At 67.3% G+C, this 55,458-nt stretch carries 61 protein-coding genes, 2 tRNA genes and 1 pseudogene (2 of these 64 running past the window's edge); 36 read left to right on the plus strand and 28 right to left on the minus strand.

The window, feature by feature from the left end; all coding sequences use genetic code 11:
• On the plus strand, positions 1-56 hold the end of the coding sequence (locus EV653_RS30445) for an NAD(P)/FAD-dependent oxidoreductase (RefSeq protein WP_134107845.1). 1,279 nt of this gene lie to the left of the window's left edge; the window shows 56 of its 1,335 coding nt (coding positions 1,280-1,335); the start codon falls outside the window, past its left edge; its stop codon occupies positions 54-56.
• 10 nt (positions 57-66) lie between these two features.
• On the plus strand, positions 67-1,620 hold the full coding sequence (locus tag EV653_RS30450; RefSeq protein ID WP_134107848.1) for a GMC family oxidoreductase: 1,554 nt from the start codon (positions 67-69) through the stop codon (positions 1,618-1,620).
• Positions 1,621-1,684: 64 nt separating this feature from the next.
• Here the strand turns inward: EV653_RS30450 and zwf are convergent, their stop codons facing one another.
• Positions 1,685-3,088: a glucose-6-phosphate dehydrogenase gene (zwf, locus tag EV653_RS30455; protein WP_134107850.1), complete on the minus strand. Its 1,404-nt coding sequence runs from the start codon at positions 3,086-3,088 to the stop codon at positions 1,685-1,687.
• 453 nt (positions 3,089-3,541) lie between these two features.
• On the opposite strand from zwf, the gene EV653_RS30460 reads away from it, so the two are divergent.
• Positions 3,542-3,964, plus strand: a complete 423-nt coding sequence (locus tag EV653_RS30460) for a cupredoxin domain-containing protein (RefSeq protein WP_134107852.1) — start codon at positions 3,542-3,544, stop codon at positions 3,962-3,964.
• Between the two features lie 212 nt (positions 3,965-4,176).
• Here the strand turns inward: EV653_RS30460 and EV653_RS30465 are convergent, their stop codons facing one another.
• Positions 4,177-4,725, minus strand: coding sequence for a hypothetical protein (locus EV653_RS30465; protein ID WP_134107854.1), 549 nt, complete (start codon positions 4,723-4,725; stop codon positions 4,177-4,179).
• Between the two features lie 440 nt (positions 4,726-5,165).
• Positions 5,166-5,639 (minus strand): DUF6325 family protein, encoded by a 474-nt coding sequence (locus EV653_RS30470; RefSeq protein WP_134107856.1) that lies wholly within the window; start codon positions 5,637-5,639, stop codon positions 5,166-5,168.
• Between the two features lie 641 nt (positions 5,640-6,280).
• On the opposite strand from EV653_RS30470, the gene EV653_RS30475 reads away from it, so the two are divergent.
• Both EV653_RS30475 and EV653_RS30480 read left to right on the plus strand, forming a co-directional pair.
• A complete protein-coding gene (locus EV653_RS30475; protein ID WP_305000377.1) occupies positions 6,281-8,620 on the plus strand; it encodes an arylsulfatase in 2,340 nt (779 codons plus the stop codon).
• A gap of 108 nt (positions 8,621-8,728) precedes the next feature.
• Positions 8,729-9,538, plus strand: a complete 810-nt coding sequence (locus EV653_RS30480) for an alpha/beta fold hydrolase (RefSeq protein WP_134107860.1) — start codon at positions 8,729-8,731, stop codon at positions 9,536-9,538.
• A 132-nt stretch (positions 9,539-9,670) separates the two neighbouring features.
• Here EV653_RS30480 and EV653_RS30485 read toward each other — a convergent pair.
• Together EV653_RS30485 and EV653_RS30490 are read right to left on the minus strand one after the other, a co-directional pair.
• A pseudogene (locus EV653_RS30485) lies at positions 9,671-10,282 on the minus strand (helix-turn-helix transcriptional regulator); the annotation flags it as partial.
• Between the two features lie 73 nt (positions 10,283-10,355).
• Positions 10,356-10,946, minus strand: coding sequence for a TetR/AcrR family transcriptional regulator (locus EV653_RS30490; protein WP_134107862.1), 591 nt, complete (start codon positions 10,944-10,946; stop codon positions 10,356-10,358).
• On the opposite strand from EV653_RS30490, the gene EV653_RS30495 reads away from it, so the two are divergent.
• A complete protein-coding gene (locus EV653_RS30495) occupies positions 10,915-12,330 on the plus strand; it encodes an MFS transporter (RefSeq protein ID WP_238160542.1) in 1,416 nt (471 codons plus the stop codon). The two genes, EV653_RS30490 and EV653_RS30495, sit on opposite strands and share 32 nt — an antisense overlap.
• Positions 12,331-12,387: 57 nt before the next feature.
• On the plus strand, positions 12,388-12,513 hold the full coding sequence (locus EV653_RS42525; RefSeq protein WP_255511129.1) for a hypothetical protein: 126 nt from the start codon (positions 12,388-12,390) through the stop codon (positions 12,511-12,513).
• A gap of 261 nt (positions 12,514-12,774) precedes the next feature.
• On the opposite strand, the gene EV653_RS30500 is transcribed toward EV653_RS42525, so the two are convergent.
• From EV653_RS30500 to EV653_RS30525, 6 genes are read right to left on the minus strand one after another with little or no spacing between them, the layout of a single operon-like run.
• A complete protein-coding gene (locus EV653_RS30500) occupies positions 12,775-13,344 on the minus strand; it encodes a hypothetical protein (protein ID WP_134107864.1) in 570 nt (189 codons plus the stop codon).
• Between the two features lies 1 nt (position 13,345).
• Positions 13,346-13,873 (minus strand): DUF6286 domain-containing protein, encoded by a 528-nt coding sequence (locus EV653_RS30505; protein ID WP_134107866.1) that lies wholly within the window; start codon positions 13,871-13,873, stop codon positions 13,346-13,348.
• Positions 13,870-14,301: an Asp23/Gls24 family envelope stress response protein gene (locus EV653_RS30510; protein WP_134107868.1), complete on the minus strand. Its 432-nt coding sequence runs from the start codon at positions 14,299-14,301 to the stop codon at positions 13,870-13,872. The genes EV653_RS30505 and EV653_RS30510 overlap by 4 nt, the downstream gene beginning before the upstream one ends.
• Positions 14,302-14,314: 13 nt before the next feature.
• Entirely contained in the window at positions 14,315-14,497 is a 183-nt protein-coding gene (locus EV653_RS30515; RefSeq protein WP_134107870.1) for a hypothetical protein, read from the minus strand.
• A gap of 40 nt (positions 14,498-14,537) precedes the next feature.
• Positions 14,538-14,873, minus strand: a complete 336-nt coding sequence (locus EV653_RS30520; RefSeq protein WP_202871903.1) for an Asp23/Gls24 family envelope stress response protein — start codon at positions 14,871-14,873, stop codon at positions 14,538-14,540.
• Complete coding sequence (locus EV653_RS30525; RefSeq protein WP_134107872.1) at positions 14,870-15,358, minus strand: Asp23/Gls24 family envelope stress response protein; 489 nt, start codon at positions 15,356-15,358, stop codon at positions 14,870-14,872. The genes EV653_RS30520 and EV653_RS30525 overlap by 4 nt, the downstream gene beginning before the upstream one ends.
• Before the next feature lie 126 nt (positions 15,359-15,484).
• Between EV653_RS30525 and EV653_RS30530 the strand changes: the two genes are divergently transcribed.
• The 3 genes from EV653_RS30530 to EV653_RS30540 all read left to right on the plus strand — a co-directional run bounded on the left by EV653_RS30530 (position 15,485) and on the right by EV653_RS30540 (position 17,141).
• Positions 15,485-16,081: an RNA polymerase sigma factor gene (locus EV653_RS30530; RefSeq protein ID WP_202871904.1), complete on the plus strand. Its 597-nt coding sequence runs from the start codon at positions 15,485-15,487 to the stop codon at positions 16,079-16,081.
• Entirely contained in the window at positions 16,078-16,518 is a 441-nt protein-coding gene (locus EV653_RS30535) for a hypothetical protein (protein ID WP_134107874.1), read from the plus strand. Before EV653_RS30530 ends, EV653_RS30535 begins: the two co-directional genes overlap by 4 nt.
• A 221-nt stretch (positions 16,519-16,739) precedes the next feature.
• Positions 16,740-17,141, plus strand: coding sequence for a hypothetical protein (locus EV653_RS30540; protein WP_202871905.1), 402 nt, complete (start codon positions 16,740-16,742; stop codon positions 17,139-17,141).
• Positions 17,142-17,525: 384 nt separating this feature from the next.
• On the opposite strand, the gene EV653_RS30545 is transcribed toward EV653_RS30540, so the two are convergent.
• From EV653_RS30545 to EV653_RS30575, 7 genes are all read right to left on the minus strand, one after another.
• Positions 17,526-17,601, minus strand: a tRNA-Arg gene (locus tag EV653_RS30545).
• A 24-nt stretch (positions 17,602-17,625) separates the two neighbouring features.
• Positions 17,626-18,915 (minus strand): hypothetical protein, encoded by a 1,290-nt coding sequence (locus tag EV653_RS30550; protein ID WP_134107876.1) that lies wholly within the window; start codon positions 18,913-18,915, stop codon positions 17,626-17,628.
• 92 nt (positions 18,916-19,007) lie between these two features.
• Positions 19,008-19,613, minus strand: a complete 606-nt coding sequence (locus EV653_RS30555; protein ID WP_134107878.1) for an META domain-containing protein — start codon at positions 19,611-19,613, stop codon at positions 19,008-19,010.
• Positions 19,610-20,104 (minus strand): SigE family RNA polymerase sigma factor, encoded by a 495-nt coding sequence (locus tag EV653_RS30560; protein ID WP_134107880.1) that lies wholly within the window; start codon positions 20,102-20,104, stop codon positions 19,610-19,612. Before EV653_RS30560 ends, EV653_RS30555 begins: the two co-directional genes overlap by 4 nt.
• A 94-nt stretch (positions 20,105-20,198) precedes the next feature.
• Positions 20,199-20,495: an alpha/beta fold hydrolase gene (locus EV653_RS41385; RefSeq protein WP_166679624.1), complete on the minus strand. Its 297-nt coding sequence runs from the start codon at positions 20,493-20,495 to the stop codon at positions 20,199-20,201.
• Positions 20,462-21,499 carry an alpha/beta fold hydrolase gene (locus EV653_RS30570; protein WP_134107884.1) on the minus strand — a complete coding sequence of 346 codons (1,038 nt, stop codon included), beginning with the start codon at positions 21,497-21,499 and terminating at the stop codon, positions 20,462-20,464. Before EV653_RS30570 ends, EV653_RS41385 begins: the two co-directional genes overlap by 34 nt.
• A 128-nt stretch (positions 21,500-21,627) precedes the next feature.
• Positions 21,628-22,233, minus strand: coding sequence for a hypothetical protein (locus EV653_RS30575; RefSeq protein ID WP_238160543.1), 606 nt, complete (start codon positions 22,231-22,233; stop codon positions 21,628-21,630).
• A 262-nt stretch (positions 22,234-22,495) separates the two neighbouring features.
• On the opposite strand from EV653_RS30575, the gene EV653_RS41390 reads away from it, so the two are divergent.
• From EV653_RS41390 to EV653_RS30585, 3 genes are read left to right on the plus strand one after another with little or no spacing between them, the layout of a single operon-like run.
• Entirely contained in the window at positions 22,496-22,636 is a 141-nt protein-coding gene (locus EV653_RS41390) for a hypothetical protein (RefSeq protein WP_166679625.1), read from the plus strand.
• Positions 22,633-23,259, plus strand: coding sequence for an alpha/beta fold hydrolase (locus EV653_RS30580; protein WP_134107886.1), 627 nt, complete (start codon positions 22,633-22,635; stop codon positions 23,257-23,259). Before EV653_RS41390 ends, EV653_RS30580 begins: the two co-directional genes overlap by 4 nt.
• A gap of 10 nt (positions 23,260-23,269) precedes the next feature.
• Positions 23,270-23,776 (plus strand): GNAT family N-acetyltransferase, encoded by a 507-nt coding sequence (locus EV653_RS30585; RefSeq protein WP_134107888.1) that lies wholly within the window; start codon positions 23,270-23,272, stop codon positions 23,774-23,776.
• 85 nt (positions 23,777-23,861) lie between these two features.
• Here the strand turns inward: EV653_RS30585 and mscL are convergent, their stop codons facing one another.
• The 4 genes from mscL to EV653_RS30605 all read right to left on the minus strand — a co-directional run bounded on the left by mscL (position 23,862) and on the right by EV653_RS30605 (position 25,865).
• A complete protein-coding gene (mscL, locus tag EV653_RS30590; protein WP_238160544.1) occupies positions 23,862-24,266 on the minus strand; it encodes a large conductance mechanosensitive channel protein MscL in 405 nt (134 codons plus the stop codon).
• Between the two features lie 106 nt (positions 24,267-24,372).
• On the minus strand, positions 24,373-24,990 hold the full coding sequence (gene cpaB, locus EV653_RS30595) for a Flp pilus assembly protein CpaB (RefSeq protein ID WP_238160545.1): 618 nt from the start codon (positions 24,988-24,990) through the stop codon (positions 24,373-24,375).
• Positions 24,991-25,044: 54 nt separating this feature from the next.
• Positions 25,045-25,383: an FmdB family zinc ribbon protein gene (locus tag EV653_RS30600; protein WP_134107890.1), complete on the minus strand. Its 339-nt coding sequence runs from the start codon at positions 25,381-25,383 to the stop codon at positions 25,045-25,047.
• A gap of 77 nt (positions 25,384-25,460) precedes the next feature.
• Entirely contained in the window at positions 25,461-25,865 is a 405-nt protein-coding gene (locus EV653_RS30605; RefSeq protein WP_134107892.1) for a DUF1203 domain-containing protein, read from the minus strand.
• 134 nt (positions 25,866-25,999) lie between these two features.
• Between EV653_RS30605 and EV653_RS30610 the strand changes: the two genes are divergently transcribed.
• Positions 26,000-28,540, plus strand: a complete 2,541-nt coding sequence (locus EV653_RS30610) for a penicillin acylase family protein (protein WP_134107895.1) — start codon at positions 26,000-26,002, stop codon at positions 28,538-28,540.
• A 3-nt stretch (positions 28,541-28,543) separates the two neighbouring features.
• Here EV653_RS30610 and EV653_RS30615 read toward each other — a convergent pair whose 3' ends face one another.
• From EV653_RS30615 to EV653_RS30625, 3 genes are read right to left on the minus strand one after another with little or no spacing between them, the layout of a single operon-like run.
• Entirely contained in the window at positions 28,544-29,602 is a 1,059-nt protein-coding gene (locus EV653_RS30615) for a serine hydrolase domain-containing protein (protein ID WP_238160546.1), read from the minus strand.
• Positions 29,602-30,510, minus strand: a complete 909-nt coding sequence (locus EV653_RS30620; protein WP_134107897.1) for an aminoglycoside phosphotransferase family protein — start codon at positions 30,508-30,510, stop codon at positions 29,602-29,604. Before EV653_RS30620 ends, EV653_RS30615 begins: the two co-directional genes overlap by 1 nt.
• A complete protein-coding gene (locus EV653_RS30625) occupies positions 30,503-31,063 on the minus strand; it encodes a 5-formyltetrahydrofolate cyclo-ligase (protein WP_134107899.1) in 561 nt (186 codons plus the stop codon). The genes EV653_RS30620 and EV653_RS30625 overlap by 8 nt, the downstream gene beginning before the upstream one ends.
• Before the next feature lie 65 nt (positions 31,064-31,128).
• Between EV653_RS30625 and EV653_RS30630 the strand changes: the two genes are divergently transcribed.
• The 8 genes from EV653_RS30630 (at position 31,129) to EV653_RS30665 (ending at position 36,845) form a co-directional block, all read left to right on the plus strand.
• Complete coding sequence (locus EV653_RS30630; RefSeq protein ID WP_134107901.1) at positions 31,129-32,520, plus strand: UTP--glucose-1-phosphate uridylyltransferase; 1,392 nt, start codon at positions 31,129-31,131, stop codon at positions 32,518-32,520.
• Positions 32,521-32,536: 16 nt separating this feature from the next.
• On the plus strand, positions 32,537-33,007 hold the full coding sequence (locus EV653_RS30635; protein WP_134107903.1) for a GNAT family N-acetyltransferase: 471 nt from the start codon (positions 32,537-32,539) through the stop codon (positions 33,005-33,007).
• A 10-nt stretch (positions 33,008-33,017) separates the two neighbouring features.
• Complete coding sequence (gene glp / locus EV653_RS30640) at positions 33,018-34,244, plus strand: molybdotransferase-like divisome protein Glp (protein WP_166679626.1); 1,227 nt, start codon at positions 33,018-33,020, stop codon at positions 34,242-34,244.
• Complete coding sequence (moaC, locus tag EV653_RS30645; RefSeq protein WP_134107905.1) at positions 34,241-34,723, plus strand: cyclic pyranopterin monophosphate synthase MoaC; 483 nt, start codon at positions 34,241-34,243, stop codon at positions 34,721-34,723. The genes glp and moaC overlap by 4 nt, the downstream gene beginning before the upstream one ends.
• Positions 34,720-35,208: a MogA/MoaB family molybdenum cofactor biosynthesis protein gene (locus EV653_RS30650; protein ID WP_134107907.1), complete on the plus strand. Its 489-nt coding sequence runs from the start codon at positions 34,720-34,722 to the stop codon at positions 35,206-35,208. The genes moaC and EV653_RS30650 overlap by 4 nt, the downstream gene beginning before the upstream one ends.
• Entirely contained in the window at positions 35,208-35,825 is a 618-nt protein-coding gene (locus tag EV653_RS30655) for a GNAT family N-acetyltransferase (protein WP_134107909.1), read from the plus strand. Before EV653_RS30650 ends, EV653_RS30655 begins: the two co-directional genes overlap by 1 nt.
• Before the next feature lie 97 nt (positions 35,826-35,922).
• On the plus strand, positions 35,923-36,699 hold the full coding sequence (gene sepX / locus EV653_RS30660) for a divisome protein SepX/GlpR (protein ID WP_134107911.1): 777 nt from the start codon (positions 35,923-35,925) through the stop codon (positions 36,697-36,699).
• A gap of 73 nt (positions 36,700-36,772) precedes the next feature.
• Positions 36,773-36,845: transfer RNA gene (locus tag EV653_RS30665), tRNA-Ala, on the plus strand.
• A 286-nt stretch (positions 36,846-37,131) separates the two neighbouring features.
• Here the strand turns inward: EV653_RS30665 and EV653_RS30670 are convergent.
• Positions 37,132-37,737, minus strand: a complete 606-nt coding sequence (locus EV653_RS30670) for a TetR/AcrR family transcriptional regulator (protein WP_134107913.1) — start codon at positions 37,735-37,737, stop codon at positions 37,132-37,134.
• A gap of 110 nt (positions 37,738-37,847) precedes the next feature.
• Between EV653_RS30670 and EV653_RS30675 the strand changes: the two genes are divergently transcribed.
• Positions 37,848-38,540 (plus strand): hypothetical protein, encoded by a 693-nt coding sequence (locus EV653_RS30675; protein WP_134107915.1) that lies wholly within the window; start codon positions 37,848-37,850, stop codon positions 38,538-38,540.
• A gap of 48 nt (positions 38,541-38,588) precedes the next feature.
• Here the strand turns inward: EV653_RS30675 and EV653_RS30680 are convergent, their stop codons facing one another.
• Positions 38,589-39,164, minus strand: a complete 576-nt coding sequence (locus tag EV653_RS30680) for a TetR/AcrR family transcriptional regulator (protein ID WP_134107917.1) — start codon at positions 39,162-39,164, stop codon at positions 38,589-38,591.
• An 83-nt stretch (positions 39,165-39,247) separates the two neighbouring features.
• On the opposite strand from EV653_RS30680, the gene EV653_RS30685 reads away from it, so the two are divergent.
• The 13 genes from EV653_RS30685 (at position 39,248) to EV653_RS30740 (ending at position 55,105) form a co-directional block, all read left to right on the plus strand.
• Positions 39,248-40,129: an SDR family oxidoreductase gene (locus tag EV653_RS30685; RefSeq protein WP_134107919.1), complete on the plus strand. Its 882-nt coding sequence runs from the start codon at positions 39,248-39,250 to the stop codon at positions 40,127-40,129.
• A 69-nt stretch (positions 40,130-40,198) separates the two neighbouring features.
• Positions 40,199-40,624 (plus strand): Fur family transcriptional regulator, encoded by a 426-nt coding sequence (locus tag EV653_RS30690; protein ID WP_134107921.1) that lies wholly within the window; start codon positions 40,199-40,201, stop codon positions 40,622-40,624.
• A 38-nt stretch (positions 40,625-40,662) separates the two neighbouring features.
• A complete protein-coding gene (gene katG, locus EV653_RS30695) occupies positions 40,663-42,888 on the plus strand; it encodes a catalase/peroxidase HPI (RefSeq protein WP_134107923.1) in 2,226 nt (741 codons plus the stop codon).
• A 193-nt stretch (positions 42,889-43,081) separates the two neighbouring features.
• Positions 43,082-44,080, plus strand: coding sequence for a helix-turn-helix transcriptional regulator (locus EV653_RS42330; protein WP_166679627.1), 999 nt, complete (start codon positions 43,082-43,084; stop codon positions 44,078-44,080).
• Between the two features lie 189 nt (positions 44,081-44,269).
• Positions 44,270-45,781: an Hsp70 family protein gene (locus EV653_RS30705; protein ID WP_255511217.1), complete on the plus strand. Its 1,512-nt coding sequence runs from the start codon at positions 44,270-44,272 to the stop codon at positions 45,779-45,781.
• Positions 45,782-45,786: 5 nt separating this feature from the next.
• The gene (locus EV653_RS30710; protein WP_134107929.1) at positions 45,787-46,935 is read left to right on the plus strand and encodes a J domain-containing protein; all 1,149 of its coding nucleotides are present in this window, start codon (positions 45,787-45,789) and stop codon (positions 46,933-46,935) included.
• 3 nt (positions 46,936-46,938) lie between these two features.
• A complete protein-coding gene (locus EV653_RS30715) occupies positions 46,939-47,490 on the plus strand; it encodes a nucleotide exchange factor GrpE (RefSeq protein ID WP_134107931.1) in 552 nt (183 codons plus the stop codon).
• Between the two features lie 338 nt (positions 47,491-47,828).
• The gene (locus EV653_RS42530; RefSeq protein ID WP_255511132.1) at positions 47,829-47,960 is read left to right on the plus strand and encodes a hypothetical protein; all 132 of its coding nucleotides are present in this window, start codon (positions 47,829-47,831) and stop codon (positions 47,958-47,960) included.
• A 36-nt stretch (positions 47,961-47,996) separates the two neighbouring features.
• Positions 47,997-49,385 (plus strand): hypothetical protein, encoded by a 1,389-nt coding sequence (locus EV653_RS30720; RefSeq protein ID WP_134107933.1) that lies wholly within the window; start codon positions 47,997-47,999, stop codon positions 49,383-49,385.
• The gene (locus tag EV653_RS30725) at positions 49,385-50,908 is read left to right on the plus strand and encodes a hypothetical protein (RefSeq protein ID WP_134107935.1); all 1,524 of its coding nucleotides are present in this window, start codon (positions 49,385-49,387) and stop codon (positions 50,906-50,908) included. The genes EV653_RS30720 and EV653_RS30725 overlap by 1 nt, the downstream gene beginning before the upstream one ends.
• 47 nt (positions 50,909-50,955) lie before the next feature.
• Positions 50,956-52,062 (plus strand): CHAT domain-containing protein, encoded by a 1,107-nt coding sequence (locus EV653_RS30730; RefSeq protein ID WP_166679628.1) that lies wholly within the window; start codon positions 50,956-50,958, stop codon positions 52,060-52,062.
• The gene (locus EV653_RS30735; RefSeq protein ID WP_134107939.1) at positions 52,055-54,049 is read left to right on the plus strand and encodes a hypothetical protein; all 1,995 of its coding nucleotides are present in this window, start codon (positions 52,055-52,057) and stop codon (positions 54,047-54,049) included. The genes EV653_RS30730 and EV653_RS30735 overlap by 8 nt, the downstream gene beginning before the upstream one ends.
• Positions 54,050-54,175: 126 nt before the next feature.
• Positions 54,176-55,105, plus strand: coding sequence for a hypothetical protein (locus tag EV653_RS30740; RefSeq protein WP_134107941.1), 930 nt, complete (start codon positions 54,176-54,178; stop codon positions 55,103-55,105).
• Here the strand turns inward: EV653_RS30740 and EV653_RS30745 are convergent.
• A protein-coding gene (locus tag EV653_RS30745) for a hypothetical protein (RefSeq protein ID WP_134107943.1) crosses the window boundary here: on the minus strand, positions 55,084-55,458 show its final stretch. Its footprint extends 573 nt past the window's final position; the window shows 375 of its 948 coding nt (coding positions 574-948); its start codon lies beyond the right edge, outside the window; its stop codon occupies positions 55,084-55,086. The genes EV653_RS30740 and EV653_RS30745 overlap by 22 nt on opposite strands.

Consider the following 55,458-nt stretch of genomic DNA (forward strand, 5'->3'; position numbering starts at 1 on the left):
TCCCGCACATCGAGGTCGACCGAGGCCACTCGACCCCATCGGCCGGCAACAACTAGGAGGACAGCCATGGCCGAGCAGTACGACGTCATCATCGTCGGATCGGGAGCAGGCGGCGGCACCCTCGCCCACCGGCTCGCGCCGTCGGGAAAGCGGGTGCTGATCCTGGAGCGGGGTGACTGGCTGCCGCGGGAAGCGGAGAACTGGGACGCCGCGGCCGTGTTCGTCGACAACCGCTACGTCTCGAAGGACCAGTGGTTCGACGGCGAGGGCAGACCGTTCCAGCCGCAGGTGCACTACTTCGTCGGTGGCGCGACCAAGTTCTACGGCGCCGCGCTGTACCGGCTGCGCGAGCGCGACTTCACCGAGCTCAAGCACCACGGCGGGATCTCGCCTGCCTGGCCGATCACCTACGACGTCATGGAGCCGTACTACACGCAGGCCGAGCAGCTCTACCAGGTCCACGGCGCCCGGGGCGAGGATCCGACGGATCCGCCGGCGTCGGCGCCGTACCCGTATCCGCCGGTCTCGCACGAGCCGCGGATCCAGAAGCTGTTCGACGACATGACCGCGGTCGGGCTGCACCCGTTCCACGCGCCGTGCGGGGTGATGCTGGACGAGAGCCGGCCCGCGTTCAGCGCGTGCGTTCGGTGCGCGACCTGTGACGGGTTCCCGTGTCTGGTCCACGCGAAGTCGGACGCCGACGTCATTGCCGTCCGGCCCGCTATCGAGCACGACAACGTGACGCTCGTGCGAAATGCCGTCGTACGGCGTCTCGAGACCGATGCGACCGGGCGGACCGTGACAGCGGTCGTCGCCGAGGTGGACGGCGCGGAACAGCGGTTCGGCGGCGACGTCGTCGTACTGTCGGCCGGTGCGGTGAACTCGGCCCGGATCCTGCTCGCGAGTGCGAGCGATCGGCATCCGAACGGGCTCGCGAACGGGTCCGACCAGGTCGGTCGCAACTACGTGTTCCACAACAGCCGTGCGTTCCTGGCGGTCTCGACCGAGAAGAACGACACCCGGTTCCAGAAGACGCTCGGCATGAACGACTACTACTTCGGCGATGCCGACTTCGACTACCCGATGGGCAACCTGCAGATGGTCGGCAAGTCGTCGGCTCCGATGTACCGCGGGGAGAAGCCGCTCGAAACGCTGATCGCCCCGACGTTCGCGCTGCGCGACGTCGCCGAGCACGCCGTCGACTTCTGGTTGTCTGTCGAGGACCTGCCCGATCCGGACAACCGGGTGACGCTCGATGCGGACGGCAACGTCGTACTGAGCTACGAACCGAACAACACCGAGCCGCTGGAGCAGTTGTACAAGCGGGTGAAGAAGAACCTGGGCAGGCTCGGTATGCACCCGCACCACCTGATCCCTCGCAGTGTCTACATGAAGAACGACATCCCGGTCGCGGGCTGCGCGCACCAGGCCGGCACCGTCCGGTTCGGGCACGACCCGGCGACGTCGGTCCTGGATACCGACTGCAAGGCGCACGAGGTCGACAACCTGTACGTCGTCGACACGAGCTTCTTCCCGAGCATCGGTGCCGTGAACCCGGCGCTGACCGCGATCGCGAACGCACTGCGGGTCGGTGACCACCTGCTGGAGCGCCTCGGCTAGCGGGCAATCCCATCTCGGCCATGAACTCGGCCGCCTACCCACCTGGGGAGACGGCCGAGCTTGCTCAGTGTCCGATCCAGGGCATCCGCCAACCGCCCAACCCGGCCGGCACCTCATCGGCGGCGGCCGGGCCCCAGGTTCCCGGTTTGTAGCTGTGGATCGGCGTCGATGCGTCGAGCAACGGCTGCATCACCCGCCACGTCTCCTCGACTGCGTCCTGCCGCGTGAACCGCGTACTCTGGCCGGTCATCGCCGCGTGCAGCAGAACCTCGTACGGCGTGGGACCCTCGCCACCCTCTTCGCCGAACTCCATGTCGAGCTCGATCGGCCTGATCCGGGCCGCGTCGGCACGATGCGCGTCCACCTGGATCCTGACTCCGGTGGTCGGGTCGAGCCTGATCACCAACTGGTTCGGCTCGGCGATGTGGCCGCTAGGACCGAAGCCCAGCCGTGGGGGCCGTTTGAACACTAGGCGCAGTTCGGTCTGCGTCACCGGCAGCCGTTTGCCGGTCCGGATGAAGAAGGGTACACCGGCCCACCGCCAGTTCTCGATGTCGAGGCGCAGAGCGGCGTACGTCTCGGTGGTCGAGTTCTTCGCGACCCCGTCGATGCCGAGGTAGCCGTCGTACTGGCCACGGACGTAGTGCGCGGGATCGGCTTCCTCCACGGCACGGAACAGCGTGGTGGTCGAATCCTTGAGGGTGGTGGGATCGCCGCGCGACGGTGGCTCCATCGCGGCAGCCGCGACCACCTGCATCAAATGGTTGACGACCACGTCGCGCAGCGCGCCGACCGGATCGTAGAAATGGCCGCGGTCCTCGACGCCGAAGTCCTCGGCCATCGTGATCTGGACACACTCGAGGTAGTTGCGGCTCCACAGCGGTTCGAGGACGGCGTTCGCGAACCGCAGGTACAGGATCTCCTCCAGCCCCATCTTCCCCAGGTAGTGGTCGATCCGGTAAAGCTGCGACTCGTCGATGTACTGGTGCAACTGATCGGCCAGCTCCCGGGCGGAACGCTGGTCGTGGCCGAACGGCTTCTCGACGACGATCCGGGCACCGCTGGTCAGCCCGGCATCGGACAGGCCCTGAACCACCCGGCCGAACAGGAACGGCGGGATCTCCAGGTAGAACACCGGTGTCTCGGCGCCCTTGATCGCGTCGCCGACGCGTTCGTAGACGGAAGCGTCGGCGAAGTCGCCGCTGACGTACGACAGCCGGGCCGCGAGGTTGTCGAAGACGGCCTTGTCGATGGTGATCCCCGTGCCCTCGATCGACGTCCTGGCCCGCTCGACGAGCTGGTCGAGGGTCCAGTCGTCCGCTGCCACCCCGACGATCGGGCAGCTGAGCAGACCGCGCGCCTCCAGCTGGTAGAGCGAGCGGAACGTCATCACCTTGGCCAGGTCGCCGGTGATGCCGAAGATGACCAGTACGTCCGCGGTCCGCGGGTCCGTTGCCGTCGATGTCATACCTGTCTTGCCTCCGCGTCAGGCCGGCCGGGGCTGCCGGCCGGAAATCTGGTTACGCTGGGTCGCGCTCGCCGCCCACTGCGCGATGTCGAACACTGCGGCCCGATCCAGAACCAGTCGAATCCGTGCAGTCCACCCGGGCCCAGAAGGACAGGGAGATCCGGGTCGTGAAGGGCAGGAATACCGGCTTTCCCTTCGGTGCGGGCGACGGCACTCACGCCGCCGCCGAACCATCCTCATCACGATCCCGACCGGCAGCATCACCCCCGGCGGATGATTCAGCGTGCACGCGCGACGAGCTGGATGCGGTCGGCCGACGCTCCGATTCATCCCTTTGCAGGGAAACGGTGTGGGCGTAGCGTCCCTTGGGTGCTGTCTTGTCGTACCTAAGGCTGGGCTTCGGTTGGTGGCTCGGTCGCTGATGGCGTTGGGTTTTCGCTGAGTGAGGTGCTCATGAGGCGGGCGGAGAAGTCTTCTGGTGGTTCCGGGCGTTGGGTCGTCGTTCTCGCTGTGGTGATTGGTTTGCTCGGGCTGATGAGTGGTTGCGGCTCCGGGTCGGACGGCGGTGGGGCGGCTCCTGCGCCGACTACGACGTCGGCGGGTGGCGGTAGTTCGCCGGCTGCCGGTGGCGGCACGATGGTCGAGGTCAAGAACTTCGCGTTCATGCCGGCGAATGTGACAGTCTCGGTCGGCGGCAAGGTGACGTGGAAGTTCGACGACTCGACAGCGCACACCGTGACCGCCGACGACAACTCGTTCAGTTCGTCACCGATGCAGGGTGGCCAAACGTTCAGCCATACCTTCACGACGGCCGGGACAGTGAAGTACCACTGCTCCATCCACCCGGAAATGATCGCCACAATCGTCGTGAAGTAGGGAACTGCACCCACGCATCTATCGGCTCCCCAGGAGCCGGAACCGGATATCTCGGTCCAACTTCTGGGGAGCAGTTCATCGGCTACGAGTTGCTACCTGCGGCGGCGGGAGACGCGCCGCGCGGTACGGCGCCCGGTTCGGCGCGCGACCCTGCGTGATCCAAGCATCGGTACTTCCTCCTCCCAGTACGAAAGCGAACGCGCGTCACCCCGTCAGCGGGCGGCGGACGCGGTTTCCATCTCGTGCAGTTCCTTGGCTTCCTCGGCCGAGACCAGCCCGATCTCGATGAGGTCCAGTGGGCTGATGAAGCCGTCGCTGATCCGGAACCCGCCCGCCCGTGCGATGGCGTCGCGCAGCGGGACGGCCCAGTGGTGTTCCAGCAGGATGAGCGCCGCAGCGGAGTCGTTCGGGATGTCCTCGAGCACATCCCAGCCTTCCTCGTCGCCGAGCGCGTTGATGCCGCCTTGCTCGGCGACCGCCTCCGCGCCGGCTTCCGCGCCGGCCTCCATGCCCTCTTCGCCCTCGAAGCCCAGGCCGATCAGCGCCCCGATCTTGCTCCCCAGCTCGATCGCCTCCTCCTCGGACAGGTTGCTGAGGTGCTCAGCCTCCAGTTCGCCGTCGGCACTCTTGTAGACGGCCAATGCGTCGATGACGCGGACGGTGTCGCTCTCCCGCAGCCGTTCGAGTTCGGCGATGACCTCACCGTGGAAGTTGGGATGCTGGAACCCGAGCGCGATGAGCTGTACTGGCCCGATTGCCATGTTTACTCTCCTCTTCTCTCCCGAGCGCCCGCCCAGGGCGCCGGCCCTCCCATGCAGCGATTCGCAAGGACTTGTCAGGAGATATCGATATGCCTGCCCCCCACACTGCTGCGCCCGCCACCCGTGCGCGTCCCCCACGACGGATAAGCCGCAACTACCAATCCACTAAAAGGCTGCGCGATGGCGTGAACTCTTCCGTCTCGAGCCGTCGCGAGTACCGCCGCGAGCCCACGTCCGTGACTCGCGGCTGAGATCTTCGATGGTTGCGTCAGTCGCGGCGGTCCTCACGACGGTCCTCGCGACGGTCACCCCGGTCGTCACCCCGGTCATCGCGCCGGTCGTCGCGGCGGTCGTGGCGGCGGTTGATGCCATGTGCGACGACCACGGCACCTCCCACGGCTGCTGCGGTCCTGCGCCTGCGTCGGGCTGCAAGTGGCATCTCAGCTACCTTCCTCAGTCTTCTCGGTCTCTTCTGTCTCTGCGGCGTCGGCTTCGATCGCGGCGAGCACCGCTTGGATCGGGATCCGTCCGCTTGCGGCCAGCTGGCCGCCGGCGTGCCGCACCGCCGCACCGAACGGCGCGGCCCACAGGTTCTCCCAGACGAGTACCGCGGCCGAGCTGCCGGGCTCGATGGTCTCGGCGAGATCCTCGACGTCCTGCTCACTGAGCAGCATCGCGATCCCGGTCTCGAACCCTCGCAGCTGCCCGATCTCGCTGTCGTCCAGATCGGTCGACTCGAACGCCTCGAAGCTGCCGTCGGCATCCTTCATGAGGAACAGCAGGTCGAGGATCCGGATCAGGCCCCGGTCGACGTAGTCGGCGAGGATCGGTGCGATCTCTCCGGTCAGCTTGGTGCTCGGGAATTCGACCACGATCCAGTCGACCGGCCCCAGCTCATCGACGTTGACTGTCATGCTCTACCTCCAGCGGTCAGAGTTGTTGGATGGCTTCGATCCGGAAGGTCCGGATGGCTTCGGTGAACTCGCTCGGGCGAACCCGAAGCTCGACGCCGCGGTAGGCGGTGAACGGCGAAGCATCATCCGACCGTGCTGCGCCGGGAAGTCACGCCGGAGCTTCTGCTCATCGGTGAGCGCACGCGGTTCCGGCCGGTCCGGCGCGGGAGTGCACCCGCCGTGACTGTCCGGCGACACTTTCGCGTGAGCCTCCAAGCGGTGCTGTCTGCCCTCGTCCAGAGTCAGATGGTGAACCACTGTCCGCACGATCGGCCCCTTCCGTCCTGAGCAGCGCCGCTCGTCGGACGAGCCGGAGTCCCCGCAATCCGGGTACTCCACCGACGATTCGGCAGAACCCGGGTCACCGCATCACCCCTGCGGGACGATTGGCGTCGTGAACCCCGTAGCCGAGGGCCCGCGGGGCGACCGTTGCGTGGGGCAACCTTGATCTGCGGGCCGGTGGCTGCGGCTGGGGCGATTCATCCGGTGAGGGTGATGCCTCTCGCACGCTGGAACCCGTACTTTGCGAGGGCTCGCGGTTCGCCGAGCCGGCGGGGACTGATTCGGAGGACCTCATGGCTGTTGACCGGCATGCCCGCACGATGTTACCGATCCCTGACCGGCCGAAGCCAGGTCTGACGACGTACGACGCGAAGGACCCGGACACGCGCTTTCCTCCGATCGAGCCGCTGCTGCCACCCGACGGGGCCCCGAACGTTCTGATCGTCTTGCTGGACGACATCGGGTTCGGTGCGTCGAGCACGTTCGGGGGACCGTGTCGTACGCCGACGGCGGACCGATTGGCGGCGGGCGGGCTGTCTTACAACCGGTTCCACACCACGGCGCTGTGCGCACCGACCCGAGCCGCGTTGCTGTCCGGGCGCAACCATCACTCGGTCGGGATGGGCAGCATCACCGAGACCGCGACCTCGGCCCCCGGGAACAGTTCGATGCGTCCGAACACCAAAGCGCCGTTGGCGATGACGTTGAAGCTGAACGGGTACTCCACGGCCCAGTTCGGCAAGTGTCACGAGGTCCCGGTCTGGCAGGCGTCCCCGATGGGCCCGTTCGACGCGTGGCCGTCGGTTGGTGGGGGTTTCGAGACGTTCTACGGTTTCATCGGTGGCGAGAACAATCAGTGGGATCCCGCCTTGTACGAGGGCACCACACCGGTCGAACCGCCCGCGACCCCTGAGCAGGGCTACCACCTCACCGAGGATCTGGCCGACCGGGCGGTGAACTGGGTACGGCAGCAGAAGGCGCTGATGCCGGACAAGCCGTTCTTCGTCTACTTCGCGCCCGGCGCGACCCACGCCCCACACCATGTCCCGAAGGAGTGGGCCGACCGATACGCCGGCCAGTTCGACGACGGCTGGGACGTGCAGCGCGAGCGCACCTTCGCCCGGCAAAAGGAGCTCGGTGTCATCCCGGCCGACGCCGACCTGACGTCGCGGCACGCCGAGATTCCTGCCTGGGACGACATGCCGGACGAGCTCAAGCCGGCGCTGGCCCGGCAGATGGAGGTGTACGCCGGATTCCTCGAGCACGTCGACCACCACGTCGGCCGGCTCATCGACGCCATCGAGGATCTCGGGGTCCTGGGCAACACGATTGTCTACTACATGATCGGTGACAACGGTGCGTCGGCCGAAGGCACGCTCAACGGGGCCTTCAACGAGATGGCGAACTTCAACGGGATGGCCGCGCTCGAGACGCCGGAGTTCCTGGTCAGCAAGATGGACGAATTGGGCTCGCCCAGCTCGTACAACCACTACTCGGTCGGCTGGGCCTGGGCGATGAACGCCCCGTTCCAGTGGACCAAACAGGTGGCCTCCCACTGGGGTGGCACGCGCAACGGCACAATCGTGCACTGGCCGGAGGGGATCGAAGAACGCGGTGGGCTGCGGACACAGTTCACCCACGTGATCGACGTCGCCCCGACGATCCTCGAGGCGGCCGGGCTGCCCGAGCCGACGATGGTCAACGGCGTCCAGCAGTCCCCCATCGAGGGAACGAGCATGCTGTACACCTTCAACCATTCGGACGCGCCGGAAGCCCACGACCTCCAGTACTTCGAGATGTTCGGCAACCGGGGCATCTACCACCGGGGCTGGAGCGCCGTCACCAAGCACCGCACTCCGTGGGTCATGACCGGAGGCGCACTGCCGGCGTTCGACGACGACGTCTGGGAGCTGTACGACGGTTCCAGCGACTACAGCCAGGCCCACAACCTAGCTGCAGACAAACCGGAGATGCTCGCCAAGCTGCAACGGCTCTGGCTCATCGAGGCCACGAAATACAACGTGCTACCCATCGACGATCGCGGTGCCGAACGATTCGAGCCGTCGATGGCAGGGCGACCCACGTTGATCCACGGGAAGTCCCAACAGTTCTTCCCCGGAATGGGAAGGCTCTCGGAGAGCAGCGTGCTCAGCATCAAGAACAAGTCGTTCTCTGTCACCGCGGACGTGGTCGTCCCCGATAGCGGAGCCGACGGCGTGATCATCGCCCAGGGCGGCAGATTCGGAGGATGGACCGTCTACGCCAAGCAGGGCAAGGCCAAATTCGTCTACAACGTGCTCGGCATCCAGGAGTTCGCGACCGAGGCAGACATACCGATCCCAGCGGGCAACCATCAGGTACGCATGGAGTTCGCCTACGACGGCGGCGGCCTCGCCAAGGGAGGCGACGTCACCCTGTACTACGACGGCCGAGCCGTCGGCACCGGCCGGGTCGAAGCAACCCAGCCGATGATCTTCTCAGCCGACGAGACCACCGACATCGGCTACGAATCGGGCACCACCGTCACACAGGACTACACCCCTGTCACCAGCCGGTTCACCGGCAAGATCAACTGGGTACAGATCGACCTCGGCGACGACAATCACGACCACTACATCGACCCCGAAGAACGCCTCCGAATCGCCATGGCCCGACAGTAAGCAGTGCACTGCTTGGTCGCGGCTGCCGATCAGCGGGCGAGTCCGGTCGCAGTGCGGGGGTGAGGCCGGGGCAGCGACGGATCCGGGCTGCCTGTGGGAGAATCCGCCATGGGGGCCGACGGGTGGGTTACGGAGTACGTGCGCGTCGATGGGAAGTCTGTCCACCTGAAGCGCAGCTTGGGTGGTAGCGGTGTGCCTCTGGTCCATGTTCATGGCTTCGGCATCTCTGGTGCCTACCTGATGCCCACGGCACGAGTCCTGGCCGGTCGATGGCTGAACGTCGTCCCGGACCTGCCGGGCTACGGCCGCAGCGAACGGCGTGACCATGTCCTGGACATTCGCGCTCTGGCTGGCGCCCTGCTGTCGATCCTGGATGAACTGGGCATCGACCGGGCTGTGCTGATCGGGAACTCGATGGGTTGTCCGATCGGGCTTGAGGTGGCGCATGAGGCACCCGAGCGGGTCGATCGCCTTGTCCTGGTGTCTCCTGCCGGGGGCCTGCAGAACCAGCCGCTGCCTCGCGGGCTCGGTCAGTTGGTTCTGGACGTGATGCGAGAGCGCCTCGCGATGGTCCCGGTCGCGCTGCCGGACTACCTGAGGTTCGGGCCGATCAACGGCCTGCGCCTGTTCCACCAGCTGACCCTCTTCCCGTCCCTGGAGCGATTGCTTCACAGCCCCGTTCCGACGTTGGCCGTCCTCGGCGGCCGTGACCCGCTGATGCCGTCTCCGTCCCGTGTCGGTGAGGTGGTCCGGCTGGCTTCCGGGCATCTGGCGGTCGCGCTCGTAGAACGGGCGGCGCACGCCGTGAACTTCAGTCACCCCGAGGAGTTGGCGAACCTGATCGAGGCCTGGCTGGACGGCGCGCTGCTCGCTGGAGGCGCTCAACTCCCTGCCGGGGTTCGCGTGATCTACTCCTAAGAACCTCGCCGTCAGTCGAGCTGGGGACCGTTCAAGGCGTCTCGCAGGGCGGCCCGGGAGGTGATGCCGAGCTTTGGGGAACAGCTGGTACAGGTGCGTGCTGACGGTGCGTGGGGACAGATAGAGCCGCTCTCCGATCTGCTTGTTGGTCAGCCCTTCCGCCGCCAGCTGGGCGATCTCCAGTTGCTGGGGCGTCAGTGCGTCGATCGCCGCCACCGCCGGAGCGACGCGCTCGCCGGTCGCCCGCAGCTCGAGGGTCGACCGCTCCGCCCAAGGTCGTGCACCGAGCCGCTCGAACGCGGAGAGCGCCGAGCGAAGCTGGTGCCGAGCCTCCCCGATCGCCTTGGTACGCCGGAGCCGCTCGCCGTAGGCCAGTTGCAGGCGCGCTCGATGGAACGGCCAACGATCTGTGTCCGGCAGTTCGAGAGCCAGGTCGAACGGATCCCGGAACTGGTCGCCCGAGGCGAAGGCGCGCGCACCGGCGGCGACGAAGCGCAGACGGTCGGACAGTGCAGCGACCTCCGACGCCTCGAGTTCAGCCACAAGCGAGGTCGCCTCGTCATCGCGTCCGGCACGCACGGCGGCCTCTACGAGGTCGAACACCACCCAGAGCCACTGAGGTGACCCACGCCGAACCTCGCGCGCCCTCAGGTATGCCGCCTCGTGGTCACCCCTCCCGAGGTCGGCCAGAGCATCGCGTGGGCGGCCAACTGAACGCAAGACCGACCCGAAGAGACTCGGCATCCGTCGTCCGACGTAGGAATGTCGGCAAAGACTTGCGCCGACCTCCGAGGTGACGGCTGAGTGCCGCCGGAACCTACGTCGTCAGCGCCACTTCGGCCTGACTGCTTGCGAGCAGTATCCGCACGCCGTGCCGCGCTTGCACAGCCGCATCGAGCGAGTGCTGGACTCCGGCGGTCGTCACCGCACCGGCGATCAACAAGTAGACGACGTCTGCGATTTCCGGGCTGTAGCCGGCGTCGAGTACGACTCGAGTGACCAGAGCCCGGTGTTCGAGCTCGTGGTGATCGACCTCGGCGGCGACGGCGGGGTTCGTCGGACCCAACTCACAGTAAGCGTTCGTCCACGGGCACCCGCGGAAGGACGGCTCACGAAACCAGGCGTCGAGATGGGCGAAGAGCGCGAGAACCCGGTCCTCAGGAGAATCGGCAGCTGCTACCTGAGCCTCGAGCATCGCCATCAGGCGATCGTGCCGTCGCCGCAAGAAGGCAACGATCAGCTCGTCCTTGCTCGGGAAGAGCTGATAGATGCGTCGTAGCGGCAGGCCCGCGGCGTCTCTGAGCTCACTCATATTCGCCGCCTGGATGCCGCGAGCGTAGAACACCTGCTCCACGGCATCGAGCAGCTGGTCGCGCATGGACTCCTCGGTCAAGATCGCCGTCGGCATCGGCCCTCCGTTTGGGATGAGAATGACTCTTCTCTATAGTAGTCCTCGCGATGAGAATGATCATTCTCAGTCGGCATCCGCTCTCAGACGCGTGCCTGCGGCATGCCTGACCCCTCGAACGGTAGGAGCAGGAAACACAATGAGCTCTCAGAGCCGAACAACTCCGGTGCCTCCGGGCCTCAGTACGCGCAGGCTCCGCGTGCTGACATTCATCCTCGCCGCGGCCTCGGGCGTTTCGATCGCGAACATCTTCTACTCGCAGCCGCTTCTCGACCTGATCGCGCAGACGTTCGCCGTGCCCGACAGCACTGCCTCGATCGTCGTGACCGTGACTCAGCTCGGCTACGCGGCAGGGATCCTCGTGCTGATGCCGCTCGGGGACCTGATCGAGAACCGAATCCTCGCATCACGGGTGCTCATCGTGACTGCCATCGCATCCGCGGTCGCGGCTTTTGCCACGAACCTGCCGCTGTTCCTGGTGTTCTCGGCGATTCTCGGCTTCACGTCCGTGGTCGCGCAGATTGTGATCCCGGTGGCGGCCCATCTGGCCCCCGCCGGCCAGGGCGGACGGTACGTCGGGCAGGTGATGAGCGGATTGCTTCTCGGCATCATGCTTGCGCGGAGTGTCTCGAGCTTCCTCGCCGATCTCTGGGGATGGCGCTCGGTCTATGTCCTCTCCGCCGTGCTGATGGTGATCATGGCGCTGGTGCTGGCTGCGACACTACCCAGGCGCAAGCCCGACCATGCAGGCAGTTACGGCAGTCTCGTGGTGTCCATTTGGCGCCTCGTCCGGGAGGAGCCGGCGCTGCGGCGCCGTGCGGTCCTGCAGGCGCTCATGTTCGGGACGTTCTCCGCGTTCTGGACCTCGGTGACGTACGAGTTGATCAGGGAACACCACCTGTCGCAGACCCAGATTGCGATTTTCGCGCTCATCGGCGCTGCCGGCGCTGTCGCCGCACCGATCGCCGGACGCATCGGAGATCGTGGCCTCGGCAGGCCGGCGACCGGAGTTGTCTTCGTGCTGGCAGCGGTCGCCATGGCCGTGGCCGGTCTTGGCGTGCACAACCTGGTCGTTCTCGGACTCGCGGGAGTACTGCTCGACCTTGCGGTTCAGGGCAGTCTGGTGCTCAGCCAGCAGGAGATCTACGCGCTCAGGCCAGAAGCACGTTCGCGGCTCAACACTGTCTTCATCGGCAGCGTCTTCGTCGGCGGCGCCATCGGATCGGCACTGTCCGGAGTGCTGTACGAACACGCAGGCTGGAGCGGCGTCGCTGTCCTCGGCATCGTGTTCGCGTTGATCGGCATTGGCATCTGGAGCGCGTCGCAGCTCTTGCATCGCGCGACGCGACTCAACAGCGAGAAAGTTGCCAGCAGCATCCATTGAGAGCTGCGCTGGCAAACCCCTGCTCGCTGGCTCCGCGACTCGACGGAGGAACCAGTGGTGGAGGACAAGCTGTCCAACGGTGCCGAAGCTCGGCGGCGGGCGGTCGAGCTGGTCAGGAGAGCTGAGTCCATGCCGCCGTACAACGGTCGAGCCGTCACCTGGTGCCTGAAGCAGTACGCCTGATGCGAGAAGCCTGGAGGTGACGTAGAACCAAGTACCGCGCCGTCTGCTGACCGCGCGACCAAAGCGAAGCCCCGGACGTACTGAAGTGCTCGTAACACCTCAGGCCATCCGGGACTTCGTTCGTCGCCAACCATGCGGCAGGCGCGTGCCTAAGGCAACGACCAACGCTCGGCACTTCCGTGCAATGACAGGAACTCGCCAGTGGTTGGTAGGCGGGACCGGCACGCTGAACTGCTGAGACCTTCCGTTTTGTCGGGCGGTCTAGCGCACGCGGGCTGGAGTTTGCTCATGTCGGGCGACGTGGAGCTGGACGCGGTGGTGCAGGTCGTCGCGTCCGACCATGCGGTGCAGGTCGTGGCTGGTCTGTTCGGCTGCGGCTTGGACCGTGCCGAGATCGGCGGTCGGTTCGATCGTGAGGTTCAGTTCGGCGACGAGCTGCCCCCGATCGGAGACCATGCGTCCACTGGAGCTGCGCACGCCGGCGGTCTGAGTCAGTCTTTCTCCAGCCGCCGTGGCGGCGGCCTTCGCGTCGGCGGTGAGCAGTCCGGTGTGGCCGCTGCCCGCCAACCGCAGTCGGCGGACACCGCGGCTGCGGAAGTGCCTGATCAGCCAGACCAGGCCGAGCAGCACCAGTAGCACCCCGGCAGCCCCTGTTGCCCAGGGCCACCACGCGGTCCGGGTGGCGGCGGGCAGCCAGCTGAACCGCAGGCGCTCAGGTGCGTCGGGGATGAGGTCGAACCGCCATCCGAGGCCGACGGCGCCAGCCGCGACGAGCCCGGCGCCGAGTACGAATGCGACCACCCGATCCACCGCGATCACTCCACGTCCCATCTCAGTGCTCCTCGACGACGCGCTTGCGGATCCGTGGCGGTGGCGACAAGACCGCGAGCCGTTCACCCACGGTCGTGTCCAGCTCGGTAGCGACCCGGTCGGTGTCGCCAATGGCCCGGACGGTGAGCCGCACCGTCCTCCGCCGGGACTTGGCCGAGACGGAGACGACAGAGTCCACCGACTCCGCGGATTCGGCGGCCAGGCGGGCGATGTCGCGGCGCCGGATCCAGACGCCGTCGCGCCCGACGGCAGAGTGGGTGACGCGGCGCGGTTTCAGTGCCGCGACCAAGAAGAACAGCCCTACAACCACGGCGATGATGCCGGCCGGGATCGTCCAGTCACCTGGTTGGATCGTCTCGAGTCTGCCGGCCAGCCATTCGGTCCACGATGGTCCGCGCACCGCGCCCGCGGCCTGCAGAGCGTCATGGACGCCGACGACGCCGACTGCGACGGTGGCAACCGCGGCGAGGATCCCGATCGGCGCGACGGCGGCCGTGCCGGCCGGCCGTTTGGCGGTTTCGTTGCTCATGTCACGTCCTCGTCCCCGGCACCGATCGCGGCTGGTGCCGGCGCGCCGGCCGCGACGGCCACGATGCGAACCGCGACCGAATCGACGGCCAGCCCGGTCAGCTCGGAGACTTGTTCGGCGACCTGCGAGCGGACAGCAGCGGCGGTATGGGGCAGCGGGCGCCCCCAGCGCACGGCGACCTTCACATCCAGCCGGACATGTTGACCTGCCACCTTCGCAGTCGCGTTCGGTAGGCCGCCGCCGAAGGTGGCCGGCTGCCGCTCCACCTCGTCCACCCGCCGAGCGGCAACCTCGGCGATACGTTCCACTACTCGGGAACCGATGTCCAAATGCCCCCGCAGGCCGCTGTCGGCAGTCCGGTTCGGAACACGGTCGCCGGGTGGTGCGTCCGTTGCTGCTGACGGAGCCGCCGATGCCGACGTACTCATGTCAGTGGATGTGTCAGCCACGCCTGCGGCGCGACATCAGGTCGTCGAAGGACTTCGAACCGCCGTCGGCGAGCAGGCCGACGGCGAAACCGGTCGCCCCCAGGACCAGTGCGAGCAGGAAACCGATGAACCCGCCGGCCGCGGCCGCGACGGCGACCAGCAGCCCGGCGAACAGGCCAATCACAGGGATGTTCATGAATTCTCCTTCCGGAGGTGCCCAGCGCCTGACCGGCGCATCACTGGCGCCCGGCAACGGGCGGGTCACTGCCAGGCCGGGAATCCTCTGCATGCCGCTGCACGAGGTCTTCGACCGTCACATAGACCGGTAGGCCGGCGAACGGTTCGACCGCGGATCGGACGGCATCGGCGGTGGCACGGATGGGATAGTCCCAATAAAGCGTGACGTGGACCTCGACCCGCCGGTCGGCGATCCGTACACCGGTAACCCGGCCGCCGGGGAGGTAGGTGCCGATCTCGCCGAACATCCCACCGTGCAGGTCTGCCACACCCGGCACCGACCGGGCCGCGGTGGCGATCCGCCCGGACAGCTCGGATGCGTCGGCAGGGGTCACTGGACCCGGCGCTCCGCTACGACCTCGGCCTCGCCGGTGTCGTCGTCGTCCTCCTCCTCGAGGTGGATGTCGTTGACGGCGACGTTCACCTCGGTGACCTCCAGCCCTGTCATCCGCTCGACCGCGTCAATCACGTTACGCCTGATGCCTTGGGCGAGGTCAGCGATGCTGACGCCGTACTCCACCACGATCGCGAGATCGATTGCGGCCTGGGTCTCTCCGACCTCGACCCCGACGCCCTGGGACATGTTGGTCCGCGATCCCGGGATCCGTTCCCGCAGCATCCCCACCGCGCGCGCCGTACCGCCGCCGAGATTGTGTACCCCGGTCACCTCCCGCGTCGCGATCCCAGCGATCTTCGACACCACGGTGTCCGCGATCATCGTTCTGCCCTGCTCGCTGCTCAGCGCTCCGCTGCCGCTGGCACCGACTGCCATGCCACCGGACGCCTTCACGGCCTCGGTGCCGGCCCTGGTCTCGGTCATCAGCTGGCCTTCTTCCTGTCTTTCCGATGTCGCCTCTCTACAGGTTGGACGAGGCGGCCGGTCGGAACCTCACGCAATGACTCACGAAAACTTCCTCGGTCCGTGTTCATCGGTTTGAATCGATGTGTGAACGGGGTTGCACCCATTCCCCTACGCGCTGGAGATGCCGAAGCAGAGGCCTGGGCCACCTCGAGCGACGCCACACTACGGCGCGCTGCGGCGCTGGGCGATGTCGAAGCCTTCGCCGCGATCATCGACCGGCACGGACCGTCGATGTTCCGCTACGCCCGCCGTATGCTCAACGACCAGGGTGACGCTGAGGAGGTGGTCCAGGATGCCTTCGTCGCAGCCTGGAAAGCCCTCCCGGACTTCCGCGGCGACGCTACGCTGCGGACCTGGCTGTTCACCATCACCGGCCGCAAGGCCGTCGACCTGTTCAGGAAGAAACGCGCCGTCCCGGTCGAGGAGACCGCCCTCACCGACCTGCCTGCGCCGGGCACAGACCCCGCAGGGCAGGCAGTCGAGACCGGACTGCTCGACGCACTCGGAGCGGCCTTGGCCGACCTGCCCTGGCTTCAGCGCGCCGTCTGGTTGCTCCGCGAAGTCGAACAGATGAGCTACACCGAGATCGCCATCGTGCTTAACACCAGCCCCACCGTCGTCCGCGGTCAGCTCGCCCGCGCGCGGGCCAACCTGAAGCACCGGTTGGAGGCCTGGCGATGACCGACGACGTCCTGAGCCGCGCCGGCCACGCAGCCCGCACTCACGTCGAACCAGGCTGGGTCGACATCTCGGCCACCATCAAGCAGCGACTCCGAACCATCACCCGACGGTCGCGGCCGATCCGCGCTGCAACTGACGACGGCATCACGCTCTTCGTCACCGACCACGTGTTGATCAGCGCCCTCCGCCGGGCAATCGCCGAACTGCGCTGCGAGCTGGACCGGGTCCAGCTGATTTGCGATGGCGACACCTGTACCGGCGCCGTACTCCATCTCGTGACTTCGTACGGCCAGGATCTGCACGAGGTCGCCCGCCACGTCCGAAGCACCGCCTACGGAGTTTTCACCGACCTCCTCGGCCCGATCGATCCACCCTTCGGCGCCGACGGAATCGACATCGTCATCACCGACCTCACCACCGACTCGGACCACCACTGACGGTGCAGTGGCCCGGACTCACCGCATGAGACGTTCCGCAATTGCCCCCTGCCTCCCGTCAAGGTGGCTGGGCCGGTTTCTGCGAGGGATGCTTGGCTGACACATACGTGTCGAGGCTGCGCCCGTGGGCGGATCGCCGGGTAGGAATGGTCACACGGTGGGGTCCTGACTGGCTTAGCGCCGTGCCACCATGGACGTAGTCTCGCTCAGGAGGCCACGACATGACAGCATCGAACACCGTAAGCGGCGCGACCCAGACCGCTCCCGTGGCGACGAGCCTCGCACCTGCGCTGAGTGACCTGCGAGAAGCGGCCCTGCTGTACGCCACTGCGAAGGCGTCGCGGAAGGTGGAGGACTGGGCCGACGATCTGAACGATTTTGTGGCAAGCGGAGGGCCCACCACGCAGGCGGTCGTCGGAGGGCTGAAAGCCATGCTGCGGGGAGACAACCCTGTCTGGGCTGCGATCAAGGGTGCTTGGTCGGGGGCGAGCACCGAGCTGAAACTGGCTGTGGTGTTGATCTTGATACTGACGCTATTGCTGGGTCCTGTTGTACTGCTCGTGCTTGTGCTCGGGCTCCTGGTCGCCGCGCTCGTCGCAGGCATTCGAGCCGCCACACGGTGATCAGTCCCGGATCGAAGCGCGACCAGCCTCAGCCACAATGACGGTCACGTTGCAAGGCGCGGGCAGTCCTCTCCGGACCGCCCCGATAGCCGCGGCCCGTCAGGTTTGGGTCAGCGCGAGTCAAGGGGCGAGCGTGCTCGCTCGCGAAGCGACCTGCCCTTAACGCGTGCCGCACCCCACTTCCCATGATCTGCTAGCGGGGCGATGCGGAGCCCCCGGTCCAGTGTCGGTCGGCAGAACATCTGCTCCGAGGAGTAGGAGTGACGTCGGAGGCCACTTTGACTGTCTCCCGTCGCCAGCAGTTCGCACCACGAATGGCCCCACGCGGACGTCAGCGCCGGAGCCTCACTCTCGGCACTTTGCGTCTGACCAGCGCATTTTGTGTGGTGCCCCCGGCAGGATTCGAACCTGCGACGCACGGTTTAGGAAACCGACGCTCTATCCCCTGAGCTACGGGGGCGCACGTGCGGGGACAGCTTAGCGTTCAGCCGGTCAGGGCGGTGACGCCTAGGTGACCGGTGATGGATTTGTAGCGTTCGGCGTAGAGGGTGGTGCAGCGGGAGGCGGCGCAGCCGGCGCCGGCGAAGGCTATGCCGCGGACGGTGGCGGAGCTGGTGCCGCGGCGGGTGTAGACGGGGCCGCCGGAGTCGCCGCCGATGATGGCGACCAGTCCGCCGCGGGTGGCCCGCATGACGTACGTCGTGCAGCCGTCGGAGTCGCAGTACTTCGCCGAATTCGATCGGACCGTGAGGCCGCACAGCGACGTACTGAAGCTGCCGGACTGGCAGACCACTGTGCCGACGCCGGGGTCGCCGCCGCCGGTGACGGTGCGGGTGTTGACGGTGTCGCCGGGGCCGTCGGTCCAGATCTTCGCGCCGTATGCGCTGCCGGTGACCAGTGACTGGTCGTAGTCCGGGTAGTTCGTCCGCAGGGTCGTGGTGCCGTAGTAGTTGGTGCCCGACTTCCACACCGTGCCGGCAGCACCGCAGTGGCCGGCAGTGACCGTGCCACGTTGGCCATTAGAGCGCCGTACGACGGAGAAGCCGGCGGTGCAGTTCTTCAACGCGGAGGTGATTCGCGCACCGCCCCAGTGGCCGCCCTTCGGGGTGTCGCTCAACCGGGTCGTCCGTGCGAGCGAGCTGGCAACGACCTGTACGCCGGACAGCTTGCGGAGTCCGGCCTGGGACGCGGGGGAGGTGGTCGCCTGGTCGTACTCGACGACGACGTTCTCGGTCACCGGGTCGAGGTCCGCGGCGAACGTCGTACTGCCCGCGTCCGATGACCAAGCGCGGGCGCCGACGGCGTTCCAGGCGTCGGCGATCGACTGGGACGAGCGACAACTGCGCTCCACCCGGACCATCTGCTTGCCGGCGGCCGGCAGGTTGCGGTCCATCGCGGACTGGTACTTCTTGGCGTCCAGCCGCGCGGAGTCGACGACGACCTTGTAGCCGGTCGTGGCCGAGCCGACCACGCCGATGACGCCCTGGCTGAGCCCGTACGGCAGGCCGGACGTGGGACGGCCTGTTGCGTCGAGCGGCTCGAGCGAACTGACGGCGGCGGAGATGCCGTCCCCGAGCGACTCGCCGAGCGGCCGGGCGTCGGATGCGGAGGTCGGTTGCGCCAGCCGCTTCGCGTCGGTCGAGCTCGCACTCGGTTGTGCGTGAGAACACGCCGCAGCGCCCGCGACCGCATCCGACGAGGGCACGGTGAGGGCAACTGCGAAGAGTGAGACTGAGCCGAGGGTGAGCAGCGGGACGGTAACAGAGAGTCGCACAAAGCTCCCAAGATCGGTGGACCGGCCACTAGATGGTCCGGTCAGGGACTCCGTTCCGTCAAGAGCCGATCACCGTCCGCGAGCAATTGCGACTACCGTGCGCGAGCGTAACTCGCAAGTTGACGCCCGTCGGCGTCGAAGAACTGCAGCGTGTCGCCGTCGATGGCGACCCGCTTCGCCGCCTTCAGTACGCCGGTATGCGGCACGTTGTCGCAGCCCATCAGGTGCTGCGGCCCGGACGTCGCGGAGAACGCGCCGCGCTGGCCGATGCTGTACGTACCTTGCAGTCCGTTGCAGCCGTCCGAACCCGTCCACGTCCCGTCAGCGCGGAACACCAGCACCGGATCGTCCGGCCGCGCGGCCTTCAGCGCCCTGAACCCGGCCATCTGGAGCGGTCGCCAGGTGCCGGACACCGTCTGAGCCGTCGGCGGCTGCGGCGTTGGGGTCGCCGAGACCGGCGCCTGCCCACCCGCGACCGGCGGCTGGCTGGGCCTGTCGCTCGAGCCGGCCAGTCCGAAGCCGGCGACGGCGATCGCCGCGACCGCGAGCGCGGCCGCGCCGGAGATGATCCACGTACGCCGTCGCGCCCGCTGCGCGCCGATGGTGGCTCGCTCGGTCAGGTCGGTGGACTCTGGCACCGAGGCGGCGGCGCGTTCGAAGGTACCCCGCAGGTCATCCTCGAGATCGGTGTTGCTCACGACAACCTCTCATCAACACGGTTGGTCTTCTTTGCGTCCCGTAGCGAGGCGAGCGCTCGGCTCGCGGTCGCACGCACGGAGGACGGTTTGATGCCGAGCACATCGGCGATCGTCTGGTCGTCCAGATCCTGGTAGTAGCGCAGGACCAGCACGACCCGTTCCCGGGCGGACAAGGTGGCAAGAGCTCGCCAGAGGTCGTCGGAGTTCGCTATGTCCGTGGCGTGATCGGGCACTGCGCCCTGCGGGTCGATCTCGGCCGTCGGCGCCTCGCTGTACGAGCGCCGCCGGGTCATCGACAGGAACTCGTTCACCAGGATGCGCCGGACGTAGTGGTGTGGATCGTCCGCGTTGCGCACCTTCCGCCACGAGCGGAACGCCTGCATCAGCGCGATCTGCGCAAGGTCCTCCGCCCGCTGGTAGTCGCCGGAGACGGTGAACCCGAGCCGCACCAGTTCTTGTCCACGGGCGGATACGTACTCCTCGAACTCCACTCGCCACTCCCTGGCTGGGCGTACAACTCCTCACACCTATTAGACGCATCGAGCCGCCCACGTGCTGCAACCGTTCCCGCACAGTTCGATCTCGCTAGTCGAGCAGGAATCCCCGGACCGCTTCCTGGCCGCGAGGATCGCGCTGCACGCTGTGGCCGCTGCCGGGAATGACGACCAGCTCCGCGTCGCGTGCGTGCGCCTGCTCCCATCTGGACCAGTCCAGTGGGCAGAACAGGTCGTTGCTGCCGTGCAGGATCAGCGTGCGTGGCAACAGTTCCTGTGCGGCCGGGTACGTCGACACGCGGCCGGCCGGCCAGCGCAGGCAGCCCTGGATCATGAGCTGGTTGCGCGCGGTCGCTACGTCGTACGGGTACAGCCGCTTCGGGTCCAACCGTCGTACGGCGTCGTGGAGAGCTGTCTCGCGCTTGGGTTGCCCGACCATGGAAAACGGAGGTCCGAGCACAGGGTGGCCATGTGCAGGCCGGCGGAGAGGGTGCCGTACGCGAGACCTTTGCTCGTGGTTTGTTGGAAGAGCTCCTTCAGACCGGTGTCGTCGCCATTGCGTGCGGCGTGCAGGGTGGCCGGGATCCCTTTGAGCGTTGGATTTACCGAGTTGAGACTGGCGACCGACAACGACTCCATCAGGTCGGTCCCGCTGACACCGTGCTGCACCAGCCAGGCCAGGTCTGCCACCGGGTCCGTCGTACATCTTGGATCTTGACGGCACGCGGCCTTGAGCACTGGTCCGGTCGCAGCCATCAGATCGACGCCCATCGGGTCGAAACCCTTGTGCGGTACGACGGAGTCCAGCACGAGCGACTGCACATGGTCCGGGTACTTCAAGCCGTACTGCGCCGCGGTGAAGCTCCCGTACGACGTACCGTCGAGCGTCAGCCTGTCTACCTTGAGGGATTGGCGCAGCTGCTCGATGTCGTCGACGGTGTCGGGCGTGCCGTAGTACCCGAGACCTGTGCCGATCCGCTGCGCGCATTCGTCGACGGCGGTCGGAGGCGCTGTCAGGAAGTCCGAGCCGCCCACAGTCTCTTGTAGTGCAGGGCAATTGATGCCGTTCGGACCTGTGCCACGTTGGTCGAGCATGACGAGGCGGTACTCGCGCAGTACGTCGGGATGCACGTTGCGCTTGAGGCTGGGCAGGAGCGGTACGCCGGGCTGGCCGGGGCCGCCGGTGAGGAGGAGCAGAACGCCGCGTGGTGCGTCAACGTTGTCGGCCGCGATGACCGCGAGATCAAGCGACTGGCCGTGTGGTTGTTGACGGTCGAGCGGGACGTGCAGCGTCGTACACGTAAAGCCTGCGGTACAGGGCTTGTCGTCCGCTGGAGCCGAGCAGGCACTGCAGGCGAGGACCAGCGCGCACAGCAGCCGGATCGTTCGCATGCATCAGCGTGCGGCAACGCGCCGACCGCCGCAACCTGCCTCGCGGGTCGACCTCTGGAGGGACCCGCAAGGCAGGCGCGGGTAACCCCGCTTCGGACGGCTTCGGGGTGCGCGTCCGGCGCGGGGGGTCAGCGGAGGCCGAGCGACTTGACCAGCTCGGCGGTCACCTGGCGCGGCGCCGGCAGGGTGCCCGGCTTGCCCTGACCCTCCAGGGAGGTCGGCACCAGGCGGCGGCAGCCGAAGGCTTCGGCCGTGATCGACAGCACGCCGCGGTCGTTGTCGGTGAACCGCATGACGTAGGTCGGGCCGAGTTCCTTGGTGCAGATCGCCGGCTTCTTGGCGACGGGTTTCGCCGCGTTCACCAGGGCGAACAGGTCGGTCGCCTGCTTGCCGGTGCGCTTCGTCGTCACGGTCGCGTAGTCCTGCCCGGATGCCGCGGCGTCGTACTGGCAGATCGTCACGCTGACCGGGTTGAACGTGGAGGTGACGGCACCCTGGCCCCAGACCACCTTGTCGGTGGCAGTGCGGACGGCCGCGATGGTGTCCGGGCAGTCGGTGCTGGGTGTGCCGCTGGGGGTGGGTGACGGCGTGGGGGTGCCGGGGGTGGTCGGCGTGTCTGTGGGCTGGGCGGCGGGCGGAGAGGTGGCGTTCTCGTTACCGCAGGCGGCGGTGACACCAAGAACAGCCACGACGAGCGTCGCACCGATCAGGCCCCGTGTCCGTAATGCACTCACGACTCGGTCCTTCCGGGTTGGCAAGGTCACCCATCATGCTCGAAGGGCGTCACGTCGTGCGTGCCAGAACATCACGGCGGCGCATCGTTCCGGTCACGCCGCCGGATCGTTCGGCAACCGAGGCAGACCTGTAACGTCCACGCGCTGGTCGCACGTATCACCCCCGGGGACAGCTCAGTCCGGGGACGGCTCACTCTCGGGATGGCTCACTCTCGGGAGAACTCATTCCCGCAGCGCCCCGGCGACTCGGTAATCTGGAGACATGACGAGCCCGTACGAAGACGACGAGCCGCTGCTGCCGGAACAGACCCGCGACGACGACCCGCGGACCTGGGGTGACAACGACTTCGGCAGCGACGACGACGATCGCATCCTGAACGAGGTCCCCCCGCACCACGGATGACCGTGCTCCTGATCCACGGCGGCCTCTGGGAAGCCATGGACGCAGCGGCGTTCTGGGGTACGACGGGGATCCAGGCGGGACTCACGTCGTACGGCGTCGAGGTGCTCGCGCCTGACCGGCCGCAGTGTGCCAGTGGGTGGGACGTCGAGGTCGAGGCTCTCGGTGAACAGCTGGCGAAACGTGCCGGTCCGGTAAGGATCGTTGGCGCCTCCAATGGGTGTACCGTCGCCGTGCTGCTGGCGCTGAAGTTTCCTGCGGTGGTCGATCGCCTGCTGCTGGCCTGGCCCGCGACCGGCGACGACGCCGCCGCGAACGAACGCGCCCGAGCCGGTTTGGTGAACCGCGGGTGCCCGCCCGACGCAGCCGAACGCCTGCTGACCGGCCGCATTCTGCGTGGTGTGACGGACCAGGAACTCGCGGCGCTGGCACGTATTCGGGTGGCGGTCCTTCCGTCGGTGCCGGAGAATCCGTCGCATCAGCGGAAGACGGTCGACGCGCTGTTGCAGTCGATCCGGGGGAGTCGTGAGCTGGCCGGGTGTCCCGAACCGCCGACGCCCGCCTTCCGGAACAGCCCGCAGTACCTGGATCAGCTGGTGCGAACGATCGTGGAGTTCGTCAACTGAGGGGGAGAGCGTGGAACTTCGGGGGTTTTCCGACGAGCACGGCGTCCAGGTCGCGAGTTGGGCCTTGGATGCGAAGGAAGTGGCGTTGCTGTCCGGGCGGACGGAGTACCCCTTCCCGGAGGATCTGCTGACGAACTGGCGGACGGTCGAGAAGGACATCCACTCCTATCTGTTGTTCGACGGCGATCAGCCGGTGGGATACGGCGAGATCTGGCTGGACGACGAGGAGGACGAGGTCGAGCTCGCCCGGATCATCGTGGACCCGAAGCTCCGCGGTCGCGGGGTCGGCGGCGAGCTCGTCCGGGCGCTGCTCGGGCCGGCGCTGGACGCCGGGTACTCGGAGGTTTTCATCAGAGTCCGGCCCGAGAATGTGCCGGCGATCCGCGCCTACCACGGCAGCGGCTTCGTCGACGTCCCCGCCGCCTTGATGGAGGAGTGGAACGACGGCCAGCCGGTCCCGTACCGCTGGATGCGCTACGCCGGTGAGCAGGTGGACGACGGCGAGCTCAGGGGGTGAGGTTTTGCGCCCACCTGCTTGGTGTCTGGTCTTCTGTTGACAGGCTTACTGCAGCGGTTACCGGTGGCCGTCAGAGGCTGGCGGTTTACAGCTGGCGGGCGCGGAGCAGATCGCGGATCTCGGTGAGCAGCTCCTGGTCGGTGGTCAGCGGGTCGGGCTCCGGCTCCTGGCCGCGCGCACGACGCTCGGCCAGCTTGTTCAGCGGCATCACGATGAGGAAGTAGACGGCCGCTGCGACGAACAGGAAGTTCAGCGCTGCCTGAAGGATCGCGCCGATCGAGAAGTGTGCCTTGTTGATTTCGAACGACCAGACGCCGCTGATGTCGGCCTTGCCGAAGATAGCGGCGACCAGCGGGTTGATCAGGTTGTTCACGATCGCGGTGACGATATTGCTGAACGCTGCGCCGATCACGACGGCGACCGCAAGGTCGATGACGTTCCCGCGCATGACGAATTGTTTGAAGCCCTTGAGCATGTGGGGTGCCTCCACGAAGCGGGTGTTTTTGTACCCGAGAAACCTAGGGCCGCGAGCTTCCGAGAGCGAGGTACCGCGCCGGGCGGGCAACGCATCGTGCGACCACATGCTCGCTGGGTAATCAGCTTGTGTCGGGTGTCAGCGCCACGGTGATGCGCGAGTTCGTACTGGCCTGGGCCAGTCGGGTCGCGATCTCCGGCGTTGTCGCCACCACGATCAGCGCGCCGGCCGTTGCTGAACGCGGCGCCGGCAGGGCGACCACTCGAACACTTCGGCCGAGCAGGCTCGCGGCGTCGGCAGTCGTGCTCGATGCCGCGTAAAGATTGACGTGGTCGCCGACTCGTAGGAGGGCGCTGATGTCGGCGTCGTCGACGCGGAACGGATAGGCGAGCGAGCCAGGCGGCACGGCTGGTGGCGCCAGGAACCTGGCGTCGGTGAGTGGCTCGCCGGCTCTGACCGGTCCGGTCAGCAGCCGCGCGGTCAGATCGGCGCCGGGTCTGAGGGCACCGGAAGGCACCGCGCCGGGCGGCAGGCCGACCGTACGCAGGTCGTCGGGCGTGGGCACAGCTCCGCCGGTCAAGTCGCGCGCGGCGGCCAGCACCGCGACGGTCGGCGGTGGAGAAGGGGAGAGGGCAAGAAGGCCGAAGTACACCGCTGCCGCGGCGGCAACGCCGGCCAGCAGCCGACGGTGCCACCGGGCGGCCCGGAGCAGATCACGAAGCAGGGAAGGGATTTTCATGCCGGAGAAGATACGAACTTCTCCGGCATCCCTACCGGTTATCCACAGAAAAGATCAGGCGGCGCTGGTGCTCGAGGACGACGAACTGCCCGACGAGGAGTCCTTCGAGGTCGACGAGGACTTCGACGACTCCGACGACGAGGACGCGGACGACGAGCTGCCGGAGCCCGACGAGGACGACGACTCGGACTTCGCCGGCACCGAACCCTTGCCGGTCGAGCGGCTGTCGGTCCGGTAGAAGCCGGAGCCCTTGAACACGACGCCCACGGCGTTGAAGACCTTGCGCAGGTTGCCCTGGCAGTTCGGGCACACGGTCAAAGCATCGTCCGTGAAGCTTTGGCGCACCTCGAGCGCTTCACCACAGTCGGTGCACTGGTACTGGTACGTCGGCACGGTCGGTTCCCTTCAAGCCGCTGGCACTCCTACTACCCGACTGCTAATAATGCGCCAGCGGCCCGAAGTATTCCAACTCAGCCCTGTCGGCGCACCGTGAAGTTCCAGCAACCGGCCACCACGTTCCGCACCTGGACGGTGTCCACGGCCGGGTCGTCGAACAGTCGTTTCAGCTCGGTTTCACTCGTCCCGGGCTCTGCGACGACACCGTCCAGCATCTGACCCGCGACGTCGTACGGCCGCAGTACCGCCAGCCGGTCCCGGAAGTCGAGCGGGAAGCCCTCGGCCGGCCCCGGGCAGTCCGTCACGTGCACGAAGACCGGCCCGATCTCGGCGTACGGCCCGCCGGCTTCCATGGGCCGGTGTGCGATCAGCGCGATCTGCTCGCCGGCGCCCGCGAGCCTCAGGCAGCAGCGGAGCGGCTCGCCGCCCCCGACGGGCGCGAAACGACGGCGTTTCCGAAGTCGTCGTACCCGTTGCAGCGAATGCGGTCCAGCTCGGAATCCGGTACGCCCTCATACCTCAACTCTGCGTTCATGTCGAGGAAACGCAGAGCAACGCAAAGTTGTGAGGGACCCCATTTGGGGTGCGCGGGCGGATTCTCTACGGTTGGTCCGTGCCTCGCCTGCTTCGACTCGTCGTCATCAGCGGAATCGCCCTCGCCACGGTCCTCGTGGTGATCGCCGGGACCGTGATCTTCGTCGTACGCCACTCGTTCCCGACGTACGACGGATCGATCGAACTGAACGGTCTCGACGGCGACGTCAACGTGGTCCGGGACGCGAACGGGATCCCGCAGATCTACGCCGACACCCCGGCCGACCTGTTCGCCGCACAGGGATACGTGGCCGCGCAGGACCGGTTCTTCGAGATGGACTTCCGTCGGCACGTGACCGCCGGCCGGCTGAGCGAGCTGTTCGGCAAGGACGCGCTCGAGACCGACAAGTTCGTCCGGACCCTCGGCTGGCGGCGGGTCGCCGAGCAGGAGCTTCCGCTGCTCAGCCCGAGCACCCGCGAGTACCTCGACGACTATGCCCGCGGCGTCAACTCATACCTGTCGACGCACAGCGGCTCGGGCCTCAGCCTGGAGTACGGCGTACTGTCCCTGCAGCCCGGTGGCCCGAAGAACTACACCCCGGAGCCGTGGACCGCGGCGGACTCGCTGGCCTGGCTCAAGGCGATGGCGTGGGACCTCGGCGGCAACCTGGACGAGGAGATCACCCGGACCAAGCTGCTGGCCGCGTTCCCGGCCCGCAACATCGAGAGCCTGTACCCGGCATACCCGTACGACCGGAACCAGCCGATCATGTCGAGCGGCTCGATCGGCAAGGACGGCAAGTTCACGACCGCGGCGGTCAGCCCCGAGCTGCGCCGCGGCATGCTGACCCAGGACCTGCTCAAGTCACTCGACTCTGTGCAGAGTGTCGCCAAGGGCCTGCCGGAGCTGCTCGGTCAGGGCGACGGCGTCGGTTCGAACTCCTGGGTCGTCTCCGGTGACCACACCACCACCGGCAAGCCGCTGCTGGCCAACGACCCGCACCTCGGCGCGACCATGCCAGGCATCTGGACGCAGGTCGGTCTGCACTGCAACAACGTCGGCAAGGCCTGCCCGTTCGACGTCTCCGGCTTCAGCTTCTCCGGTCTGCCCGGTGTGGTGATCGGCCACAACAACGCGATCTCCTGGGGCTTCACCAACCTCGACCCCGACGTCCAGGACCTGTATCTGGAGCGCATCGACGGCAACAACGTCCTCTACAACAACAAGTGGCGCGCGATGGCCACGCGCGAGGAGACGTTCAAGGTGGCCGGCGAGGACAAGCCGGTGAAGATCACCGTCCGCGAGACCCGGCACGGTCCGCTCATCTCCGACGTCGGCGACGACGAGCGCAAGGTCGGCGAGCAGGCGGCGACGCAGGCGAAGTACCCGAAGGCGTACGGCGTTGCCCTGCAGTGGACAGCGCTCAACCCGGGCAAGACCGCCGATGCGCTGTTCGCGATCAACACCGCGCAGAACTGGACCGAGTTTCGCGCCGCCGCGCAGCAGTTCCAGGTCCCCTCGCAGAACCTCGTGTACGCCGACACCGACGGCCACATCGGCTACCAGTCACCTGGACTGATCCCGATTCGCGCCACGGGTCGCGGTGACTGGCCTGTGCCGGGCTGGGACCCGAAGTACTACTGGAAGGGCTACATACCCTTCGATGCGTTGCCGACCGAGTTCGATCCACCGAGCGGGATCATCGTCACCGCCAACCAGGCAGTGGTGCCGAACACCTACACCTACTACCTGACGAACACCTGGGACTACGGCTACCGAAGTCAGCAGATCCTCGAGCGGATCCAGTCCGCCGGCAAGCTGGACGCGAACGCGATGGCGTCGATCCAGCTGGACACCAAGAGCAAGGTCGCCGAGATGCTGGTGCCGTACCTGCTCCGGATCAGCATCGACGACGCGTTCGACAAGCAGGGCCAGGACACCCTGCGGAACTGGGACTTCACCCAGCCGCCGGACTCCGCCGCGGCCGCGTACTTCAACGTGGTCTGGCGTAACCTGCTCGCGCTGACGTTCCACGACCAGCTCCCGGAGGGCACCTGGCCGGACGGCGGCTCGCGCTGGTTCGAGGTGGTCCACACGCTCCTCGGCCAGCCCAACAGCGGCTGGTGGGACAACATCGGCACGCCGCAGAAAGAGAGCCGCGACGACATCCTGCGCGAGGCCCTGGTCAACGCGCGGACCGAGATCACCCAGAAGATGGCGCGCGAGCCCGTCAACTGGCAGTGGGGCAAGCTGCACAAGCTCACGCTGACCAACCAGACGCTGGGCAAGTCCGGGATCGGACTGGTCGAGAAGATCTTCAACCGCGGCCCCTACGAGCTTGGCGGCGGTACGTCGATCGTCGACGCGACAGCCTGGGACGCCGCCGAGGGGTACGACGTGACCGCGACCCCGTCGATGCGGATGGTCGTCGACCTGTCGGACTTCGACCAGTCCCGCTGGATCAACCTGACCGGCGTGTCCGGGCACGCGTTCTCGTCCAACTACGTCGATCAGACGAAGCTGTGGGTCAAGGGCCAGACGCTGCAGTGGGCCTTCACGAAGGGCGCCGTCGAGGCCACCCGCAAGCACTCGCTGACCCTCACCAAGCCGGACAGCTAGCTGTCACCAAGCGGGCGCGCTGGCCTCGGCGAACAGTTCCTCCGGCCAAGTCCACAGCGCCCGCTGCGTCAGCAGGATCGAGATGGTCCCGTCTGCAGGAGTGGTCGACCACAGCGAGCCCAGACCGCCCGCCCAGCCGTACCGGCCACCGCCGACGGACATGCCGTACCCCCAGCCGGTCTCCGGACCGAGGAACCCGCTAGCTGCCTCTCGCTGCGCCGGTGTGAGCTGATCCGTAGTCATCTCCGCGACTGCGGCCGGCGAGAGCAGGCCGCCGTTCAGCAGCGCCCGTGTGAACGCATGGAAGTCGTCGACGGTCGAGATGAGCCCACCACTCGCATCCGGGAACGACGGCGGCGTGAGCCACTGGCTGCCCGTGGCCGGATCCAGTACGTCGTCCCCGACGTACGCCGTGGTCAGCCGCGCCGGATCTACTGCCGTGAACCCCGTGTCGCGCATCCCGAGCGGTTCGAAGATCCGGTCGCGCAGGAACTCCTCCAGCGGCTGACCGGCAACTCGGGCGATCAGTACGCCGAGCACGTGCGAGCCGGTCGAGTACAGCCACTGCTCACCCGGCTGGTACTGCAGCGGCAGCGTGGCCAGGCGCCGCATCCACTCGTCCGGCTCCAATGCAGTCCGCGGTACAGGCGGTCCGAACGTGTGGAGGTCCAACTCCTCCTCGCGCTGTCGCAGCGCCGGGTTGTCCGACTCACCCAGTCCGAGCCGGAATGTCAGCAGGTCCCGCGCCGTGATCGGCCGCTCCGCCGGCACTGTGTCGTCCAGCGGTCCATCCGGCTGCCGCAGTACGACGGGATGCGCCAGCTCCGGCAGGACATCGGCAACCGGTGCGTCCATGGACAGCCTGAGCTCGTCGACCAGGATCATGGTCGCGGCGGCGATGATCGACTTGGTGAACGACGAGACCCGGAACAGGCTGTCCCGCTGCAGCTCCGGCCCGTCGTACGCCATCTTGCCGAGCACCTCGACCCGGGTTTCGTCGCCCCGACTGACGAGGCTGATGAGTCCGGGAACCAGGCCGTTGTCGACGTAGGTCTGAAACATCAGCCCAGTCCACCAGCGAACGGCATCGCGCGCCACTGCGTTGCGAACATCCGGATCCCGTCGGCCAGCTCAGGCAGCTGCGGGACCAGTGGGGCGCAAACGAGGACCTGTAGTGCGCGGGCCAGGTCCATCACTTCCTGGATCTTCGGGTCGAGCGTCGGGAGGCCGCGAGCTTGCGCAGACTCGTCGTACGCCCGACAGAGGTCGGGGCCGAAGCCGGCAACGTCCCACTCGATCGGTCCGAGCGTCGCGTCCTCGAAGTCGGCCCACAGCGGCCCGTCGACCGTGGTGATCAGGTTCCACGAAGGAGCGTCGCCATGGATCGGCTGCACGGTCGCCGACGGGAAGATCGCCTCGAACCCGGACCTGCTGGCCAGGACGGGCTCCAGCACCTTCCACTCGGCCCGTGCCCGGTCAACGTCGTCCTGCTCGAGCAGACCGGGCACAGCCTCGGCCCCCTCCAGGCCTGGGCCGATCAGCCGCAGCGGGGTCATCCAGCCCAGTTCACCGGGGTAGCTCGCGAGTTGGGCGTGCAGCTCCGTGACTCGAGCGGTGGCGCCGAAGTAGTCGGGCTCGGCGGTCTTATCCACGTCCACATACGTCCAGAACGTCACGGACAGGCCGTCCTGCTCCACCGGCCTGAGCGGCACCAGGGGAGTCGGCTGCACCACGGGTACGCCCTGCGCAGCCAGCCAGGCGACGACGTCCAGCTCGCGCTGCTGCCGGTGTACGGCGGGCTCTGGCTCCTTCATGCCGGCGGGGAGGTTCATCGGTACCCGTGCGACCACTGGCGACGGCTGGAGGTGAACGACCGTGGAGAAGGCGGTGTAGAGCACCCGAGGGTCGGTGACCGTAAGGCCAAGGGAGCGCGCGGCTGTGGCTGCGGCTTCGACCGCGGTCTCAGTCATCTCCTGATCTTCGCAAGGGGATCAAGCGAGTTGGTGTGAGCGCGGCGTCCACCGGGTGGTCGTGCGTGTCGGACGGGAGGGCATCCACGATCTCGGTGTCGTACACGGCGGCCCAGACCGGCGTACCAGGGCGGATGCGGGCGAGTGCGCGGTCGTAAGAGCCGCCGCCGCGGCCTAGCCGTACGCCGTCGCGGGCGACGGCCAGGGCGGGGCAGATGACCAGATCGGCGGTGGCGATGGCGTCCGAGCCCAGATCGATCGGCGGCTCCGACAGACCGAGACGACCGGGCACCAGGTCGGCCGCACCGGGCGCAATGCCCCAGCCGAGGTCGTTGTCGGCGTAGAGGATCGGCAGTAGCACCTCGCGGTCGCTGGCGAGCAGCCAGTCGATCAGCGCACCGGTCTGTGGCTCCGGGCCCCTCGACACGTAGAGGGCGATCCGGGGGACGTCGGGCAGCACCTGCTTCGCGCAGGTCAGCAGCCCTTCCGCATGGGGGCGCTGCTCCCGGGTACCGAGGAAATGTTGCCGCGCCGTGGCCTTCGACTGAAACACGGTCCGATCGTATGAGGGTGACGCCGGCAACACTCGGATTGGTGGCTTTCCCCTAGGGTTGGTGCATGAGTGAGGTCGGTCTCAGACAAGCGCAGGAGAAGATGCGTGCAGCCGGTGCTGCCGACGTTGCAATACGCGTCTTCACGCACTACTACCGGCTGCTCGAATCGGGGCAGCAGGGGAAGATCCACGAGGCCGACATCGAACCGGTCGGCGAGCTGCCGCACCTCGATCACCTGGACACCGATCCGGAGGCCATGCGCGCCGCGCTCGCCGAGACGGTGGTCATCAAGCTCAACGGCGGCCTCGGCACGTCGATGGGTGTCACCGGCCCCAAGTCCGCGCTCCAGGTCAAGGACGGGCTGAGCTTCCTCGACATCATCGCCCGCCAGATCCTGAGCACCCGCCGCAAGTACGACGTACCGCTGCCGCTGGTGCTGATGAACTCGTTCCGCACCAAGACCGAGTCGCTGCAGATCCTCAGCGAGTACGACGGCCTGGCGATCGACGGACTGCCGCTCGACTTCATGCAGAACATGGAGCCGAAGCTGCTCGCCGACGACCTGACGCCGGCCGAGTGGGAACCGGACCCGGAGCTGGCCTGGTGCCCGCCCGGACACGGCGACCTGTTCACCGCGTTGGTTGCCTCCGGCACCCTTGACGCGCTGCGCGAGCACGGCTTCCGGCACGCGTTCATCTCGAACGCCGACAACCTCGGTGCGACACCGGATCCCCGGATCGCCGCGTGGATGGCGGAACATACCGTACCGTTTGGTATGGAGGTCTGCCGCCGCACCCGCTCCGACCGCAAGGGCGGCCACGTGGCGGTGCGCAAGTCCGACGGCCGGCTGATCCTGCGGGACAGCGCCCAGGTCGCCGAGGAGGACACGCAGTACTTCCAGGACATCACCCGGCACAAGACGTTCAACACCAACAACCTGTGGATCGACCTGGACCGGCTCGCCGAGCTGATGGACGGGCACGACGGGATCCTCGGCCTGCCGATCATCGTGAACCGCAAGACCGTCGACCCGGCCGACCCGTCCTCGCCGAAGGTGATCCAGCTCGAGACCGCGATGGGCACCGCGATCGAGACCTTCGAGGGCTCGCAGGCGGTGATCGTGGACCGCACCCGGTTCAAGCCGGTGAAGACCACGAACGACCTGCTCGTACTGCGCTCCGACGTGTACGAGCTGGACGAGGCCGGCGACCTGACCACGACGCACGAGGGCGACGAGCCGTACGTCGACCTGGACCCGGAGTACTTCAAGATCCTCGCCGACTTCGACACCCGGTTCCCGGCCGGGCCGCCGTCGCTGGTCCGCGCCGACCGGCTCGAGGTCCGCGGCGATGTTGCCTTCGGCAAGGAGGTTGTGGTGGTCGGGGACGTCGAGGTGGAGGCGCCACCTGGCGAGCGCCGGGTCATCCCCGACGGGACCGAACTCAGCGGCGGCTGAACGCGGCGGGGGAGTAATGGACGACCTGCTGATCAGGCCGTTGGAGCCGTCCGACACGGACGAGGCCGCCGCGGTGTGGTGGCGCTCGCGGCACGCCGACGGCTCGCAGCTGCCGCCGGCGATCCACACGGCCGCCGAGGTGGCGACCTGGTTCGCCGACGTGCTGCTGCCGGATGCGCAAACCTGGGTGGCGCTCGACGACGGCCGGATCGTGGCGGTGCTCACCCTCGACGGCGACGACCTCGACCAGCTGTACGTCGTACCCGAAGCGGCCGGCCAGGGCATCGGATCGACGCTCGTGGACCTCGCCAAGGACCTCCGCCCGGGCGGTCTGGCGCTCTGGACGTTCCAGACCAACACCCGCGCCCAGTCCTTCTACAAAGCCCACGGCTTCGTCGAGGTACGCCGGACCGATGGCACTGCCAACGAGGAACGCGAGCCCGACGTCCGGATGACCTGGGGCAACCACCCGGAGGGTGTGGATTAGGGTCAGGCTCGTGAGACGGAGTGTGGATGAGCATCTGGAGGCTGTGCTCGGGCGGGTAACAGCTCTGCCCGCGTTCGACCAGCCGCTGATGGACGCGGTCGGTTTGGTGCTGTGTGAGGACATCGTCTCGGGGGTGAGCCTGCCCGGGTTCGACAACTCGGCCATGGACGGGTACGCCGTCCAGGCCGGTGACCTGGCCGGCGCCTCCGATGAGAACCCGATCGCCCTGCCAGTAGTAGGTGAGTTCCGGGCGGGGCGGAGCCAGCCGATCGTGGTGACCCCCGGCACCTGCGTGCGGATCATGACCGGCGCACCGATGCCGCGGGGAGCCGACAGCGTCGTACCGGTCGAGTGGACCGACGGTGGGACGGTCAACGTCCGCATCACTCAGCAGCCGCCGGTCGGTGGTTCGGTGCGGCACGCCGGCGAGGACGTGACGGCCGGAGTGCAGGTGCTGGACCGCGACACCGTCCTGGGGCCGCGGCAGATCGCCGTACTTGCTGCAGTCGGCCGGGCGCGGGTGAAGGCCCGACCGCGGCCGCGGGTCGTGGTGATCTCTACGGGCGCGGAGCTGCGCGAGCCGGGGAGCAGGCTGGGGGACGGGCAGATCTACGACTCGAACAGCTACACCATGGCAGCGTGCGCGCGCGATGCTGGAGCGGTGGTCTACCGCGTCGGCATCGTGGACGACGACCCCAAGCGGATCATGGACACCCTGTCCGATCAGCTGGTGCGTGCTGACCTCGTCATCACCACAGGTGGAGTCAGCATGGGCGCGTACGACATTGTGAAGGAGGAGCTGTCCAAGCTGGGCACTGTCGACTTCCCGCAGGTCGCGATGCAGCCGGGGAAGCCGCAGGGGTTCGGTGTGATCGGTGAGGACGAGGTGCCGATCTTCACGCTGCCGGGCAACCCGGTGTCGGCGTACGTGTCGTTCGAGGTGTTCGTGAGGCCCGCACTGCGCAAGATGATGGGGCAGATGCCGTACCGGCGCGCACTGGTCCCGGGAGTGACGCTGGACGGGTTCAGCTCACCCCCTGGGCGGCGGCAGTTCGTCCGCGCCACGGCTACCTCCGGCGACGAGGGCTGGATGGCCAGTACAGTCGGCGGGCACGGCTCACACCTGCTCGGCGGATTGAGCCGCGCGAACGCACTGATCATCGTGCCCGAAGACGTGACCGCGGTCCGGGCCGGCGACAAAGTAGAGCTGATGTTGCTGGACAAGGAGACCGGATGACCGAGCCGCCTGCCGGGCTGACCCATGTCGACGAGACCGGGGCCGCGCGGATGGTCGACGTGTCGGCGAAGGACACCTCCGTCCGCCGGGCCGTTGCCAGCGGCAAGGTTCTGGTCTCGGCCGAGGTCGTGACGGCGCTGCGCGGTGACGGCGTACCGAAGGGTGATGCGCTCGGTGTCGCCCGGATCGCCGGGATCATGGGCGCGAAGCGGACGCCGGACCTGGTGCCGCTGTGCCATCCGATCGCGATCACCGGCGCCAAGGTCGACCTCGAGGTGGCGGACGACGCTGTACTGATCCGGGCGCAGGTGAAGACCACCGACCGCACCGGTGTCGAGATGGAAGCGCTGACTGCTGTTGCGGTCGCTGGGCTGGCTGTCATCGACATGGTGAAGGCGCTGGATCCGGCGGCAGTGCTGTCCGACGTACGGGTGGAGTTGAAAGAGGGCGGCAAGACCGGGCACTGGGAGCGGCCGTGAGAGCTCTTGTCGTCAGCGTGTCCAACCGTGCGGCCGCTGGGATCTACACCGACACCACAGGTCCGCTGATCGCCTCACGGCTGACCGAATGGGGCTTCGAGGTGTCCGGCCCGTCCGTCGTTCCCGATGGCCCGCCCGTCGGCGATGCGTTACGTGCTGCCGTCGAGGCGTCGTACGACGTCGTGCTGACCACAGGTGGCACCGGGATCTCGCCGACCGACGAAACACCTGAGCAGACAGCCGCTGTGCTGTCCAAGGTCGTGCCGGGGATTGCTGAAGCGATCCGGGCGTACGGCGTTGCCAACGGCGTACCGACGGCCGCACTGTCGCGTGGACTGGCCGGAGTCGCAGGTACTACGGTCATCGTCAACCTGCCCGGATCGCGTGGCGGGGTGAAGGACGGTCTCGCCGTACTGGAGCCGCTGCTGCGGCATGCGGTCGAGCAGGTACACGGCGGGGATCACGTGCGGACGGACACCGACTGATGGCGATCGTGCACTGGCCTGTCGAGCTGCAACACGGACAGGTCGGGCTGCGGCCGCTACGGGCGGGCGACGGCGGAGAATGGGCTGCTGCCCGCCAGCGGAACGTCAGCTGGTTACGGCCCTGGGACGCGACACAGCCGCCCGGTGCGGAGGACGGTGCGCGCACCTTCCGCGCTATGGCACGTGACTGGAACCGGCAGGCGCGGTACGGACGCATGCTCCCGTTCGTCATCACGTACGGCGGTGCGGCGGGCGCAGGTGCGCGATCGAAGTGGCCCCTGGTCGGACAGCTGACGGTGTCCGGCATCACGTACGGATCGGCGCGCTGGGCCAACCTCGGCTACTGGGTCGACGAGCAGTACGCCGGCCGCGGGATCGTGCCGACAGCCGTCGCGATGGCCGCCGATCACTGCTGGTTCACCCTCGGCCTGCACCGGATCGAAGTCGCGATCCGCCCGGAGAACAAGGCAAGTCTGCGTGTGGTCGAGAAGCTCGGCTTCCGGTACGAAGGCGAGCGGCCGCGGTTCCTGCACATCGACGGCGACTGGCGCGACCACCGCATCTTCGCGCTCAACGTCGAGGAGGTCGGGCCCGGTCTCGTAGCGCGACTGCAATGACTACCGTGCGTGCTATTCACATCAGTCACACGAGTCTTCTTGCGACACACCGGCTCACGTACCTCATCTGGCCCCCGCCGCCCTTTAGCGTCGTCGCATGGGGACGACAGGGCTGATCTATGTGGCGATCGTCGCCGCGTGGGCCGCCTACCTCGTCCCGATGTGGCTGAAGCGAGGCGACGAGGCGCGGCGGCAACCAGTCGTGCCGTCATCCGCCGAAGCGCGCGTCCTCTCCCGTGACCCGTCGCGGCCGCGGTACGTCGTACGCCCGGCCGGCGCGACCGCCGCCGACGACCCGTCGCCGCCGAAGCGGTACGTTCCGAACCGAGCCCGCCGGGTGGCCGCAATGCGCCGTCGGCGGGTGCTGTCGATCCTGACCCTTTCGCTGCTGTCGGTCGTCGCGCTGGCCGGACTCGCCATGGTGCCGTGGTGGTCGGTCTCGATCCCCGGCGCAGCGATCCTCGGGTTCGTCGTACTCACTCGGGTGCAGCTGCGGCGGCAGGCGCGGACGCGTGCACGGATCGCTGCCCAGCGACGTGCGCGCATCCAGGCCCAGCACGACCGCGGCCCCGCCGGGAAGCCCGCGCCGTCACCCGACGAAGAGATGACCATCGAGGTCAAGCTCCCCGACGCGCCGGCGCCCGCCAAGCCCGTCGAAAAGCCTGCTGCCGAAGGCCTCTGGGACCCGGTGCCCGTGACGCTTCCGACGTACGTCCTGAAGGAGAAAGCACCCGACCGGACGGTGCGCACAATCTCCCTCACCGACGACGAAGTCTTCTCCAGTGCGCGGACGACCGACCCCGCCGAGAAGCCCGTCGTCGCCGAGCCCGCCACACCCGAAGAACCCGAGGTGAAACGCGCCGTCGGCGACTGATATCCGGTTTTAGAGTCCGGGCCTCTACGTGTTAGAGTTTCGCGGTCGCCAGGGAAACCAAGGCGACCAGCTCGGGGCTGTGGCGCAGTTGGTAGCGCGCTTCGTTCGCAACGAAGAGGCCAGGGGTTCGAATCCCCTCAGCTCCACGAAGGCGATAGGCGAGTCGTGCCGACGGAAAGCGTCGGCCGGCTCGCCTTCGTCGTTTTGTGCGGCTGCGCTTCGCTTGCCGCAAGCGGGGGCTCCGCCACCCGCACCCCCTGCGCCTTCGCTTCGCTCGGCGGCTTGGGTTGGGTTGGGCAGTCAGCTCACCAGCTTGGGCTGGGTTGGGCGGTCGCTCACCAGCTTGGGTTGGGTTGGGTGGCCGCTCACCTGTTCGGGCTGGGTTGGGCGGTTGGCTCACCAACTGGGGCGGGCTATATCAACTTGGGCCGGCTATTTGGTGGCGCCGGTTAGGGCTAGGTTCAGGATGGTGTCTACCTGGGATTGGGTTACGGGGCGGGTGTGGAGGAGTAGGCGGTAGTAGAGGGGGGCGTAGAGGAGTTCTACTAGGTCCGCCAGGTCTATGTCTTGGCGGAGTTCGCCTGCTGCTTGGGCCTTGGTCAGGCGTTCTATGCAGAGGTCTACTCGGGGTTTGATGATCGAGTCGACTACTGCCTTGGCGATGTCGGGGTCGCTTTGGGCGGCGGCTATCAGGCCCTTGCTGTAGGCGGCGAACAGGGGGCTGGCGAAGGCTTGGGCTACCTGGGTCATCTGGGTGCGGAGATCGGCTTCCAGGTTGCCGGTGTCGGGGAAGTCCAGGGTGCTGCGGCCGCGCTCCTCGATCGCTTCGAGGAGGATGGCGGCCTTCGAGGGCCACCAGCGGTAGATCGTCTGCTTGCCGACGCCGGCGCGTTTGGCGATGCCCTCCATGGTGAGGCCGGCGTACAGCTGCTCGCCGCACAGCTCGAGTGCTGCGTCCAGGATCGCCTGGCGGGCGCGCTCGCTGCGGCGGTCGGGGTTGGGCGCCGAGCGGGGCGCGGGGGTCGAGGGTGTCGCCATACGTCCGGAGCTTACACGAGACGAGACGTAGTGTCTTGACAGTGCCCTCCGGCGAGACTTAGCGTCTCGTCATGAGACGAGACGTCTCGTCATCTTAGGGAGGAACCGCCATGTCCGAAGTTGTGATTCGCAGGTATGCGGGACTGTTCGGGGTCATCGCGAGCGCATTGATCGTCGTCCAGGTGCCGCTGTACTTCCTCTACTCCGGCGCCCCGCCGGACTGGAACATCCTGACTCGCAGCCTGATCGGGATCGTGGGCTGCGTGTTCTACCTCCTGTTCTTCACCGGCCTGCGCCAGTTGATCCATCAGGTCGACGTCGCGTCGGACTGGATCGCGGGCGTCATCCAGGCGGCCGGTCTGCTCTGGGTCGCGATGGTGTTCGTGCCGCAGTCGATGGAGGCAGGCGCCGCGATCGTCACCGACCACGACATCGACACGACGAAGGAGGGTCCGTTCGCGGGAGCGCAGTACCTGATGCAGGGGCTGATCTCGCGGCTGCTGATGGGGTTGTTCCTGATCGCACTCGGGATCGTCGTCTACCGGCTGCGGCTGCTGCCGAAGTGGGTGGGATGGTCCGCCTTCGTGCTCGCGGCGATCAACCTCGCCTTCGTCCCGGCCCTGTACTTCGGCGACAATCCCTCGAACTTCTACGCCGTCCAAGGCTGGGGTACGACGGCCAGCATGGGCGCGCTGTGGAGCCTGTGGACCCTTGCCGTGAGCATCAGTGTCCTCCACAGCTCCCGCCGTACTGCGGTTGCCGCCCGGCCCAGGCCGGCACCCGTACCGGCCGTGGCCGGCTGATCCCGAGGGGGTAGGTGCCTGGGGCAAGGATCCGTCCCAGGCGCCTGCTCACCCGAGTGAGGCGCTGGCCGTTCGGAGATCCGCGAGGGCGGTCAGCACGTGGGGCGCCAGCCCGTCTTCGTCGTGGTCGAGCTCCATCCAGGTGGCGTACCCGCGCTTGAAGGCGAGCACGCCCAGTTCGGCGGCTAGTTGCGCGAGCGGATCCGGTACGCCGCGCGCGAGGAGCGCATCGGTCATGGCCTTGGCGAGGCCGACGCTCTTCAGGGCATCACGTTCCTGGAGTTCGGTGCTGGCGGCGATGGCTGCTTTGAGGCGGGGGCCCAGCTCACGGTTCATCGGGCCCATCGCGCTGGAGGCGCGCTCGAGTCCGGCCGCGATCGCATCGAGTGGGCCGGCGTCCTCGGGGGCGTCGGCGATCCCCTCGGTCAGGAGGCGGCAGAGGGTTTGCTGGCCGGCGACGAGGAGTTCGCGTTTATCGGGGAAGTGCCGGAAGAAGGTGCTCTTGGTGACGCCGGCCTTTTCGGCGATCTGGGCGACCGTGGTCGCGTCGTAGCCCTGGTCGGCGAAGAGGTCCACTGCGGCGAGGACCAGTCGTTCACGTGCGCCGGGTTGCCATCGGGCCATGGCCTGATTGTAGGTGATGGGACCTTTGTCTCGTCAGTGCTACTGTGATGGGACAAAGGTCCCATCGCGCTGAGGAGCGTCTGATGCAGGTATTCATCACGGGTGGAAGCGGGCTGATCGGCTCGGCTGTTGTTGGGGAGTTGCTCGGCAACGGGCATAGCGTGCTCGCGCTCGCCCGGTCCGACGCAAGTGCGTCGGCGCTGCAGGAGGCCGGTGCGGCGGTCGTTCGCGGGGGTCTTGCCGATCTGGATGTTCTCCGGAGCGGCGCTGCTGAGTCTGACGGAGTGATTCATCTTGCCTTTAGCAACGACTTCAGCAGCCCGGAGGCGTTGGCGGCTGGGGTCGCCGAGGAGGGAGCCGCGCTTGCGGTGTTGGGTGAGGCGTTGGCGGGGAGCGGTCGTCCGTTCGTGACGGTCTCGGGTACGCCGTGGGTGCCGGGGCGGCCGTCCACGGAGGCGGATCCGCTGCCTCTCGATGGACCGGTCGGTGGGCGCGGCCGCTCTGTGATGGGCGTGCTGGGCCTGGCGGAGCGTGGCGTGCGGAGTGCCGCCGTACGGATGCCTCGGACTGTTCACAATCAGGGGACTGGTGGGTTTGCCGGCTTGCTGACCCAGATCGCTCGGCAAACTGGCGTGTCGGGGTATCCCGGAGATGGAACGCAGCGGTGGCCGGCGGTGCATGCGCTGGATGCGGCCGTGCTGTTTCGGTTGGTGCTGGAGAATGCGCCCGCTGGGACGGCGTGGCACGCGGTGGATGACGAGGGCGACGCCGTACGCGATATCGCCGCGGTGATCGGCCGGCGGCTCGGGCTGCCGGTCGAGGCGGTGCCGGAGGAGACGTACGGACCGCTCGGCCCGATCTTCGCGACCGACCAGCCTTCGTCCAGCGCGCACACCCGGGATGCGCTGGGGTGGAAGCCTGAGCACCCGAATCTGCTGGCGGACTTGGAGAATCTTCAGGCCTGAGTTGTCTCAGGTTGAGAATCGCGGCAGCTAATCTTGACTCGTTCCAGAAAACGGGGAAGACTCTGGCACGTGCCGACGGTGGATGAGCTCCAGGGGTTGTTGCGTGGGGTCTCGTTGCGGGTGACCCGGCCGCGGGTGGCGGTGCTGGCCGCGGTGTACGAGCACCCGCATGCGGACACGGACTCGATTATAGGTGCCGTGCGCAACGAATTGCCCCAGGCGTCGCACCAGGCCGTGTACGACTCGCTGCATACGTTGACGGCGGCGGGCCTGGTGCGCCGGATCCAGCCGTTGGGGTCGGTGGCGCGGTACGAGTCGCGCGTGGGGGACAACCATCACCACGCCGTCTGCCGGTCGTGCGGTGCCATCGCCGACGTCGACTGTGCGGTCGGGCATGCGCCCTGCCTGACCGCGTCCGAGGACCACGGGTTCGTCATCGACGAGGCCGAGGTCATCTATTGGGGGCTGTGCGCCGACTGCTCACGCCGTACCTGATCTTCCGTCCGAAAACGTCCATTCCTGGAAGGAATCCGATGTCCGAGATCCATGAGCCACTGCCCGGTGAAGGCACCGAGGAGAGTCGCGGCGCCGAGGAAGGCAAGGGCCAAGGCTGCCCGGTCGCCCACGGTCAGGGCGTGCACCCGACCACCGGGAACGCGAACCGCGCCTGGTGGCCGAACCAGCTGAACCTGAAGATCCTGGCCAAGAACCCCGCGGTGGCGAACCCGCTCGGCGAGGAGTTCGACTACGCGGCCGCGTTCCAGAGCCTCGACCTGGCCGCGGTGAAGGCCGATATCGCCGAGGTGCTGACCACCTCGCAGGACTGGTGGCCGGCCGACTTCGGGAACTACGGCCCGCTGATGATCCGGATGGCCTGGCACAGCGCCGGCACCTACCGGATCAGCGACGGCCGCGGCGGTGCCGGTGCGGGTCAGCAGCGGTTCGCCCCGCTGAACAGCTGGCCGGACAACGCGAACCTGGACAAGGCGCGTCGCCTGCTCTGGCCGGTGAAGAAGAAGTACGGCCAGAAGATCTCCTGGGCCGACCTGCTGATCCTGACCGGCAACGTCGCGCTCGAGACGATGGGCTTCAAGACCTTCGGGTACGCCGGTGGCCGCGTGGACGTGTGGGAGCCGGAGGACGACGTCTACTGGGGCCCGGAGACCACGTGGCTCGGCGACGAGCGCTACACCGGCGACCGTGAGCTGGAGAAGCCGCTCGGTGCGGTGCAGATGGGCCTCATCTACGTGAACCCGGAAGGCCCGAACGGCAACCCGGACCCGATCGCCTCGGCCCGCGACATCCGCGAGACGTTCGGCCGGATGGCGATGAACGACGAGGAGACCGTCGCGCTGATCGCCGGCGGCCACACCTTCGGCAAGACGCACGGTGCGGCCGACCCGGAGCAGTACGTCGGCGCCGAGCCGGAGGGCGCGCCGATGGACCACCAGGGTCTCGGTTGGCGCAACACGTACAAGAGCGGCCACGGCCCGGACGCGATCACCAGCGGTCTGGAGGTCACCTGGACCACCACGCCGGCCAAGTGGGGCAACGACTTCTTCGAGATCCTGTTCGGCTACGAGTGGGAGCTGACGAAGAGCCCGGCCGGTGCCAACCAGTGGGTGGCCAAGGACGCCGAGGAGATCATCCCGAACGCGTACGACCCGGCCAAGAAGCAGAAGCCGACCATGCTGACGACGGACCTGGCGCTGCGCTTCGACCCGATCTACGAGCCGATCTCGCGCCGGTTCAAGGACAACCCGGACGAGTTCGCGGACGCGTTCGCGCGGGCCTGGTTCAAGCTCACCCACCGCGACATGGGTCCGGTCGTCCGGTACCTCGGTCCCGAGGTCCCGAGCGAAGTGCTGATCTGGCAGGACCCGCTGCCGGCCGTCGACCACGAGCTGGTCAACGACGCCGATGTGACCGCACTGAAGGCGGCCATCGCGGCGTCCGGTCTGTCCGTGTCGCAGCTGGTCTCGACCGCGTGGGCGTCGGCGTCGACGTTCCGTGGCAGCGACAAGCGTGGTGGCGCCAACGGTGCGCGCATCCGCCTGCAGCCGCAGGCCGGCTGGGAGGTCAACAACCCCGACGAGTTGGCGCAGGTACTGCGGACGCTCGAGGGCATCCAGCAGTCGTTCGGCAAGCCGGTCTCGCTGGCCGACCTGATCGTCCTAGCCGGCGGTGTCGGTGTTGAGGTCGCTGCGAAGAACGCCGGGTACGACGTCGTCGTGCCGTTCACGCCGGGCCGGACCGACGCCTCGGCCGAGCAGACGGACGTCGAATCGTTCGCCGCGCTCGAGCCGGTCGCGGACGGGTTCCGCAACCACTACGGCAAGGGCAACCGCCTCCCGGCGGAGTACCTGCTGCTCGACCGGGCGAACCTGCTCACGCTGAGCGCGCCGGAGCTGACCGTCCTGGTCGGCGGCCTGCGCGTCCTCGGCGCGAACTACGACGGCTCGAAGTACGGCGTACTGACCGACAACCCGGGCACGCTCACGAACGACTTCTTCGTGAACCTGCTCGACCTCGGCACCGAATGGCACGCCGCCGACGACAGCCAGGAGACGTTCGAAGGCACCGTCGACGGCAAGGTCAAGTGGACCGGCACCCGCGCCGACCTGGTCTTCGGCTCGAACTCCGAACTCCGCGCGGTCGCGGAGGTCTACGCGAGCGACGACGCCAAGCAGAAGTTCGTCACGGACTTCGTCGCCGCCTGGCACAAGGTCATGGAACTGGACCGCTTCGACCTGCGCTGATCCAACGCTGATCCAACGCTGATTGCGCCAGGGCCGGCCTCCGTCTGGAGGCCGGCCCTGGCTGTCTGTCCGTCAGGTGATCTCAAGGGTTCGGCTGCGCTCTGTAACGATGCGCCGGGTCGCAACGATGTCACAAGGGGGAATGGTCGGTATTACCGGTTTCGGTAGGTCTGGATTCGACGGGGGAAGTCGTATGCGTTCGCGACTGCTCGAGGTGGGCCCGCAGACGGCGGCAATCCTGCATGAGGCGTACCGCAAGATCGCCACGCTGCCGGCGGGTGATCATTATCGACGGTACGACCTCGTCCGGAATGTGATGGCCGGAATCACCGGTGTCGACGCGTTCTATGTCGGATTGTTTCAGGGCGCCACCAGAGTTCGGTTGCCTTATTGCTATGACGGGCAGAAGTACGACATGCCCGAAGCGCACACTTTTGCCCCCAACGGTCCGACCGCCTGGGTTTTCCGGGAACAGCGGACATATCGCTACGCAATGGATGGCGGCAAGGTGGTCCGTGCCGGGCTCTCGTTCGGCGATCCTCGCAAGGTGTCGGCAGATGTGGTGACGGTTCCGCTCTTCCGGCTACTGGAAGCGCGCCGGGAGATCTTCGGTGTGATCTCGATGCACTCCTACAAGTCCGGCGTCTACGAGGACGAGCAGGTCGCCGCGTTCGAGTGGTTGGCCGAAGTTCTGGCCCGGTCCCTGAATCGGGACTGGGAGGACGTCCGCGTTATCGGCTTGTTGCCCGGCATCGAAGGTCGCGAGGTCGCACCGTTGACCGCTGAGCGCGTCGTCGACTATACGGTGGCGCGACTCGATCGGCTCCGGGCGCAACTGGACGGCGCCGGCCAGCGGTTGCGCACCGATCACCCCGGCACGGCGGCCGCTGACGTGCTCGACGAGGTCGGTCACGAGTGCGGGAGCTTCCAGGCCGACCTGACCGAGATGCTGCTCGAGGTCGACGACGATTCGACTCGCCGGTTCCAGGGCCTGACCGAGCGGGAGCAGGCGGTCGCCGTGCTGCTCGCCGACGGACGGAGTAACCCCGAGATCGCCGAGCATCTGTCCGTCTCCGCGGAGACGGTGAAGTCCCATCTCGCCAGAATTCGCGAGAAATACGGGCTGACCGAACGCTCGCAACTGGCCGCCGATATCTCGCGACATCTGGGTAGGTCGACTCAGCGCCTCTGAAACGCGCCGCCCGCGTCGGCATTCACTTTCCTGTGGATGCCGTTTCGGCGTGCCTTCGAACATTCCGGTCCACCCATCAGGTGAATTTCCGCAGCGCGATTTTCACCCCGGAGGGGATGGTGTCCGGGCGGATGAGCAGGCGACGATCTTTTCCGTGGAATTCGGAAAAATGGGGGATCGATGGGCGTGATGGTCGGAATCGATCTGGGTACTACGTTTTCGGCGGTGGCGGTGGTCGATCGATCGGGGCGGCCCGAGATCGTGCCGAACCGGGAGGGCCAGCGGATCACACCGTCCGTGGTCTTCTTCCAGGGAGACGCTGCCTTGGTCGGCGCGGTGGCCAAGCGGTCGGCTGCGGTGGCGCCCCTCGACACGGTTCAGTTCGTCAAAAGGGCGATGGGCGATCCGGCGTGGCGGTTCGAAACGAGCTCCGGTCTGCAGTTCCGTCCGGAGGAGATCTCCGCGGTGATCCTGCGCCGGCTCAAGGAAGATGCCGAGGAATTCCTCGGAGAGCAGGTGACCGACGCCGTGATCACGGTTCCGGCGTACTTCGACGACAGCGCCCGGCGGGCAACTCAGGACGCCGGGACGATCGCGGGCCTGACCGTGCACCGGGTTCTGAACGAACCGACTGCGGCTGCACTCGCCTACGGGGCCGGCCGTCCGACGGTGGGCACTGTCCTCGTCTACGACCTGGGCGGCGGCACCTTCGATGTCACGGTCATGCGGATTGCCGACGGTGACTTCGAGACGTTAGGGACAACCGGCGATCGCAACCTCGGCGGTTTCGAGTGGGACAACGCTCTGATGCGGTTGATCAACGAGCGCTTCCGGTCGGCCGGTGGGTCTGACCTGCTGGACGACGACAGGACCGAGGCCGACCTGCGGGATCGGGCCGAGTGGGCCAAGCACGCCTTGTCGATGATGCCGGCTGCACGGGTGGTGATCAGCGCCGGCGGGATGTCGCAAACCATCGAGATCACGCGGACCGACTTCGAGGATGTGACCTCACACCTAGTCAGCCGGACCCGCGACCTCGCCGAGATGCTGATTGAAGACATCGGCCTGGTCTGGAGCGACATCGACCGGGTCCTGCTGGCCGGTGGGTCGACACGGATGCCCGCGGTTCGCTCGATGGTCGCAACGATGTCGCGCCGGGTCGCCGAATCGGCCGTCAACCCGGACGAGATCGTCGCGCTCGGCGCCGCGGTACAGGCCAGGGTGCTGGCCGCGGACTCGAACGGCGATGTCCGGCCGGAGGTCAACGGCACGCCGATCACGGTGCGCGACGTGACCTCGCAAGGGCTAGGAACCCTGGCCCAGATCGAGGGAACGACACGGCTGGAGAACGTCGTCATCGTCCCGCCGAACACCCGGATCCCGGCCGCCGGCACCAACCTTTTCCAGACGGTCGTCGACAACCAGACCAACCTGCGGGTCCAGGTCACCCAGGGCGACGACCACGACGCCGACTACGTGAAGGTCATCGGTGAGCGGACGCTGACCATTCCTCCGTACGACGCCGGCGCGATGGTGTCGGTGTCCTTTGCGTACGACTTCGACCAGACGGTCTCGATCGAGGTCACCGACCTGACCGCCAACCGGCCGCTGGGGACCTTCGAGGTATCCGATGTCGCGAACATGACGCCGGCCGAGAAGGACGACGCCACCCACAAGATCCGTGCCCTGGAAGTGAGCTGAAGACCATGACCATGACGCAATTCGTCGACTTCTACCAGGTACTGCAGATCCCGGCCACCGCGGGCGTGGATGCGATCAGGTCTGCGGTCACCAAACAGCGCCGCCAGTGGGTCAAGCGGCAGAGCAGCGCCGACCCGGACCGGCGGGCCGAGGCGGAGGCGCGGGTCCGCGAGATCGATCGTGCCGAGAAGGTCCTGCTCGACCAGACGGCGCGGGCAGCTTTCGACCGGGAACGCACCTCCCAACGTCCGCAGCAGGAGACACCGACCAGCACACCGGGCAACTGGATCGACAAGGCCAGGGAGTACCTGCTGGCTGACAACCCCGCCGCCGCGAACTACGCGGCCAAGGAGGCGATCGGGAAGGAGGGCAATGACGCCGAGGCCTGGTTCCTCCGGGCGCACTCGTCATTCCTGCTGGGCAACGGGCGCGACGCCGGCTTCGAGTTCACCGAGGCGATCCGATTGCGTCCCGACTGTGCCCTCTACCACTACGGGTTCGCGGAGGCGTTCGCTGCGCAAGAGCTGTGGCGCGAGGCGCTGACCGAGTACGACCAGGCATTGCGGCTGGATCCAGGCAATCCTGAGTATCGGACCGCGATCGCCATCGTCCATCTCCAGGACGATCGTCCCGGCACTGCCCTCGAGATCATGGAAGCTTTGGTCCAGGAGTACCCGGACAACGAAGTGCACAAGTACTACCTCGCGATCGCACTGCACGACAACGCGCTCGACTCGCTCGGACGCATCAGGCCGCTCGTGTACGACAGCCGGCTGGTCGACGCCGGTGGTTTCTCGGTCGTCTCCGCGGCACAGGTCGAGTGGCTGGATCGGCAGGTGCAGAGGATGGTTACGCTCCGCTCCAAGAATCCTGAGGTCTACAAGCTCATCGACGGTCTCCGGGAGATGGTGGTCGAGGCGCGCGAGGTGCGGTGGAACCTGACCGGCAGTGGGCCCTGGCTGATCGCTTTCGTGTTGCTCGGGGTGATCCCGTTCTTCGCGGGTCTCGGTGGCAGCTTCGGCGCGGCTATGTTCGGGCTCATCGCCGGCGGTCTGATCGTGGCGCTGTACACCTCTTCGCGACGGCTGCCGGTGTGGAAGCACCGGTCGAAGGCGTTGACGGCGAGCGGCCGGCTGCTCCAGCCCGGGATCTGATCGGTGGAGACGACGACGGGTGTGTCCGAGCTGACCGAGGAGGTGGCCGGGCTGCGGGACCTCTTCCGCCGACGGCTGTTGAACGACAAGGTCCAGCAGCAGGCTGTCGACGAGCTGACCAAGCGGCTTAACCAGGCCGACCGGAGAGCGGCGCTGGCGATGGTCACACCGGTACTGCGGCAACTCGTGCTGGTGCTCGACCGCATCGGCGAGCCCGATCAGGACGACGAACGAGTGATCGCGATCCGGGACGAGCTGGCCGAGATTCTGACGAGATGCGGGGTGACTCCGCTCGGCTTCACGACCGGACTCGCCTTCGATCCGGGGTTCCATCACGCCGTCGCCCGGGTCGAGGTGGACGACGCGCGCCTGGACAACCGGGTCGTCGCGGAAATCAGACCCGGCTACCTGATCGACGGGCTGTTGCTGCGCCCCGCCGAGGTAAGGGTCGGGTGGTTGTCATTGACAACAAGGTGCCCGCAGGGCGCGGGGCCGGAAGAAGGAAACATCAACAACGGAGGGGAAACCGATGGGGCGAGGACTGAAGTGTTCTGAGTGTCACCAACCGATGTATGCCGACAAGGAGGACTACCAGCCGAAGGGAACCTGGGTGGTCTACGTCTGCCGCAACGGAGGCTGCGAGAGCGTGAAGCGCGGCTATCCGTACAAAGAGAAGATCTTCGAAGCGTCACGATGACGACCTGACGAGGATCCCGGGGGGAAGTCATGTGCTGGATCCCGTGAGCGCCGTGTGCGCCGTGTGAGTGCGGCGAGCGGTCGACAGGACGAAACGAGCGCGGCGATGTCCGGACGTCCGGACATCGCCGCGCGCTGTCCGTCGGTATGTCGTAAGGGGTGGGACGGCCCCGCCCCTGTGATGAAGGGAAGAACAGATGGAGAAGCGGACCAACCCCGAGATCAAGGGTGTGCCGGATCCGATCGAGAAGCGACCGCGTCACGAAGCCAGTGAGGAGACGAAACGCGCCCTCGGCCGAGCGGCAATCAAGAAGAGCCAGCAGCGCTGACCCCGTTGTCGGTCCCCAGCGAAAGGTGAGCAACGGATGGGTACGAGTGTGACGCTGCACAGCCTGCTCGACGCAGCTTTGAGCGGGCCGGAGTGGGACGAGATCTTCCGCTGGGGATCCGGCAGTCAGCGCAGCGATGTCGTGCAGCACGTGGCCGGCCGGATCGTCCGGGCACGATGGGACCCGTCGGCAGGCGAAGTGCCACGTCAGCGCGCGCCGCTGGCCGCCGGTACTGCGGAGGCAGCATCGGCGCTGATCATCGGCCTGCTGCCGACGATCATGGCTGCGGTGCAGGTTCAACGCAAAGTCGTGCAGGCCGCGGTGGCTGCGGCTCAAGAGCTCGGCCTCCGGGCCAGTCTGGCGGACCTGAGCGAACCGAGCTGTTCTGCCGTCGGCACGGCGTACGCGCAGGATCCGCCCGATTCGGTCGATGTGAGCGGTCTGGGACGGGAGCTCGCGATGGCACGGGCGCGCCGACCGGTCCGGCTGGAGAAGCTGGAGTTCACGGCCACGTACCTCACGATGTATCAGACGAGGTGGGCGGATGAAGGCGCCGCCTCGCTGGCGGCATACCCACCCGCGCAGATAGGTCTGGGTCGGAACGCCGCACCGCCGTTCGTTGCTTCGCGCAATGAAAATTCATGGCTGCTCGGAACCGACCGCAGCGTCTGGGGGCGATACCGGCTGCATTTCCTCGGCACATCGCGGACATGCTCGGCTGAGGGGTACTCACACGCCGGCGACGGGTGCTCGGTTGAGGAGGTAGGCCGCACGTGCCAGGGGTACGGCTTGACCGAGCCGACCCATCGCGTCGCACTGCGCAGCGTCTCGACCGCGTCGGTGGATGCCGATCCGGTGGGTGTCGCGCGGTCGCACCAGGTCTGGAACAGCTGGCGGGATCAGGGCCACGCGATAGCTGTCGACGGCACGGTCGACAACGCACTCGTGGTCGCGACCGCCGCCAAGATCGCCCTCTGGTTCCACTATGCAAGGCCTGCGAAAGAAATGGTTCACAGGCACGGCAAGGTCGACCGGTACTTCGAGCTTGTGTCGCATGCGTTGGTCCGCAAACTGTGGATGGGACTGCACCGGCTGGAGCGCGAGCACGATGCTCCGGCGACCTCTGACGACGTGAATCCACTGCTCTTCGCAGCACTGGACAAGGCGGTCCCTGAAGCCGTCACCACGTGGCTCAGGGAGGGGAGCTCGACCGCGCCATCGGCCGGGCGGATCAATGTCACCACCACGTTGCTGCTCAGCCATCCGCAGCTCGCGATCAGGCTGACCGAGCGGCCAGGGCCTGAGACACTCGCGGAGTACGCGGAGCTCGCCCGGATCCGGTTCGGCACGGCGTGGACAGAGCACGTTCTCGACCAGGATGAGCTGAAGGCCCTGATCGATCGGCACCCCGAGTCGGAGGAATGATGACCATCCATCCTGAGTTGGCTGGTGACATCGAAGTGCGGACCGAGCCGGATGGAGCGGTCGTGATCGGGCCTGATCCGATTGGCGCAGCAGGTCTGGTCTTCGTCAGCCTGGACGGCAGTCTGCTGGCGGTGGATCCGATGGCGCCGCACGGCCCGGTGCAACTCCGGGTCAGTGATCCGGCCCGGCTGTCGGCCATCGAGGCCGTCTACGGCGCCGACGCCGCGGCCGCGGTGATGCGTAGCCTAACCAGCAAGGACGGAGCCTCGATCCGGGTTCCGCTGGTCGACTCACCTGAGCGTGACGCTCTGGTTCGGCTGGGGATCGTGCGCTGGTTGAAAGATCGTTGCCCGGTGGCCGTCGACCGCCCACTGCTGATCGTGGAGGAAGAGGTCCTGGCGACGCGGCTGCGCGATCTCCTCGACGCCGATCACACGCCGCCCGATGCCTTGCTCGACTGGGCTCCGACCATGGTGCAATGGGCGCGGGCGTCGCGTCGTACCGGTTCGACGTTCGGGCTGACGCCGGCGGTGCCGGCGCTGATCGCAGACGCTTTGCGGGAGGTCGAGGCTCTGCTGGCGTCACAGTCCGAATCCGAACTGCTGGACGACCTACAGCACGAGACCGAACTGTTGCTCGCACAGCAGGCGTTGGATCTACCGGCTGTCGATCCGGACGCGGAGTGGGCGGTGATGTCGGAGCTGAGCCCGCGTGGCGCCGATCTGATGGGGAACGATGACACGCTCACCTACCGCCGCAGAGGTCCGGTCGACTGGGATCGGACGCCGCCGACCTCGACGTCGCGCGCTGAGGATGCCGTGTCCTGGTCGATCGCGCCACAGACCGGGGGAGACCTTCTCACGGTCGTGGTCAAGACCTTCCCCGAGTCGCCGCATGCTTCGGATCTCGACGTACCGAGCTCGTTGATCGCGCCGCCTGCGCTCCTTCAGGCGACGTTGTACCAGAGTTCCTGGCCGCTTCCCCTGGCAGTCGTCGACCTTGAGTCGAGGCCGGAGAACGAGGCGTTGATGGGTTCATTGCGTCTCGATCCAGTGGTGACCGAAAGGATCCGGAGCTCCGAACAGCCGGCGCTGTCGGTCGAGGTGCAGGTCAAGGGGATTCCCTCACCGCCGAGGACAGGTGCGGAGGCCCGGCGCGCGGCAGCGATTCGATGGGCAACCCGTGGGCTCTGCGGTCTTCGCCTTGCCTCGGTCGCGCCGCTCAGCTCGCGAACGGGCTTGCTCACGACCGCGCTGGAGGCGTTGGCAGCCGCGGCCCGGCGGTACGCCGAACTCCCGAACGGTGGTGGTACTGCTGCAGCCGCGCAATGCGAGGCGCTGATGCAGGAGCCCGCAAGCAGCGAACCGATCCCGGGTCCCGAGCTATGGATTCCTGACGACGTCGCGGACGAGCTGCCCCCGTTGCCGGCCGGCGACCCGTGGACAGGTCCGGGACGCGCCACCGCGGCCGAGTACTGGTACTCGGCGGCTCCGCCGCTCGCCGCGCCCCCCGCGGACTCGTGATGTTCGAAGGGCGCGATCAATCGATCTGGCGACTCACCCTCGAGCCGGTGGGCGTGCATGTGGCGTGGGCGTTGCTGCACACCGACAGTGTCGGCCCGGTGAGCGCTGTCGCCGCAGGGGTGGTCCGGGACACCCAGGATGAGGCGGCCTCGACTTTCGCGATCGCACCCCAACGATCTGTCGACGGCGCGATCGACCTTGAGCGTAATGTCCTGGTGGATCCGATGCTGGAGCGGGCCACAGCCAGGTTGCTCGGGGCGAGACTGGTGCCTGCCGTGTTACGCAACAGTCTGAACGCCACCGCTGACGTGCACCACACTGTCCACATCGCGGCCAGGGGATGGCTGGCCAATGTGCCCTGGGAGGCGGTGTCCGTCGACGACCGCCGGAACACCCGGATGGTGGAGAAGGCGACACTCGTCAGCGCGATGTCGCCAGGCATCGCGGCCACCCGGTCCCGGCTCGCGCCGGTCGCCGATCCGGCGAGTCCGGGGCTGGCGATCGTGGACGCCGGTCCGGCAGAGGACCCGGAGACCGGTGAATCGGCGATCTATCCCGGCCGCCTGCCTGCCGAGCTGATCGGAGCGGGTGGCCTGGATCCAGGTGACACAGTTGCTCCAGGCAAGTACTCGATGAATGCGGCGGAGGCCGGCAAGGCGCTGTCCGCACGGACCTGGTCGCGGCTGATGTACCTCGGTCATGTCGCGTCGGGCCGGCCGGAGGAGCCTGCCGCCGCAGCCCTGGTCTTCCAGCGGCACGGAATCCGTGATCCGCTGACGGCAGGTATGTGGCTGGCTGAACCCGACCGCTGGCCGGCGCCCGCCAGGGTCGCGCTGATCGGATGCGGCAGCGACGATGCCCGTTTCACCGAAGCCAGTGGACTGCCGGTTGCCGCGATCAATGCGGGCGCAAGGCTTGTGACTTGCACACGCTGGACACTACCGACCGATCGGCGGCACTCGGCCGGCCTTCCCGCAACTGAACTGGCGCTGGCTGTGCACCACGCCCATCGGTCCGGGGCGCCGATCGCTTGCCTTCGAGGCTGGCAGTTGGAACGTCTTGCGGCGTGGAAGGACCGGCCGACCTATGAGACATCGCCGCTGTATTGGGCAGCGCTGACCAGCTATGTGACACCGGGCGGCGTCGATGAGTGAGCCCGGGCTGCCCGAGGCCGTGGTACGCGAGGCGCTCGAGATCCTGCTGGCGCGCTTCGAGGCGGCGCTGATCGCCGACGAGGACGTCAGTACCGTCATTCGGGAGATGCTGGACACCGCGGGACATTCCGTGGACCCCGCCCGGTGGCATGCCGCTCTGGCGGATGAGCTGCAGGGGTATATGCAGGAGCTGTGGCCGGAGGACGATGCCGAACCGCCGCCCATGCTGCTGCCCTGTCTGTCCGCTGTCTGCGACTTCGTTCTAGCGGCGCCGTGGCCCGAACTCGCCTGGGTCCTCCTGCTGCGCAACGATGTCGAGCCGGTCGAGCCCGGGCAGCTGATCACCGGTATGACTGCCCTCCTGGCGCTGGGAGAGGCAGTTGAGGCCGAGGTCCGGGCGGAAGCATTGATGACCAGAGCCTATGCAGAACAGACCAACGGCAATGAGGAGCGCTGTATCGACGACTGGGTCGAGGCATTCGGGCTGAGCACGGAACCGCAACCTCGGATCGAGTGCGCAACCCAACTGGCAGTCGCGCTGTCCGAGCGCGATGAGTTGTCCGACGCCGCTGAGTGGGCGTGGCGTGCCGGGATCCTCACAGAGACGGCCGATCCTGGCCACGATGTCGACATCAGGACGGATGTCGTCGGCGCGCAACTTGCCGCGGCGGACTTCCTGCACCGGACTGCCGGCGGTCCGATCGAGCGGATCCGTACGTTGATCGATCGAGTCCTGTCCCGGCCAGCGTGGTGGCCGGAGGGTGTGAGCGGGGCCGGTCTGCACGTCATCGCCGCAGGTATCGCGATCGAGCAGAACGATATCTCGCGGGTTCTCGATCACCTTGGAAAGGCGCGGCAGTACTGGGACGGAGCCGACGAGGACGTCCAGCTCGAATGGCATCTCATCCGCGGCGAGGCCGCCGTACTTGCCGGCGATATCACTTCGGTCGAGGTGATGGTGCGGACGGCCGGTCCGTTGGTCAGCCGGGTGGGCGACGACGACCAGCGACGGCGCTTCGGTGTCCTGTACCGGTGGGTTTCCCAAAGTCCGGGTTCGCCGGACGACGGCACAGCGAATGACGTGGTCGATGTCGTCAACGGGCTGTGTCGGCAGATTTCGTCCGGCGTCATCGAGCCCGCACAGCTCCAGTCGATCGAGCGCGCTGCGGAGCAGTGCGACCCGGCGGAGCAAGGACACGTCCTGGTGTTGCTGAAAACACTCGAGGCGATGGTACTGGCAGCGCTCGGCCGGACCGAAGCCGCTGGACGAACGGTCCAGCGAGCGTTCGAGATGCTTGACGCGCTCCGCGAGAACAGTCTCGGCGGGTATCCGCGGGAGCTCGGGGCGATGATAGAAATGGCCGCTGCGATAGTCGACTTCCGCCTCGGACAGCACGACCAAGCCGCGCGCCGGATGGAAGTGATCTGGAGGCGTGGCCGGGTCGGCGGCTCACTGCTGATGACCGTCTCCGCTGCCTCGGCTGCGGCCTATGTGCAACTCGAAGCCCTGCATCGTCCACAGCAGGCGATCGAGGCCGCCGTCGTCGCGCTGACGGCCGCCCAAGAGATCCGGTACGCGCGGGTCGACAGCGGCGATCGTCTTGCGGCGTCCAGGATGTCGGCCATGGCTCACGAGCTTGCGATCAACGCCGCGGCGACCCTGGGGGACCCGTTGTTGATGGCCGAGGTGCTCGAAGTGGCGAGGGCACAGGCGATGCCGCACGTCACGCTGGAGCCGTCGATGGTCGGCGGCCCGCTGGGGCTCCTGCCCTCGATGCTGGCCGTCATGAGTGTCCCGGCTGTCGTGAGCACGACACCGGGACCCGTTGAATCCTCTCCGGGGGTGGAGTTGTCGCCGCCGCCGCTGATCGTGATGCCTTGGGGCTCGGTGGCGCTGGCGAGCTGGCTGAGCTATCCGCTCGACGTCGAGCGCAGGTCTGGCCGGCTCACTCTCGAGCCTGTTGCCTCATCGATGGGTTTCACCTGACAGATAGTTGACAGTCCTTCAGCTCTGCTAGGTCCTGCGGACATCCCGCCCGAACCATGGAAAGACAACCGCCCGGTGGGGGGCGGTGGCCGATTCGGCCGGGTTCGCAGGAGGGGGACTCCAGGAATGTCAGCAGCTGTAGATGCTCGGCTCGCCGAGCTGGTCTGGTACGGGACCGCGGAACTACGCCGACGAGCGCATGTCGCCGTCGGTCAGACTCGATGCCCGACGCGAGGGGTGCCGTACTCCGACGGTGGGGGCGACAACGTCCATCAGCTGTGCCGTGACGCCGGATGTCTCGGAATCATGCACGATGTCTACGTCCGGGCGATCCAGCGGTTGCGGGCCCGGCGCGAGGGGAACTCTCCGACACTGGAGCGGATGGGCTATGCGCGGACGATCGTGTCGTCGCAGGTGTCCGAGCTGGAGCGGGACGGTCGTGTCGGCCGTGGCCTGCCGGCGAAGCCGACGCGGAACGACGGCATCGCGGCCCGGATCAATGCCGCGCTCGACGGGGTGGCGGTCGAGGAGCAGGAACGGCTCTGGCTGCGCACGCTGTTCCGGATGATGCGGGGGTATGTCTGTCGCGATGACCGCCACAGCGCGGTCTGGCCGGTCGACGTCTGGGCCGGCGAGAAGAGTCGTGTGGACGGGGGATTGCGCGTGATCGGAGCTGTCAGTACCCGCGCGGAGCTTGCCGCCGACATCCGGTTGATCCTCAGCACCGCCGAGCAGGTGGCGGGCCGCCGATGGGTCGACAACTCGATCCTGCACCCGCTGCTCACTTTTGTCGGACCGCTGACCGAGGACCACAAGCGCGAACTGGCGGCACCGGCCCCGGATCCGGCGGATGTCGTCGCGGTGGCGGAGCTGAGGACCCGCTTTCGATCGCTGATGCGGGAGGGAGCATCAGCGCAGGAAGCGCTGGATCGATCAGTGTCCGAGATCCTCGGGCGCCGACCGGCGTGCAACGTCCGCGAGGTTCTCGACGATCTGCTCCTACCCGACCGCGAATCGGCTGGTCCTGATCCGGATCAGGACCAGCCGATGCCGTAGGCCAGGCCCTGGCGCACTATCGGCCAGGCGCCGGTCACGGCCCGCCCGGCGTCGAGTTCGAGCTGTCCAGCCGTCGGTACGCCGTCGTCGATGCTCGGCGGCGGCACACCGTCGTACCGCCAGATGTCTCCAACCTCGACGTCCGGGTCGAAACGGACGCTGGCATGGAACGAGCGGGTACGCCGGACCGCCACAACCACGTTGTAGGGCCGGATGAAGGCGCGCGACGGCATGGTGACGGTGAGACCGACCCGGTGTGTCTCGAGAGCGTCGAAAGCGCGCGGCAGGTGGATGGTCAGTTGCCAGCAGCTTCGGGAGAACCGGTTCACCTCGACGAAGTCACAGCCTTCGGT

The organism is Kribbella pratensis, from assembly GCF_004365355.1.
Lineage (GTDB): Bacteria > Actinomycetota > Actinomycetes > Propionibacteriales > Kribbellaceae > Kribbella.

Bases quoted from the DNA above. Each gene is read 5' to 3' on its own strand.
- EV653_RS30450 (WP_134107848.1), top strand. From the start codon at position 67: ATGGCCGAGCAGTACGACGTCATCATCGTCGGATCGGGAGCAGGCGGC.
- zwf (WP_134107850.1), bottom strand. From the start codon at position 3,088: ATGACATCGACGGCAACGGACCCGCGGACCGCGGACGTACTGGTCATC.
- EV653_RS30460 (WP_134107852.1), top strand. From the start codon at position 3,542: ATGAGGCGGGCGGAGAAGTCTTCTGGTGGTTCCGGGCGTTGGGTCGTC.
- EV653_RS30465 (WP_134107854.1), bottom strand. From the start codon at position 4,725: ATGGCAATCGGGCCAGTACAGCTCATCGCGCTCGGGTTCCAGCATCCC.
- EV653_RS30470 (WP_134107856.1), bottom strand. From the start codon at position 5,639: ATGACAGTCAACGTCGATGAGCTGGGGCCGGTCGACTGGATCGTGGTC.
- EV653_RS30475 (WP_305000377.1), top strand. From the start codon at position 6,281: ATGTTACCGATCCCTGACCGGCCGAAGCCAGGTCTGACGACGTACGAC.
- EV653_RS30480 (WP_134107860.1), top strand. From the start codon at position 8,729: ATGGGGGCCGACGGGTGGGTTACGGAGTACGTGCGCGTCGATGGGAAG.
- EV653_RS30495 (WP_238160542.1), top strand. From the start codon at position 10,915: ATGGACTCCTCGGTCAAGATCGCCGTCGGCATCGGCCCTCCGTTTGGG.
- EV653_RS30490 (WP_134107862.1), bottom strand. From the start codon at position 10,946: ATGCCGACGGCGATCTTGACCGAGGAGTCCATGCGCGACCAGCTGCTC.
- EV653_RS30500 (WP_134107864.1), bottom strand. From the start codon at position 13,344: ATGGGACGTGGAGTGATCGCGGTGGATCGGGTGGTCGCATTCGTACTC.
- EV653_RS30505 (WP_134107866.1), bottom strand. From the start codon at position 13,873: ATGAGCAACGAAACCGCCAAACGGCCGGCCGGCACGGCCGCCGTCGCG.
- EV653_RS30510 (WP_134107868.1), bottom strand. From the start codon at position 14,301: ATGAGTACGTCGGCATCGGCGGCTCCGTCAGCAGCAACGGACGCACCA.
- EV653_RS30515 (WP_134107870.1), bottom strand. From the start codon at position 14,497: ATGAACATCCCTGTGATTGGCCTGTTCGCCGGGCTGCTGGTCGCCGTC.
- EV653_RS30525 (WP_134107872.1), bottom strand. From the start codon at position 15,358: ATGACCGAGACCAGGGCCGGCACCGAGGCCGTGAAGGCGTCCGGTGGC.
- EV653_RS30535 (WP_134107874.1), top strand. From the start codon at position 16,078: ATGACCGACGACGTCCTGAGCCGCGCCGGCCACGCAGCCCGCACTCAC.
- EV653_RS30540 (WP_202871905.1), top strand. From the start codon at position 16,740: ATGACAGCATCGAACACCGTAAGCGGCGCGACCCAGACCGCTCCCGTG.
- EV653_RS30570 (WP_134107884.1), bottom strand. From the start codon at position 21,499: ATGCGAACGATCCGGCTGCTGTGCGCGCTGGTCCTCGCCTGCAGTGCC.
- EV653_RS41390 (WP_166679625.1), top strand. From the start codon at position 22,496: ATGACGAGCCCGTACGAAGACGACGAGCCGCTGCTGCCGGAACAGACC.
- EV653_RS30580 (WP_134107886.1), top strand. From the start codon at position 22,633: ATGACCGTGCTCCTGATCCACGGCGGCCTCTGGGAAGCCATGGACGCA.
- cpaB (WP_238160545.1), bottom strand. From the start codon at position 24,990: ATGAAAATCCCTTCCCTGCTTCGTGATCTGCTCCGGGCCGCCCGGTGG.
- EV653_RS30615 (WP_238160546.1), bottom strand. From the start codon at position 29,602: ATGTTTCAGACCTACGTCGACAACGGCCTGGTTCCCGGACTCATCAGC.
- EV653_RS30620 (WP_134107897.1), bottom strand. From the start codon at position 30,510: ATGACTGAGACCGCGGTCGAAGCCGCAGCCACAGCCGCGCGCTCCCTT.
- EV653_RS30630 (WP_134107901.1), top strand. From the start codon at position 31,129: ATGAGTGAGGTCGGTCTCAGACAAGCGCAGGAGAAGATGCGTGCAGCC.
- EV653_RS30635 (WP_134107903.1), top strand. From the start codon at position 32,537: ATGGACGACCTGCTGATCAGGCCGTTGGAGCCGTCCGACACGGACGAG.
- moaC (WP_134107905.1), top strand. From the start codon at position 34,241: ATGACCGAGCCGCCTGCCGGGCTGACCCATGTCGACGAGACCGGGGCC.
- EV653_RS30655 (WP_134107909.1), top strand. From the start codon at position 35,208: ATGGCGATCGTGCACTGGCCTGTCGAGCTGCAACACGGACAGGTCGGG.
- sepX (WP_134107911.1), top strand. From the start codon at position 35,923: ATGGGGACGACAGGGCTGATCTATGTGGCGATCGTCGCCGCGTGGGCC.
- EV653_RS30670 (WP_134107913.1), bottom strand. From the start codon at position 37,737: ATGGCGACACCCTCGACCCCCGCGCCCCGCTCGGCGCCCAACCCCGAC.
- EV653_RS30675 (WP_134107915.1), top strand. From the start codon at position 37,848: ATGTCCGAAGTTGTGATTCGCAGGTATGCGGGACTGTTCGGGGTCATC.
- EV653_RS30680 (WP_134107917.1), bottom strand. From the start codon at position 39,164: ATGGCCCGATGGCAACCCGGCGCACGTGAACGACTGGTCCTCGCCGCA.
- EV653_RS30685 (WP_134107919.1), top strand. From the start codon at position 39,248: ATGCAGGTATTCATCACGGGTGGAAGCGGGCTGATCGGCTCGGCTGTT.
- katG (WP_134107923.1), top strand. From the start codon at position 40,663: ATGTCCGAGATCCATGAGCCACTGCCCGGTGAAGGCACCGAGGAGAGT.
- EV653_RS42330 (WP_166679627.1), top strand. From the start codon at position 43,082: ATGCGTTCGCGACTGCTCGAGGTGGGCCCGCAGACGGCGGCAATCCTG.
- EV653_RS30705 (WP_255511217.1), top strand. From the start codon at position 44,270: ATGGTCGGAATCGATCTGGGTACTACGTTTTCGGCGGTGGCGGTGGTC.
- EV653_RS30710 (WP_134107929.1), top strand. From the start codon at position 45,787: ATGACCATGACGCAATTCGTCGACTTCTACCAGGTACTGCAGATCCCG.
- EV653_RS42530 (WP_255511132.1), top strand. From the start codon at position 47,829: ATGGAGAAGCGGACCAACCCCGAGATCAAGGGTGTGCCGGATCCGATC.
- EV653_RS30720 (WP_134107933.1), top strand. From the start codon at position 47,997: ATGGGTACGAGTGTGACGCTGCACAGCCTGCTCGACGCAGCTTTGAGC.
- EV653_RS30725 (WP_134107935.1), top strand. From the start codon at position 49,385: ATGACCATCCATCCTGAGTTGGCTGGTGACATCGAAGTGCGGACCGAG.
- EV653_RS30735 (WP_134107939.1), top strand. From the start codon at position 52,055: ATGAGTGAGCCCGGGCTGCCCGAGGCCGTGGTACGCGAGGCGCTCGAG.
- EV653_RS30740 (WP_134107941.1), top strand. From the start codon at position 54,176: ATGTCAGCAGCTGTAGATGCTCGGCTCGCCGAGCTGGTCTGGTACGGG.